This is a genomic window from Noviherbaspirillum sp. (genome assembly GCF_035254865.1).
In the GTDB taxonomy this organism is placed as follows: Bacteria; Pseudomonadota; Gammaproteobacteria; order Burkholderiales; family Burkholderiaceae_D; genus Noviherbaspirillum.
Window position 1 is genome coordinate 54,919 of sequence record NZ_DATFAF010000071.1, and the last position, 57,671, is coordinate 112,589.

A 57,671-nucleotide genomic window follows, 5' to 3' on the forward strand; every position below is an offset into this window, starting at 1 on the left:
TCGGAAGGATCAGCTTGCGCGATTTTTCCGGATCTTCGGTGACGGTAATGCCCGCAGCCTGCAGCAGGGGCAGCGTCTCTTCGAAAATGCGTCCCTTCGATAGCGCGAGGGTTAATTGCTGGTTCATTATTTCACTCGCTCGATATTGGCGCCGACGGCGGAGAGCTTGACTTCCATGCGGTCATAGCCGCGATCCAGATGGTAGATACGGTCGATCAGTGTCTGCCCTTGCGCTGCCAGCCCGGCAATCACCAGCGATGCCGAGGCACGCAAATCGGTGGCCATCACCGGTGCGCCGACCAGCTTGTCGACACCATGAACGATCGCGGTGTGACCCTCGATATCGATCGATGCACCGAGGCGATTCAGCTCCTGCACGTGCATGAAACGATTCTCGAAGATTGTTTCCGTCACGCGGCTGCTGCCGTCGGCGAGGCAATTGAGGGCCATGAATTGCGCCTGCATATCGGTCGGGAAGCCTGGGTATTCGGTAGTACGGAAGCTCACGGCCTTGGGACGCGCCGCCATCTGCACGCGAACCCAGTCGGGGCCGGAAGTCACGATCACGCCGGCTTCGCGCAGCTTGTCGAGCGCGGCGTCGAGGAAGTCGCTGCGCGTATTTTTCAGCGTGACGTCGCCACCTGCAGCGGCCACCGCACACAGGAAAGTGCCGGTTTCGATGCGATCAGCGATCACGGTATGCGATGCGCCATGCAGTTTTTCCACGCCGTCGATGACCAGACGGTCGGTGCCGATACCGTCGATCTTCGCGCCCATGGCAGTCAGCAAGTTGGCAAGATCCGTTACTTCCGGCTCACGCGCCGCATTTTCCAGCACCGTCTGGCCTTCGGCCAGCACCGCGGCCATCAGAAGATTTTCCGTGCCGGTCACCGTGATCATGTCGGTCACAATGCGTGCGCCCTTGAGCTTCTTCGCCTTGGCGTGGATATAGCCGGCTTCGATGGTGATTTCAGCCCCCATCGCCTGCAAGCCCTTGATGTGCTGATCGACGGGACGTGTTCCGATTGCACAACCGCCCGGCAGCGACACCTTTGCCTCGCCAAAACGGGCGAGCAAGGGACCGAGCACGAGAATCGATGCGCGCATGGTTTTCACCATGTCGTACGGGGCTTCCAGCTTGCCGATCGCGCTGCCGTTCAATGCGACGCGATCGCCATCCTGTTCGACACGCAAGCCCATCTGCATCAGCAGCTTGAGCATGGTATTGACGTCCTGCAGGTGCGGCACATTGGATAGCTGAACCGCATCAGAGGTCAGCAGGCCCGCGCACAGGATCGGCAAGGCCGCATTCTTCGCACCGGAAATATTGATCTCGCCCGACAGGCGGGTGCCGCCGGTGATAAGCAATTTGTCCATTATTGTTGTTGGAACTCTTCAGGTGTCAGGGTTTTCATGGAAAGCGCGTGGATTTCCTGGCGCATGCGGTCGCCCAGGGCGGCATAGACCAGTTGATGGCGCTGAATGGGGCGCTTGCCAGCAAATGCGCTCGAGACGATAACGGCGCTGAAGTGATGACCGTCGCCTTCGACTTCGAGATGGGTGCAATCGAGTGCGGCGGAAATATAGCTTTTCACAAGCTCTGGAGTGGGTAACATATCTGCTCTCTAGTGGCGCAACTTGTAGCCGGTCTTCAGCAGGCGGATTGCGAAGGCGGCCAGCAAGACAAAAAATACGATGACGATCGAGAAACTGATCGACGGATTCACGTCGGACTGGCCGAAAAAGCCGTAGCGGAAGCCGTCAATCATATAAAAAAACGGGTTGAAACGCGACACCGACTGCCAGAATGGCGGCAGCGAGTGGATCGAATAAAACACGCCGGAAAGAAAAGTGGCCGGCATGATCAGGAAGTTCTGGAATGCCGCAAGCTGGTCGAATTTTTCCGCCCAGATGCCGGCGATCAATCCCATGGTGCCGAGCATCGCCGCGCCAAGCAAGGCGAAAACGACGATCCACCATGGCGCGACAAAACTCAACTTGGCAAACCAGGCAGTAATGAGGAGCACGCCGGCGCCGACCGCCAGGCCGCGCACTACGGACGCCAGCACATAGGCACCGAAAATCTCCCAGTGCGACAGCGGCGGCAGCAGCACGAAAACCAGGTTGCCCGTGATCTTTGACTGGATCAGCGACGACGAGCTGTTCGCAAACGAATTCTGCAGCACACTCATCATCACCAGCCCCGGAATCAGGAAGGAGGTGTAGCGTACCTGCGGATACACCTGGACATGATCTTCCAGCACATGGCCGAAGATCAACAGGTAAAGCATGGCAGTCAATATGGGCGCGCTGATGGTCTGCGTGGCGACCTTCCAGAAGCGCAGGACTTCCTTGTACAACAGCGTCTGGAAGCCGGTCATTTCTCGCCCTCCATGATCTGGATGAACACATCCTCCAGGTCGGCCTGCTGCAATTGCATGTCTTCGATGACTGCCCCGGATTGACGCAAGGTGGCAAGGATCGGCTCCACGTCGGCGTACTCGTTGACACGCAAGGTGTACTTGTTGCCGGTCACCAGCTCATCGGGGTGCGAGATCAGGGGTTTGAGAGCATCCGGCAACGCGCCCTTCAGGCGAAGGGTCAGTTGTGAACCGGAGATGCGCTTGATCAGCGCCGACGTGGAGTCGAGCGCCACCACTTTCCCTGCCTTGAGCATTGCGATGCGATTGCACAAGGCTTGTGCTTCTTCCAGATAGTGCGTGGTCAGCACGATCGTGTGCCCTTCTCGATTCAGGCGCGAGATGAACTTCCACAAGGTCTGGCGCAATTCAACGTCGACACCGGCAGTCGGCTCGTCGAGCACGATGACCGGCGGCTTGTGCACCAGCGCCTGGGCAACCAGCACACGGCGCTTCATGCCACCGGACAGTGCGCGCGTATTCGTGTCTGCCTTGTTGGTAAGATCGAGGTTGGCCATCACCTCATCGATCCACTTGTCGTTGTTCTTCAGACCGAAATAGCCGGATTGCATGCGCAGGGTTTCGCGGACGGTGAAGAATGGGTCAAACACCAGCTCCTGTGGAACAACGCCCAAGCGTTTTCGCGCTTCGCGATAGTCGCGCACGACATCATAACCATGAATTGCCACGCTGCCCGAGTCGGCCCGGTTAAGGCCGGCAACAATCGAAATCAGCGTGGTCTTGCCAGCGCCATTCGGGCCGAGCAAACCAAAGAACTCGCCCTGCTCGATAGATAGCGTCACGCCGTCAAGTGCGCGCAGCGACTTGTAGCGTTTTTCGACATCGACGATTTGAAGAGCAGCCATGTTGGCTTGATCACTTTAGCGAGAATGAGCCAAGCAGTCACAAAAACAGCGCAATCCCTTGGCGGAACCCTTGATTATATTGGATTTCCGGACAGGAAGCCGGATTGGGTGGGAAGACCGTGAACGGTCAATGATGCGGCAAATCGGCCCGTGCGTCCTGATTCGACGCGCGATGCAGCAGTTCGGTCACGCCGTAGAGAGCGGCCAGGCTTTGAAGGCTGGCCGGAAGATTGCTGAATACCACTGTCCTGCCGCCGTCCTGGGCGGCGCGCTGCCATGCCAGCAAAGTGGCGACGGCGGCCGAGTCGACCACCGTCAGATCACCCAGGTCGAACTGCGTCTGCCCGTCCGCAATCGCCCGCAGACCGGCTTCCAGCACGGTCTGCGCATTATGAATCGTGAGTGTCAGGGCAGGATGGTACATAGCGAAATCAGGAGGACTTGACGCCTTTGGCAGCGCTGGCAGCGAGGCGCTTGTTCTTTTCGGACAAGGTCTTGATCAAGCCATCGATGCCGCCCTTGCTGATTTCGGATGCGAAATTGCCCTTGTAGGTTTCGACCAGCCACGCGCCGAGCACATTGACGTCATAAATTTTCCAGCCGCTCGGCAGCTTCTCGAGGCGGTAGTTCAGCTGGATCGGGTCGCCGCCGCGCGGCTGAAGCACCTGTGAACGGACTTCGACTTCCGTGTCCGTCGGATCGGCGCGCATCGGCTTGAATTCCAGTTTCTGATCGCGAATCTGCGAAATTGCGCCGGAATAGGTGTATACCAACAAGGCACGGAACTCGTCAGTCAACTGCTTCTGCTGCTCCGGCGTCGCCTGACGCCAGAATCGACCTGCCGCGAGTGCGGTCATGCGCTGGAAATCGACATGCGGAAGGATTTTCGCTTCGACCAGTTCCAGTACGCGTTTCTGGTTGCCGCTCTGGATTTCCTTGTCATTCTTGGCGGAATCCAGGACTTCCTGGCTGATGCGTTTGACCAGCGCGTCAGGCGCCTCTTGCGCATTGGCAGCAGGCATGAACGCCGCTGTAGCAACGGCGAGTCCAATCACTGCGAACAATTTCTTGAAAATTTTCATGGTTTCCTGTGCTTGTTACATACGGAACGATGATCCGGTCCGTATAGGTTCAACCGGACAAAACCGGGTTCGGATGATAACTCATGGCAGAAGCAATGACGCCGCTTATTGCTTGATTTCCTTTCCAGCCGCCATGGAGTCTTTCTTGATGGTGTCGTTTTGTTCCACTTCGACAACCGGTTTTACGCTCAGTTCCGTACTCGTTGCCGATTGAACATTCAATGTACTGCCATTTACTGGCGATGCAGCGTTCTCCTGCTCGGTGAAGGTAGGTCCGACGTCTTCCTCGTAATGCGATTCCGGCGATGCGCCGTCACGCACTTTGCTTTCCCTGCGCTGCATGTATGCATCGCGCACGAAGACGTAGCGGTCCAGCGCCGCATCCTCGATCAGGTTCGAAGCGTCCAGAACTGCCGCGCGCTGGTCGACGGCTCGCAATACAGATCCCATATTGCGCACGTGAACCGGATAAACGTAATACCAGGGATCGGCCTGATAATCGATGGGCAGGACTACCGTATCGCGCAATGTCGACGGACCAAGAAGCGGCAACACCACATACGGCCCCGATTTGACGCCCCATTTGCCCAAGGTTTGTCCAAAATCTTCCCTATGCTTCGGCAAACCTGCTTCCGATCCGATATCGAGGAAGCCGCCAAACCCCATGGTCGAATTGACCGCAACACGCATGACATCGGACAAGCCATCGGCCGCTTTCCCCTGCAGGAAATTATTGATCGCCGTCCATACGTCGCCCAGATTGCCGAAAAAATTGCTCACGCCTGTTTGCATGAAAGTCGGCAGATTCCTGTACGCCTCGGCCGCCGGTTTCAATGCAACCTGATCAACCTTGTCATTGAACGTAAACATGGCACGGTTGAAACCTTCAAAGGGATCCTTGCGGTTGGTCGTCGCGCATCCGGCAAGGACGAGCGACAAGGCCAGTACGATGGTCCGTAACGCAGGGTTCATTATTTATTGCCTTCCTTTCCCTCGGCTGCCTTGCTGTACAGGAACTGGCTGATCAGATTCTCCAGGACGACCGCGGATTGCGTCATCTTGATACGGTCGCCGGCAACCAGGTTATTAAGGTCGCCGCCCGGTTCCAGGCCGATATACTGTTCGCCCAGCAATCCTGAAGTCAGGATCTTGGCGGAGGTGTCCTTCGGGAATTTGTAAGTGGTTTCCAGGTTTAAGGTTACAACGGCCTGATAGCTCTTGTCGTCGAACTTGATATCCCCCACGCGGCCGACCACCACACCCGCGCTTTTTACCGGGGCGCGCGGCTTCAGGCCGCCGATGTTGTCGAACTTGGTAATGACCGGGTAAGTCTTTTCAAACGATAGCGAACTCATGTTCCCGGCTTTCATTGCCAGGAAAAACAAGGCCATCCCACCAAGCAGGACGAACAGGCCAACCCATAAGTCTAACGATTTTCGCTGCATAACCGAATACCTTAAATATAGGATGCAATGCCCATCGACGGGCTTAAAACGAGAAAAAAGCCGTTTCCCCGATCCTGCGGCAGGGAATCAATCCTGCACATCCATTAATCAAACATGATGGCCGTCAGCAAGAAGTCGAGCCACAGCACCATCAGGGAGGCAATTACCACGGTGCGGGTCGTCGCGCGCGAAACGCCCTCGGGCGTCGGCTGTGCCTCATACCCTTGGAACAACGCAATGAACGTTACCGCAAATCCGAAAACAACGCTCTTGATCACGCCGTTGGCGATGTCCTTCCAGACATCCACGCCGTCCTGCATCTGCGACCAGAATGCGCCTTCGTCCACGCCGATCAGACGCACACCGACGATGTAACCGCCGATTACACCGACTGCGCTGAAGATCGACGCCAATACCGGCATCGCGATCACACCGGCCCAGAAGCGCGGTGCGACCACTCGCTCCAGCGGGTTCACCGCCATCATTTCCATCGCGGACAATTGTTCGCCTGCCTTCATCAATCCGATCTCTGCAGTCAATGAAGTGCCGGCTCGACCGGCAAACAGCAAGGCGGTAACCACCGGCCCCAGTTCCCGCGTGAGCGACAAGGCCACCAGCAAGCCCAGCGCCTGTTCGGAGCCGTATTTGTTCAAGGTGTAATAGCCTTGCAATCCGAGCACGAATCCGACGAACAAGCCCGATACCGCAATGATCACCAGCGAATAATTGCCGATGAAATGAATCTGGTCGGTCACCAGTCGCGGCCGCTTCAGCAATGCGGCTGGCGCAAGCAGCATGGACAGAAACATGCGGGTTGCGAAGCCGACATTGCCGACAAATTCGCGCACCCAGCGTCCGAGGCCGCTAATTGTATCGACAATCATTGCTTCGTCTCCAGGTGCAAGTCTGCTGCAAGCGATCGGCCCGGGTAATGGAAGGGCACAGGACCGTCGGCTTCCGCATGCACGAACTGCTTCACATAAGGGTCGCTCGACTCCTGCATCTGCTGCGGCGAACCGTGCGCGACTATCCTGCCCTGCGACAGAAAATACACGTAGTCGGCAATCAGGAACGTCTCATGCACATCATGCGACACCACGATCGATGTCGAGCCAAGTGCATCGTTAAGCCGACGGATCAGATTGGCCGCCACCCCCATCGAAATCGGGTCGAGCCCGGCAAACGGTTCGTCGTACATGATGAGCTGCGGATCCAGCGCCACGGCACGCGCCAGCGCCACACGCCGCGCCATGCCGCCCGAGATCTCTGCCGGCTTCAATTGCGCCGCATTGCGCAAGCCGACGGCGTGCAGCTTCATCAGCACCAGGTCGCGAATCAACTCCTCGGGCAGGCTGGTATGTTCGCGCAATGGAAACGCGACGTTCTCGAATACTGTCAGATCGGTGAACAACGCACCATGCTGAAACAGCATGCCCATCTTGCGGCGCATCGCATACATCGCCTTGGTATTGCGCGCGTCGACCATTTTTCCGTCGAGAGTAATGGTGCCCCTCTGCGCCTGCAACTGGCCACCGATCAGCCGCAGGATCGTGGTCTTGCCGGAACCGGAACCGCCCATGACCGCGACAACCTTGCCGCGAGGGAAGTCCATCTCGAGCCCCGACAGGATCGGGCGCTCTCCATAGGCAAAATACAGATCACGGATTTCGACGAGATTGGGCACGACAGTCATCTTCAACGCAAAGATGAGATTGTAGTGCAGAAATGGTAATCGGACTTTTGGGTTAGCCCAACAGGCGGCTGAAATACGACAAAAAAACCGCCTGGTCTTTCGACGCGGCGGCTTTTTTGAAAATTGTTACAAATTAACGCGGCAGTACGGAGGAGCCCATCAGGAACTCGTCCACTGCGCGTGCGCACTGGCGTCCTTCGCGAATCGCCCATACGACCAGCGACTGGCCACGCCGCATGTCGCCGGCTGCAAACACCTTGTCCACCGATGTCTTGTAGCAGCCCTCACCATCCGTCGTCGCCTTTGCATTGCCGCGAGCATCCTTGTCGACACCGAATGCATCCAGTACCTGCTGAACCGGCGACACGAAGCCCATGGCCAGCAAGACCAGATCTGCTTTCAGTTCGAATTCGGAATTCGGCACTTCGACCATCTTGCCGTCTTTCCATTCGACGCGCGCCGCGATCAGTTTCTCGACCTTGCCGTTCTTGCCCTCGAGGCGCTTGGTCGCCACCGACCAGTCGCGCTCGCAACCTTCTTCGTGCGAAGACGATGTGCGCAGCTTGGTCGGCCAGTAAGGCCATACGAGCGGCTTGTTTTCCTGTTCCGGCGGTTGCGGCAGCAATTCGAATTGCGTCACCGAAGCAGCGCCGTGACGGTTCGACGTGCCAACGCAGTCGGAGCCGGTGTCGCCACCGCCGATCACGATGACGTGCTTGCCGGTCGCGAGAATCTGGTCCTTGACCTTGTCGCCGGCGTTGACCTTGTTCTGCAGCGGCAGGAATTCCATTGCAAAGTGCACACCCTTCAGCTCGCGTCCCGGGACCGGCAAGTCGCGCGGCAGCTCGGCGCCGCCGGAGATGACGACAGCATCGAAATCCTTCTTCAGCTGGTCGGGAGAAATCGTTTCCTTTGCCCAGTTGTAGACGTTCGGCGTGAAATCCTTGCCGATAAAGACGCCCGTGAGGAAAGTGACGCCTTCCGCCTTCATCTGCTCGACACGGCGATCGATGTGCGACTTTTCCAGCTTGAAGTCAGGGATGCCATAGCGCAGCAAGCCACCGATGCGGTCGTTCTTTTCGAATACCGTCACGTCGTGGCCGGCGCGCGCGAGCTGCTGCGCGGCGGCCAGACCGGCCGGACCGGCGCCGACCACGGCAACCTTCTTGCCGGTCCTGTTTGCCGCAATTTGCGGAACAACCCAGCCGTTTTCCCAGCCCTTGTCGATGATGAAATGCTCGATCGACTTGATGCCGACCGGATTGCTGTTGATGTTGAGCGTGCAGGCCGCCTCGCAGGGAGCCGGGCAGATGCGGCCGGTGAACTCGGGGAAGTTGTTGGTGGAGTGCAGGTTGTCCAGCGCCTCCTTGAAGTTGCCGTGATAAACCAGGTCGTTCCAGTCCGGAATGATATTGTTGACCGGGCAGCCGTTGTTGCAGAAAGGGATGCCACAGTCCATGCAACGCGCGCCCTGAATCTTGGCGTCTTCGTCGCTCAAGTGCATCACGAATTCCTTGTAATGCTTCTTGCGCAGTTGGGGTGCTTCACTCGCCTCTTGCAGGCGTTCGTATTCCAGAAAGCCGGTTACTTTTCCCATTTTTTACTCACATTGTTGGCTGCGGGGATCGCTTGCGAGACCCCCGCGGCAGCATCGTTATTGATAATCAGGCCGCGATCTTTTCTTTGGACTGCGCTGCGCTCAATTCACCCAGAGCCCGCTTGTACTCGGTCGGGAATACCTTGGTGAACTTGGTACGTGCGTTTGCCCAGTCGTCCAGCAGATTGCGCGCACGCGTGCTGCCGGTGTATTTGAAGTGACGCTCGATCAAGCCCTTCAGGATCGCTTCGTCGGTCTGCACTTCACCGCCACGAACGGCGCTATGCCAGATCGCACGATCGACCTTGGCTTCCTGGTCTGCGCTGCTCAATACCGGCTCAAGTGCGACCATCGCCATGTTGCACTTCTTGGCGAACTCGCCGTCCGGATCGTACACGTAGGCGATACCACCCGACATGCCCGCCGCGAAATTGCGGCCGGTCGCACCCAGAACGACGACGGTGCCGCCGGTCATGTACTCGCAACCGTGGTCGCCAGCGCCTTCAACGACGGTGATTGCGCCGGAGTTGCGCACGCCGAAGCGTTCGCCTGCCACGCCGTTGAAGAAGGCTTCGCCGGCGATGGCGCCGTACAGCACGGTATTGCCGATGATGATGTTGTCCACCGCCCAGCCACGGAACTCGGTGTTCGGACGCACGATGATGCGGCCGCCCGACAATCCCTTGCCGACATAGTCATTGCCCTCGCCCACCAGGTCCAGCGTGATGCCATGCGCCAGGAATGCGCCAGCCGACTGGCCCGCGGTGCCTTGCAGCTGAATGTGGATGGTGTCGTCCGGCAGACCTTCGTGGCCATACTTCTTCGCGACTTCACCCGACAGCATGGTGCCGACGGTGCGGTTGACGTTCTTGACCGGAGAAATGAACGACACCTTTTCGCCTTTTTCCAGCGCTGCCTTGGCTTGCGCGATCAGCTTGTGGTCAAGTGCCTTCTCCAGGCCGTGATCCTGTTCCTCAACCTGATAGCGCGGCTCGGAAGCCGGTACGTCGGGCTGGTGGAAGATCTTGCTGAAGTCCAGGCCCTTGGCCTTCCAATGCGTGATTGCCTTCGACTTGTCGAGCAGGTCGGAACGGCCGATCAATTCGTTGAAGGTGCGAATGCCCAGCTGCGCCATGATCTGACGCGCTTCCTCGGCGACGAAGAAGAAATAATTCACCACGTATTCCGGCTTGCCGGAGAACTTGGCGCGCAGTACCGGGTCCTGGGTCGCAACACCGACCGGGCAGGTGTTCAGATGGCACTTGCGCATCATGATGCAACCCTCGACGACCAGCGGTGCGGTCGCGAAACCGAACTCGTCGGCGCCAAGCAATGCGCCGATGACGACGTCGCGACCGGTCTTGATCTGGCCGTCGGTCTGCACGCGGATGCGGCTGCGCAGGCGGTTCAGCACCAGCGTTTGCTGCGTTTCGGCGAGGCCGAGTTCCCAAGGCGTACCGGCATGCTTGATCGAGGACAGCGGCGATGCGCCGGTGCCGCCGTCATGGCCGGCAATCACAACGTGGTCGGACTTCGCCTTGGCCACGCCGGCTGCAACGGTGCCGACGCCCACTTCGGACACCAGCTTGACCGAGATGGATGCCTTCGGATTCGCGTTCTTGAGGTCGTGAATCAATTGCGCCAGGTCTTCGATCGAGTAGATGTCGTGGTGCGGCGGCGGAGAAATCAGACCGACGCCCGGCACCGAGAAACGCAGCTTGGCGATGTACTCGGATACCTTGTGACCAGGCAGCTGACCGCCCTCGCCTGGCTTCGCGCCTTGCGCCATCTTGATCTGGATCTGATCAGCCGACGTCAGGTACTCGGCGGTGACGCCGAAACGTCCCGAAGCGACCTGCTTGATCTTGGAGCGCAGCGAGTCCCCATCCATCAATGGCAGGTCGACCTCGACACGATCCTTGCCGATCACGGATGCCAGCGTGGCGCCCTTCTTGACCGGAATGCCTTTCAGTTCCTGGCGATAGCGGTTTTCATCCTCGCCGCCCTCGCCGGTATTCGACTTGCCGCCGATGCGGTTCATCGCGATTGCCAGCGTGGAGTGCGCTTCGGTCGAAATCGAGCCGAGCGACATTGCGCCGGTGGCGAAGCGCTTGACGATTTCCTTGGCCGGCTCGACTTCATCAATCGGAATCGCCTTGGACGGATCGATCTTGAATTCGAACAGGCCGCGCAAGGTCATGTGGCGCTTGGACTGATCGTTGATGATCTGCGCGTATTCCTTGTAGGTGTTGAAGTTGTTGGAGCGGGTCGAGTGCTGCAGCTTGGCAATCGCATCCGGCGTCCACATGTGCTCTTCGCCGCGCGTCCGGAATGCGTATTCGCCGCCCGCGTCCAGCGCATTGGCCAGCACCGGATCGCTGCTGAACGCGACTTTGTGCAGGCGAAGTGCTTCTTCCGCCACTTCGAACACGCCGATACCTTCGACATTGGATGCCGTGCCCTTGAAGTACTTGTCCACCATTGCCTTGTTCAGGCCGATGGCTTCAAAGATCTGCGCGCCGCAGTAGGACATGTAGGTCGAAATGCCCATCTTGGACATCACCTTCATCAAGCCCTTGCCAATGGCCTTCTGGAAGTTGTAGATCGCCTTTTCCGGCGTCAGTCCGCCCTGCTGGTTCTGCGCCAGCTCGGACAAGGTGTCCATGACGAGGTAGGGGTGGACAGCTTCCGCGCCGTAACCGGCGAGCAGTGCGAAGTGATGCGTTTCGCGCGCGGAACCGGTTTCCACTACCAGGCCGGTGGAGGTACGCAGGCCCTTGCTGACGAGGTGCAAGTGAATCGCGGAAGTTGCCAGCAGTGCCGGAATGGCAACCTGCTCTGCGTCCACCTTGCGATCGGAAACGATCAGGATGTTGTGGCCGGACTTGACCGCGTCAACCGCCTTCGCGCACAGCGACGCGAGGCGCGCTTCGATGCCTTCCTTGCCCCATGCCACGGGGTAACAGATGTTTAGTTCGTAGGACTTGAACTTGCCGCCGGTATGCTTGCCGATGTTGCGCAACTTGGCAATATCCGCGTAATCGAGCACGGGCTGCGACACTTCAAGACGCATCGGCGGGTTGATGTTGTTGGTGTCGAGCAGATTCGGCTTCGGACCGACGAAGGACACCAGCGACATGACCATGGCTTCGCGGATCGGGTCGATCGGCGGATTGGTCACTTGCGCGAACAATTGCTTGAAGTAGTGGTAGAGCGTCTTGTTCTTGTTGGACATGACAGCCAGCGGCGAGTCATTTCCCATGGAGCCGATCGCTTCCTCGCCCGTGGTCGCCATCGGCGCGAGCAGGAACTTCATGTCCTCCTGCGTATAGCCGAAGAGCTGCTGGCGATCGAGCAGCGGGATCGCGGATTTCGGCCCTTCCGGTTCGGACTCCAGTTCGCCGAGCTTGATGCGCACCGACTCGATCCATTGCTTGTACGGCTTGGCGTTGGCGTAGGTATCCTTCAGTTCCTTATCATCGATAATGCGACCGGCGTCGAGGTCGATGAGGAACATCTTGCCCGGCTGCAGGCGCCACTTCTTGATAATCTTGGATTCCGGAATCGGCAGCACGCCGGATTCGGAAGCCATCACCACCAGGTCGTCGTCGGTCACGATATAGCGTGCCGGACGCAAGCCATTGCGATCCAGCGTGCCGCCGATGTGACGTCCGTCGGTAAATGCCATCGCTGCCGGGCCATCCCACGGCTCCATCATCGCGGCGTGGTATTCGTAGAAAGCACGGCGATTGTCGTCCATCAGCGTATGGTTTTCCCATGCTTCCGGAATCATCATCATCATTGCTTGCGCGATCGGATAACCGGCCATCACCAGGAGTTCCAGCGCGTTGTCGAAGCAGGCGGTGTCGGACTGGCCTTCATAGATCAGCGGGAAAAGCTTCTTCAGGTCGTCGCCGAGAACCGCCGACTTCATCACGCCTTCGCGCGCACGCATCCAGTTGAAGTTGCCCTTGACGGTGTTGATTTCGCCGTTGTGCGCGATCAGACGATAGGGGTGGGACAGCGGCCACTCGGGGAAGGTGTTGGTCGAAAAACGCTGGTGCACGAGTGCGAGCGCGGAGATGCAGCGCGGGTCCTGAAGATCCTTGTAGTACACGCCGACCTGATCCGCCAGCAGCAAGCCCTTGTAGACTACGGTGCGTGCCGACATGGACGGCACGAAGAATTCCTTGCCGTGCAGCAGGTTCAACGCCTGGATGGCATGGCCTGAGGACTTCCGGATCACATACAGTTTTCGCTCCAGCGCATCGGTCACCATGATGTCCGGGCCGCGGCCGATAAAGATCTGGCGGATGACTGGCTCTTTCTGACGCACGGTCGGCGACATCGGCATCTCGATATCGACAGGAACATCGCGCCAGCCGAGGACGACCTGACCTTCAGCGAAGACCGCGCGCTCGATTTCCTGCTCGCAGGCGATCCGGGAAGCATTTTCCTTCGGCAGGAAAATCATGCCGACGCCATATTCGCCCGGCGGCGGCAGGGTCACACCCTGTTTGGCCATTTCCTCACGGTAGTATTGGTCGGGAATCTGAAGCAGAATGCCCGCGCCGTCACCCATCAGCTTGTCGGCTCCAACCGCACCCCGGTGGTCCAGGTTCTTCAGAATCAGCAAACCTTGTTCGACGATGGAATGGCTTTTCTTGCCTTTGATATGGGCGATGAAACCGACGCCGCAAGCGTCGTGCTCATTGATGGGATCGTAAAGACCTTGCGCGTGCATAAGCTTTCTCCACAACTTTGGTGATATTGACGTTGAAGGATAGTGCAGCGCAACAGATTGTTCAACTTAAATAAACAGGGTCAGAGTAAAATTAAATGCAAGCGTGGTTCGCCAGCTTGTTAAATAGGGACAGAGTAAATCGGAACGGGAGGAATTAGTGCTCGATATAGTCCGCTTTTTTTAGTTGGCCGTGCCCGGGTTCGTGCCCGGCCGCGGTTTAGGCGGCCGTCCACGCTTGGCCGGCGCAACACGGCGCTCGCTCTGCTTGGCGAGCATGGAGATGAATTTTTCAGAACCGAGCGGCCAGCCCTTTCGAGTGGCTTCGCTGAGCGCATCCACTTCGCGCGCAGTAAGTCCTTGATTCATCAGGTCCTTGTAAGCGGCCTCCCGCTCAAACGGGGTGTTGCCCAAGGCCCAATAGAGGGGGTGGTCGGTGATCAGGGGATCGGGTTTTACGCCCGCATGATGGGCATAACTGGACCACGCATAATCCGCCGGCTCCTGAACCAGACCGGAACGAACAGGGTTGGACTCGATGTAGCGGCTGCAAACAAGAAAATATTGTTCGGATTCAATCACGGTAGCCTTGTACCGCCCCTGCCAGAGTGTTCCCGCCCGGTCGTACCTGGTATTGAAGTAAGGCACGTAATGACGGCCGACCCATTGCATCATGCGTCCGAGGCCAGGCTCGTCGCTTGGAGAAACAAGCAGGTGCAGATGCGTGGGCATCAGCACATAGGCATGAACAGCCACCTTGAATTGCCTGGCAGCCTCACGCAACCAACGCAGGAAGGCGGAATAATCATCCGCGTCCCGAAAAATCGGTTGGCGGTCAGTGCCGCTTTGAATGATGTGATGCGGCTGATGAGGAACGACGAGTCGCGGAAGTCTGGCCATGACGGAATTAGAACATTAAACCGACAGCCTTCGCGCCCTTCGCCGCGAAATTTTCTCCGCAGTGGTGCCACTGCTATTGCGCCTCACATATGCGCGTTGAGGGTGTTGCGCCAGGGCGATCGCTGCGGAATGAATTCGATGACGTCGCTTTGCGTCGTGCTCTCCGGAACACGCGTGCCTTTTTTTCCTTCCGAACGAGCATAAATCGTGGCGTGGATATTGGTTTCGGACGGGAGTTTTCGGGCTGAAAAGCGCACAACCCGGATCCCGGCACGGTCCAGATAGGCCTCGCGCGCCGCCGCCCGCCGGCTCATGCGAACGCCATGGTCCAGTTCAACCACGGCAACCAGGCGCATATCCATGTCAAACACGGCGTAACCCACTTTCAGTCCCTCGATCGCCGCGTGTGCCGTTTTGCGCACCCGGCCGATACCCGTCGGCTCGATTAGTGCGGACAGCGGCATGCGTGGAAAGACCAGGCAGTCGGGAAGCGCCCTGCGCAAGCGATAAAAAAAATCACGCTCCCTGCCGGTTAGCAGATTTTTTTTGCGATAACGCGCAGGCTTTTCTCTTCCGAAGAAAAACCAGAGAACCAGACCGCCGCAGATAATAGTAAAAAAAACGGTTGTCTCACTCATCGCAACCCCTCTTTTTCATTATTAATATAATAATAATATTTATGCTGAATATTAACACTTTTTACATACTAGACGGCAACATAGAGCGGCAGGCAGGTGAAAGTATTGAGGTTTCGCAAATTTCGCCATGGAAGGCCTCCATGGCCAATGGATAGGCCGCATTGAACCGAGGTCACACTACAGGGCTGATATCGCAGAGGCGTCATTGCACCCGCTCGCTCGCACCGAAGTGCATTGTGAATGCGCGGAGAGGAGCTCAGCGGAAAAGAAAGCTAAGAGGGGCGGCGTCCCCAGGATGCGCCGCCGAGTCGATGCTGTTCCATTGCGCGCATCACGAGAGTGCGCAATTCATCAAGCGGCCCAACCTCTGCCTGCTCGATCTTTGCGGCCATTTTGCTCATGTCCCAGTCGCCGTAAATAAAGCCGACCGGGTTGCGGTTCACCGTCAAGGGCAGAACCATGAAACTGCGCACCGTGGGCAGAGTCTCCTTCCACCAGCGCGGCAGTTTGTTGACGAATCCCGGGTCACGGGCATTTTCAACGAAGATCATCTTGTCGTTCGCCAACGCGGCATGAAACACGTCCGGCTCATACGCATCGTTGAATACCAGGCACGGCAGCACTTCCTGCGCACCTTCGCCAAAACCCATTTGGGCGAAATATTGCGACTTTTCCTTGTTCCGGGTGAACGCGATGGCGCGACTGAATCCCAAACCCTGATAGACGGTTTCCAACGCCATCGACATCAGTTGTCCAATATTCGCGCTTTCCATCACGCCACGCAGGTCGGTCACACCGCGTGCCAGAATCGATGCGGCGTCGGCCGGCTTGCCGGTCGCAGCGGGCCGAGATCCAGCAGCGTCAAGATCGTTGCGCTTCATCAGGCGCTTCACGACCACATCTTCTTCCGCGGCACCGAGCTTGGCGGCATCGACAGCGGCGACGACCTCGGACGCATCGAGGCCAAGCATTTCCGAATAGTCGCCGGCCAGCTGTGAGAGCTCCGCCTGCACCGACGAACGATTGTCATGCAAAGCGCCGGCGCACAGCGAAGACAAGGTCGACAAGGCCGCCAGCCAGTCGCTGTGCGCAAGAGGCTCACCTACGGGTTTGGGCGGCATGTCCCGCAGCGTCTCGATCAGGGTTGAAGGCAGGCCCCATTGCTTGGCCACCTCGCGTCCAATCTCGTCCAGGCCCAGGCCGAGTATGGCGATTGTCGCGTCCTTTTCATCAACGTCCGTTTCCAGGCTGCGTTCCTGCACCTGCAGCCAGCGATCAGGCAGATAAAAGGTGACCATCAAGCGGCCAAGCGAATGCAGCATGGAGCACACAACCGCCTCTTCGGCGTCGCGCGTGCTCGCCGAATACGCCACCTGGCGGGCGATATAACCGGCCAGCACGGCTTTTTCCAGTTCTGCGCGGGCATTGGCGGAATCGGAGGATGCGCCCGAGAGTCCGTCGATCAGTTTCAGGCCCAATGCGATATGACCGATCGCCTCCGTGCCCAGGACAATCACAGCCTTCGATACCGTATTGATGCCTTGCCCGAATACCGAATACATCGCGCTATTGGCCAGCCGCAGCACTTTCTGCGTCAGCGCCGGATCCTGCAGCACGGTCGTGGTCATGTTGAATTCGCGGTCGTCATCGCCGCGCATGGCCGAAATGATGGCACCCACCACCTTGGAAAACCCGGGCAAATCGCCGCGCTCTCGCACGCGTGACCACAATAACTTGATCGTCTTGTCAGCGGTGAGGGGGTCCCTGTTCACAAAAGCGTCCATTCAATCTGATTTTCTCGTTATTGCGGAGCATGCACCGGAGCAGGCAGCGATTGCGCCGTTTTCAGTAGCTCAATAACTTGCTCGGGAAGCAACGGGCGGCCGGTCAGATATCCCTGGATCAGTCCGCAGCCGTGCTTGGCAAGGAATTGCAACTGCTCTTCGCTCTCCACGCCTTCTGCCACGGTGGATAGTTTGAGATGGCTTGCAAGGCTCAGCACCACGTCGCAGATCGCGGCATCCTTGACCGAGGCAGGCAGGTCCTTGATGAAGGCGCGATCGATCTTCAGCGTGGCGATCGGAAAGCGTTTCAGGTAGGCGAGTGAGGAATAGCCGGTGCCGAAGTCGTCGATCGCAATCCGCACATTGCGCGCGGTCATTTCAGTCAGCAGGGCTTCCGCGTGCTCGGGATCCGACATCAGGATGCCTTCCGTGATTTCCAGCAGCAACTGTTGTCCATTCAGTCCGGACAGCGTGATCGCCTCGTCCATGATGTCGAGGAACTGGTCGTTTCTGAACTGTCTTGGGCTGACATTGACCGAGACGTACAAGGGCCTGCCGGCAACTTCCTGGAATTGTCTGATCTGCATGCAGGCGGCCTTGAGCACCCATGCGCCGAGCAGGTTGATCAGTCCGTTGTTTTCAGCCATCGGGATGAACTGCGTGGGCGGCACCATGCCGAGCCCAGGGCGCGACCAGCGCATCAGCGCTTCGAATCCCATGATCTGCCGGCTGCGCGCGTCGACGATGGGCTGGTAATTCAGGAGGAATTCGCCATCCCTGACCGCCTGGAACATGGCTGCTTCCATCGACACGTCGTGTTCGGGCTGAGTGAATTTCTCGTTGCTATAGACGACGCAACGCGCCTTGCCGGTTTCCTTGGCGCGATACATCGCGGTGTCCGCATGGGCGAGCAGCTTCACTTCGCTGTCGCCATGCTCGGGGAAAATGGCCGCACCGATCGACGTGCCGACATAGAGGGTATGTCCCTGGATATCGAACGGGAGCTGCATCGCTGAAATCATGCGGCGCGCAATCGCCTGAATCTCCCCTTCCGATACCGCACCGGCAAGGACCGCTACAAACTCGTCGCCACCGACGCGCGCCAGCGTATCGATGTCGCGCAGCGTATCGCTCAATCGCATCGCGGCGACGCGCAGCAAGGAATCGCCGACCGGGTGCCCGAGGGCATCATTGACCTTCTTGAAGCCGTCCAGGTCAAGTGCCACGACGGCAAATCCCAGTCCCGTGCGGCGCGACTGCGCGATCGCCATGCGAATCCGGTCGGATAACAGCGACCGGTTCGGCAAACCGGTCAAAGCATCATGCGTGGCCATATGGCGCAGGCGTTCCTCGGTAGCCTGCTGCCCGGAGATATCCCGGCCGACGGCCAGCAGTTCGGTCTCGCCGCGTGCGTTCGGGTAGCTGCTGATTTGCAATTCGATCCACAACGCACTGTTCGGCGTTTTGAAGCGGACATTGGCCTTGCTGGGTTCAGTCGTTTCCAGAGCTCGCGTTACCGCGCCTTCAAGCACGGAGTGATCGGCGCTCAGGATCAGGGCGGGCAGAGGTTGGCCGATCAGCGCGACGCCGGAACCGATCAATGCGCCGGAGCGCTTGCTGGCGTGCAGGATGACAGTCTCCGCGTTCAAACGGAAAACGGCATCTCCGGCGGCCTCCATGAGGCTGTCGAATTGACTGTTGAGCGCAGTATCAGGCCGGTCCCGATGAATGGAAAACATTGTTGAAAATCAATTTCGGGTCAAGGCCGGAAGTCCGGCCGAATTCTAGCGGCCACACCTGCAATGCGCGATGTCAGACGCCGACTTAGCCATCTTAACAAATTGTTGTCAAGAAATTGAGCAGGGGATGCAATCTTGTTCTGGAAAGTGCCAAAAATGAAACAGTGAACCGTTACATGGCAAAAAAGCCCCGCGTTTGAAGGCGGGGCTTTTTTGGCTCAGGAAAGGATCAGAACGGAATATCGTCGTCCATATCACTGAAGTTCGGCGCCGGGCGCTGCTGCGGAGCACCGCGCGCAGCGCCGGCATTGCCTCCGCCGGCACTCTGCCGAGGTGCCGGAGCGCTGCTGCCGTACTCATCATCCATCGGCGCGCCACCACCCATGCCCTGACGGCTGCCAAGCATCTGCATGGTGTCGGCGATGATTTCGGTGGTGTAGCGTTCGACGCCGTCCTTGTCCGTCCATTTACGCGTCTGCAGGCGGCCTTCCACATAGATCTGCGAACCCTTTTTCAGGTACTGGCCGGCGATTTCCGCCAGCTTGCGGTAGAAGGTAATGCGGTGCCATTCGGTCAATTCCTTCTTTTCGCCGGTATTCTTGTCTTTCCAGCTTTCGGTGGTCGCAACCGCGATATTCGTGACTGCATCGCCGTTCGGCATGTAGCGCGTTTCAGGATCGCGCCCGAGGTTGCCGACGATAATGACTTTGTTGACGGATGCCATAAATTTCTCCTAAAGCTGACTGAGGTGGTATCGTGATTCAAATGCGGAATGGATTCAAGCGGATGCTTCAGCGGTGCCGCGCCGCGGCAGGCTTTTCATCTTCGCGGCAATTATAAGCCAGACAATTGTCAGCGCCGCGCCCGCCACAAAGACGGAAGACGGCCCGAGGTGCTGCTGCAACCAGCCCCCAAGTACACCGCCGCAGAACAGCGCCAACGCTTGCAGTGTGTTGTACACGCCGAGCGCACTGCCCTTCGCAGCCGGCGGCGCCATGCGGGATACCAGCGAAGGCTGGGTCGCTTCCAGGATGTTGAACGCGACGAAGAAGGCCAGCAGCAGCAGAACCAGCACCGACCAGTGCATGGAAGCCGGCCGGGACATGAAAGCCCACAAGCCGACCTGCACCAGTGCCAGCAAGGCAATGGCGCCCAGGAATACCTGTTTCATCTTGCCGCGCTTTTCGCCGACGAAGACAAAGGGCAGCATCAGCGCAACCGACGCGACCATGATCGGGAGATACAGCTTCCAATGGCCCGCAACCGGCAGGTCCATGTACTGCACAATGGCGGACGGCACCACCACGAACATCGACATTTGAGCCACATGCAGCGCAAATACGCCATAGTTCAGGCGCGCCAGCTCGCGGTCGGCCAGCACCTCGGAGAACGGGACTTCCTTCGCATGAATCTTTTGCGGCGCCGGCGGCACGATATATAGAACAACAAGAATGGCAATACAGGAAAGAATGCCGGTCAGTGCGAAGATGCCGCCCATCCCGATCAGGCGGTACATCACCGGCGCGGCGACCATGGAGATGGCGAAGGTCAATCCGATCGAGCCGCCGACCATCGCCATCGCCTTGGTGCGATGCTCGTCCCTTGTCGCATCCGCAATGAACGCGGTGACCGCCGCGGAGATCGCGCCGGCTCCCTGCACGGCGCGGCCGACGATCACCCAGGTGAGCGTGTGTGCCGACGCGGCGATAAAGGAACCGAGTGCAAACAGGACCAGGCCGATAATGATGATGGGCTTGCGTCCAAATTTATCGGAAGCAATACCGAACGGGATCTGCCCGAAGGACTGCGTCAAACCATAAATTCCCATTGCCAAACCGACCAGAGCTGCGCTTTCGCCGCCGGGAAGTGTCTTTGCGTGCACGGCGAAGACAGGCAGGATCAGGAACATGCCGAGCATGCGCAGCGCGAAAATCGATGCCAGCGACAGGCTGGAACGGATTTCCATGGGGGTCATGCGACTGCTCGGTTCGACGGATGATGAGGTGGGCATGGTGCTCTGGAAGGGTTGAACCTGAAGATACGATGGACTTTAAAACCCGTTATAGTATCAGGTTGACCCGTTTCGGCGCCGGTATCGACAGGAAACATCCCGCTTGGGAATGCTTCCTGTCGATACCGGCGCTCAGCTCTCGTTGAAAGCAGTTCATGGAAGAAATAAGAATTCGCGGCGCACGTACACACAATCTGAAAAACATCAACCTGGAATTGCCTCGCAACCAATTGATTGTCATTACAGGTCTGTCCGGCTCCGGCAAGTCCTCGCTCGCCTTCGATACCTTGTACGCGGAAGGCCAGCGGCGCTATGTCGAGTCGCTTTCAGCCTATGCGCGCCAGTTCCTGCAGCTGATGGAAAAGCCGGATGTCGACCTGATCGAAGGCTTGTCGCCGGCGATCTCCATCGAACAGAAGGCCACCTCGCACAACCCGCGCTCGACAGTCGGCACCGTGACCGAAATCCACGACTACCTGCGCCTGCTGTATGCGCGCGTCGGCACGCCGTATTGCCCGGACCATCCGGAAAATCCGCTCGCGGCGCAATCCGTTTCGCAGATGGTCGATGCCGTACTGGCAATGCCGGAGGACACCAAGCTGATGATCCTCGCGCCCGTCGTCGCCAACCGCAAGGGTGAACATGTCGACTTGTTCGAAGACATGCAGGCACAGGGCTTTGTCCGCTTCCGCATCCAGAGCGGCACGCATGCAGCGCGCATCTATGAAGTCGACGACCTGCCGAAACTGAAGAAGACCGAGAAGCACACGATCGACGTCGTGATCGACCGCCTGAAGATCAAGGCCGATGTGAAGCAAAGGATTGCGGAGAGTTTCGAGACCGCATTACGCCTGGCGGAAGGCCGTGCCATTGCCCTCGAAATGGACAGCGGCAAGGAGCATCTTTTCTCCAACAAATTCGCCTGCCCTACCTGCGGCTACGCATTGCAGGAACTGGAGCCGCGCCTGTTCTCCTTCAACAATCCGATGGGCGCCTGCCCGGAGTGCGACGGCCTCGGCCACATCGAGTTCTTCGACCCGAAGCGCATTGTGGCCTTCCCCAACCTGTCGCTCGCGAGCGGTGCGATCAAGGGCTGGGACCGGCGCAACCAGTTCTATTTCCAGATGCTGTCGAATCTCGCGGAGCACTATGCGTTCGATCTGGACACGCCGTTCGAGAAACTGCCCGAGCAGGCGCAGCATGCAGTGCTGTACGGCTCAGGCCGCCAGACGATTCCCTTCACCTACATCAACGAGCGCGGCCGTGCGGTCGTGCGCGAGCATACTTTCGAAGGCGTCGTGAACAATCTGCAGCGGCGCTATCGCGAGACCGATTCGATTGCCGTCAAGGAAGAGCTGGCAAAGTTCATCAATCAGAAGGAATGCCCATCCTGCAAAGGCGCGCGCCTGCGCATCGAAGCGCGGCACGTGAAAGTCGGTACCGGCAAGCAGCAGCGCTCGATCTACGAGATCGCGGCAACGCCATTGCGCGACACGCTGGAGTTTTTCGACAAGCTGAAGCTGACCGGCGCAAAAAAGGAAATCGCCGACCGCATCATCAAGGAAATCATATCGCGCCTGAAATTCCTGAATAACGTCGGCCTCGATTACCTGTCGCTGGAGCGCAGCGCGGATACCCTGTCCGGCGGCGAAGCGCAGCGCATCCGTCTTGCGTCGCAGATCGGCTCCGGCCTGACCGGCGTGATGTATGTGCTCGACGAACCCTCCATCGGCCTTCATCAGCGCGACAATGACCGCCTGATCAACACCTTGAAGCATCTGCGCGATATCGGCAACAGTGTGCTGGTGGTCGAACACGACGAGGATGCGATCCGTTGCGCGGACTACATCGTCGACATGGGCATCGGCGCCGGCGTGCATGGCGGCGAGGTCATTGCCAAGGGGCCGCTCAAAGACATCCTGAAGAACAAGAAATCGCTGACAGCCAAGTATCTGAATGGCTCGCTCACCATTCACATGCCGAAGAAGCGCACGGCGCCCGATCCGGAGCGGCAACTGGTGATCAGCGGCGCATCCGGCAACAATCTGAAAAGCGTGACGCTGGAGCTGCCTGTCGGTCTGCTGACCTGCATCACCGGCGTTTCCGGCTCGGGCAAATCCACGCTCATCAATGACACCTTGTACCACGCTGCCGCACGGCATTTGTATGGTTCGCAGACCGAGCCGGCCGCTTATGAATCGATCAGCGGACTGGAACATTTCGACAAGGTGATCTCGGTCGACCAGGCGCCGATCGGCCGCACGCCGCGCTCCAATCCGGCGACTTATACGGGTGTGTTCACGCCGATCCGCGATTTGTTCTCGACGGTGCCGACGGCCAAGGAACGCGGATACAGTGCCGGCCGCTTCTCTTTCAACGTCAAGGGCGGGCGCTGCGAAGCCTGCCAGGGCGATGGCGTGATCAAGGTTGAAATGCATTTCCTTCCGGACGTGTATGTGCCGTGCGATGTATGCCATGGCAAGCGCTACAACCGCGAGACGCTGGAAGTGCAGTACAAAGGGAAGAACATCCACGAAGTACTGGAGATGACGGTCGAGGAAGGTTTCGAATTCTTCAAGCCGGTACCGGTCGTCGCGCGCAAGCTGCAGACACTGCTGGACGTGGGTCTCGGCTACATCCGTCTCGGCCAGAGCGCGACCACGTTATCCGGCGGCGAAGCGCAGCGCGTCAAGCTCTCGCTGGAATTGTCCAAGCGCGATACCGGCCGCACGCTCTATATTCTGGATGAGCCGACCACCGGCCTGCACTTCCATGACATCGATCTGCTGCTGAAAGTGATTCATCGCTTGCGCGATCAGGGCAACACCGTGGTCATCATCGAGCACAACCTCGATGTGATCAAAACTGCCGACTGGATCATCGACCTGGGACCGGAAGGCGGCGCCGGCGGCGGACAGATCATCGCGACCGGCACGCCGGAAGATGTGGCGAAGACACCGGTGAGCTTTACCGGCCAGTATCTGGCGCCGATGCTCAAGAAAAAATAAGGCAAGGGAGGCAACATGGCAAAGCATCTGCGCATTGTCGGATTGGTGCAAGGTGTGGGCTATCGCGCTTCCTTTGAACGGCAGGCGCGGGCCTTGAAGCTGTCGGGCTGGGTGCGCAACCGCGCCGACGGTTCGGTGGAGGCGGTGGTTCGCGGAAGCCCGGAGGCGATTGAAAAAATCGTCGCCTGGGCCAGACGCGGGCCGTCAGCCGCGCAGGTACGAGAGGTCGCGATTACCGATATGGAAGACCACGCCGTGTCTGAAGAGTACTTTGAAGTACTGCCCACACATTAGAGCGGCTTTCATATTAGTGCAGGGGGCGCATTCCCATCCACAACCCCGCAGGCACGAATGCCAGCGCGGCCAGGTTCCCCAGCAGGACAATCGACGCCACCTTGTCCGGCTCCTGCTTGTATTGTTCGGCCACCATGAAACAGAAAACCGCCGGCGGCAAGGCTGCAAAGAGATACATCTGACCGCGCTGCATCGGTGTCAGGCTGAGCACGCCGTCCAGCAACCATGCAACGATCAATCCGGCCAGCGGACACACGATGGCGCCTGCCAGGCCGATATGCCAGCTTTTGAAATTCACATCGAGCATGCGCACGCCGAGCGCAAACAGCATGATCGGAATGCACGCGTCGCCCAGCATTTTCAATGCCTGCATCAGCGGCACTGGCAAGCTGATGTGGAATACGGCGAAGACCATGCCGAGCATCATCGACAGCATCATTGGACTGACCAGAAAACGCCAGAACGGCGTGTGCTGATTGCGACCGCTCTCGATGATCTTGATACCGACGGAAAAGTAGATCAGATTGCAGGCCATGAACAGGGCCACCGCTGCCGAGAGCCCGGCAGTGCCGAATGCAAGCACGGCAAGCGGCAAACCCATGTTGCCGCAATTGTTGTACATCATCGGCGGCACGAAGCTGCGCGGGTCATAGCCCAGCAGTCGCGCAACCGGCCATGCCAGCAGCCCGGAACCGAGAGCAATCAGCACGCCGGCCAGGATCAATGTTGCGTTCTGCGCCAGGTCGAACTCCTTTGCCGCCAGCGCGGCGAATACGAGCAGAGGGCACAGCACATCCATGCTGACGCGGTTGACGGCAACCATGTCCGACTTGACGCTGTCGCCACGCAAGCGCGCGTATCCGTAACCCAGGCCGATGATGATGAAGACCGGCAGGATAATGCCGAGGATGCGTTCAAAAACTTGCATGAGAAAATTCTTTCGATCAAAGCTGCTGCCTGCAGCATTGTAGCGAGATATGCGCAATCGCGTTTTCTGCGCAGCAATCGAAAGACGCAGTGGCCGATTTGCCAATGCGAGTGCCAATTCAATGATGCTTACTTCGGTGTCATTTCAGCAAACGCTCTTCTGCCCGAACGACACTCTCGCTGGCTCCGCGCAAGACCACGATGTCGCCGACATGCAGAATCGTTTCCGGCGTAACCTCGACACGGCTCTTGCCGCGTCGCACGATCGACACCTCGGCGCCGAGCTCGCCCAGTTTCAGCGACGAGAGTGATTTTCCGACGGACTTCGCGCCTTCCGGCACGGTCACGGAATGCAATCGCACATGCATATGATCCGCGTCTTCCGGCGCATCGCTGGCGCCGTGAAAATAGCCGCGAAGCGAGGCATAGCGTTCGTCGCGCGCCGCCTGCACGCGATGCACGACGCGCCGCAGCGGCACACCCAGCATCACGAGCGCATGCGACGCCAGCATCAGACTGCCCTCGATCGCTTCCGGCACCACTTCCGCCGCACCGGCCTCACGCAATTTATCGAGATCGGAATCGTCATGGCTACGCACGATGACCGGTAGCGTGGGCGCCAGCTCATGGGCAAAATGCAGAACCTTGAGTGCGGACGGCGTGCTCGCATAAGTAACAACCAAGGCGGCAGCACGATGAATGCCGGCGGCCACAAGACTCTCGCGGCGCGCGGCATCGCCATACGACACATTGGCTCCGGCGGCCTGCGCCTCACGCACGCGGTCGGGATCGAGATCCAGCGCGTGATAGGGAATGTGTTCTTCCTCCAGCAGCCTCGCCAGGCTCTGGCCGCTGCGACCGAAACCGGCGATCAATACATGCTTTTGCGTACTCATGGTGCGGGTCGCAATTTGCGTCAACGCAAGCGACTGCATCATCCACTCGTTGGCGGACAGCTTCAACACGATGGCATCGGACTTGGCGATGATGAACGGCGCGGCGAGCATCGACAACACCATCGACGCCAGGATCAACTGGATCAGCAAGGGATCCATCAGCTTCAATCCTCCAGCCTGGTTCAGCAGGACGAAACCGAATTCGCCGGCCTGCGCCAGGCCGAGGCCGGTACGCAAGGCCACACCCGTCGATTGGCCGAACAGCTTGGTGAGCATCGCGATCAGGCCGAATTTGAGCAGCACCGGGCCGATCAGGAGCAGCAGCACCAGCCACCAGTTTTCCATCACCAGCCGCATGTTGAGCAACATGCCGACCGTAATGAAGAACAAGCCCAGCAGCACGTCGCGAAAAGGCTTGATGTCTTCTTCCACCTGGTGCTTGTATTCGGTTTCCGAGATCAGCATGCCGGCAACGAAGGCGCCTAGCGCGAGCGACAAGCCGGCCTGCTCCGTGATCCATGCCGCGCCCAGCGTGATGAGCAGGAGGTTAAGCATGAACAGTTCCTGCGAGCGGCGCTTGACGACGATGTGAAACCAGCTGCGCATCAGGCGCTGGCCGATCACCAGCAGCAAGACCAGCACGACGCCGGCCTTCATTGCAGCCAAGGCAAGCGTGACGAGAAGGTCTTCGGTATTCATGGCCAGCGCCGGTACCAGAATCAGCAGCGGCACCACGGCGATATCCTGGAACAGCAGAATGCCGACGATCTGCCGGCCATGCTGGCTGTCCAGCTCCAGCCTCTCGGTCAACATCTTCGAAACGATCGCCGTCGACGACATCGCGAGCGCGCCGCCGACCGCGAATGCCGCGCGCCAGCTGATGTTGGACAGTTGCGGCAGCAAGTGCGCAGTGAGCCATCCGAACAACATGGTAGCCAGCAGCGTCAGCAGCACCTGCGCCATGCCAAGGCCGAACACGGTCTTGCGCATCGACGACAGTTTCGGCAGCGAAAACTCCAGGCCGATCGAGAACATGAGAAACACCACGCCGAATTCCGCCAGCCTGTTGGTCGTCTCGGTCTCATGGACCAGGCCGAAACCGTAGGGACCGACGACGACGCCGACAAGCAGGTAACCGAGCATGGGTGGCAGATGCATCATGCGAAATGCCACGACGCCGAGCACGCCGGCGCTGAGTAGAATAAGCGTGAGTTCGAGAGCCGAAAACATGGATTATGAAAAATGCATCGAAACGCGGCGTTGTTCTTTCGCTTTGGCTCGTCCGACGCAGATTTTTGTTATGACTGGCAGATTTTTTGCTTTCACAATTCGTTTATACTTCCCGCATGAGTGTAACCGATGCAAAATCCCCGCCGGAAGCTTTTGATACAAAAAGCGCAAAACGCGCGCTGGATCTCGCCTGCGAAACGCTGCAGATCGAAGCGGACGCGATTCTCGCGCTGAAAAACCGACTTTCCGGCAACTCGCGCGACAGCTTCTTGCAAGCCGTCGCATTGTTATTGCAATGTCATGGCCGCGTCGTGGTTTCCGGCATTGGCAAGTCGGGCCATATTGCCCGCAAGATTGCCGCCACCCTTGCCTCGACCGGAACGCCGGCGCTATTCGTGCATGCCGCCGAGGCGCTGCACGGCGACCTCGGCATGATCACCCAGAACGACGTGCTGATCGCCATTTCCAATTCGGGCGAAGCGGCAGAGTTCATCGCGATCATCCCGATCATCAGACGCATGGGCGCCAAGCTCGTGGCGATCACCGGGAACGATGCATCGCGCCTGGCGCAACTTTCCGATATCCACCTGGATGCGCGCGTCGACAAGGAAGCTTGCCCCTTGAACCTCGCTCCCACGGCCAGCACCACCGTCACGCTGGCCCTGGGCGATGCACTCGCCGTGGCACTGCTCGACGCCCGCGGTTTCCGCGAAGAGGACTTTGCCCGTTCGCACCCGGGCGGCGCGCTCGGCAGGCGGCTGCTTACCCATGTGCGCGACGTGATGCGCAGCGGCGATGCCGTTCCCGCGGTGACCGCCGGCATTTCGCTGCCGACCGCCTTGCTCGAGATCACGAAAAAAGGCATGGCAATGACTGCCGTGGTGGACGATGCGCACAAGGTCATTGGTGTCTTCACCGATGGTGACTTGCGGCGTCTGATCGAGACCGTGCAGGATTTCAGCAAGCTGACCATGGCCGATGTCATGCACCACAATCCGCGCACGATTGGACCGGATCAACTGGCAGTTGAAGCCGTCGAGGTGATGGAGCAGTTCCGCATCAACCAGTTGCTGGTGGCGGATGCCGACGGGACACTGGTCGGCGCGCTCCATATTCATGATCTGACTCGCGCCAAGGTGATCTGATGCAGGACGATGCTCTCTTCAGGGCCGCGCGCATACGGCTCATGATTTTTGATGTGGATGGCATCCTGACCGACGGCAGCCTGCACTACGGCCCGAACGGCGAGATGATCAAGACCTTTAACGTGCTCGACGGACATGGCATCAAGCTGTTGCAGCAATCCGGCGTGTCAACAGCGATCATCAGTGCGCGCAAGTCGGATATCGTGGTCCGGCGCGCCGCCGATGTCGGCATTCATCATGTTTATCAGGGTGTGCATGACAAGCGCATGGCCTTCGAGCAATTGTTGTCGGATACTGGCATCGCCCCCGAAGCATGCGGATTCATCGGCGACGACGTGATTGACCTGCCTATCCTGTTGCGTTGCGGCTTTTCCGCCAGCGTGCCGAACGCGCACAGCGAGGTGCGCTCGCGCGTCCATTACCTCACGCAGGCTGCCGGTGGTCGTGGTGCGGCCCGCGAACTGTGCGACTTCATCCTGCGCGCGCAAGGCAACTACGAGGCGGCGCTCGCGCCGTATCTGGCATGATCAGCGGCCGCACGGGGCTCCGCTTCCGCATATTGGCATTCGCCTTGCCGGCCATTGCGCTGGCGCTCGGAAGTTTCTGGTTGCTGGAGGTGATGCGCAGGTCGGCCGGCGACTTCATTCCGGACAAGGAACGCAGCGAGCCGGATTTTTATGTCGAGAAATTCAGTTACGTAAAGCTGGGAAAGACGGGCAAAGTGCAGTATCACTTTTCCGGCGCGAAATTGACGCACAACCCCAAAGACGATTCTTACGACATCACGCTGCCGGTCATCAACAATCTCGGCGAAGCGACGATGCCGATGACGATGCGTTCCGAACGCGCGCATGTCAACAGCGATAACAGCAGGATTCAGTTGTTCAACAACGTGCAGATCGACCGACCCGCATCCGCGACGACTCAGCATCTGCATGCGAGCTCGGAATACCTGCTGGTCCTGCCCGACGATGAAGTGATGAAAACCGATGAACCGGTGGAGATCAAGCTCGGCACGTCCACGCTTAATGGCGTCGGCATGTTCGCCGACAACGCGACGCGCGAGTTCCGCCTGACCAGCAATGTTCATGGCACGTATCAAGCCCCGCAGCGTTAAATCGAGATATAACTTGAGGCACCACTTTCGAGACCATACATGAAACGTTTCTTCTCCTTGCTGCTGTTGATGTTCAGCACAACTGTCGCAGGCGGCGCCCATGCCGAGAAAGCGGACTTCGAGAAACCGACCAACGTCGAAGCCAATCAGATGGCCTATGACGATGTGAAGCAAATCAATACCTTCACCGGCAATGTGATCCTGACGCGCGGCACGCTGGTCATGCATGCGCAAAAGTTGACCGTGTCCCAGGACCCGGCGGGTTACCAGTACGCAACGCTGCTTGCCGCGCCGGGCGGTCTCGCCACGTTCCGTCAGAAGCGCGACGCCGGACCGAATCAGTGGGTTGAAGGGCAAGCTGAACGCATCGAATACGACGGCAAGACGGAGATCGTGAAACTCTTCTCCAAAGCCAGGATACGCAGGCTGGAAGGAACGAAGCCCACCGACGAGGTCGAGGGCGAATTCATTTCCTACGATAGCCGCGCCGAGTTCTTCACGGTCAACAACACGCCGTCCGGCGAGAACAAGGTGGGCGGCGGCCGCATCAAAGCCGTTATCCAGCCGCGTACCGAGTCAAAGGGCAAATGAAGATGGCAAGTACTCTGGTCGTCCGCGGCTTGCAGAAAAGTTATGGCACACGCCAGGTGGTGAGCGACGTATCCTTGGAGGTTGAAAGCGGCGAGGTCGTCGGGCTGCTCGGCCCGAACGGTGCGGGCAAGACAACTTCGTTTTACATGATCGTTGGTCTGGTGCCGTCGGATGCCGGTGAGATCGACCTGAATGGTGTCGGCATTTCGCGCTTGCCGATCCATCGGCGTGCAGTGCTCGGCCTGTCCTATCTGCCGCAGGAAGCGTCGGTGTTTCGCAAGCTGAGCGTGGAAGACAACATTCGCGCCGTACTCGAACTCCAGCGCGTCGACGACAAGCCGCTGTCGCGCGACGAGATCGAAAAGCGCCTGAATACGCTTCTCGCGGACTTGCAGATCGAGCGGCTGCGCGAGAACCAGGCCTTGTCACTCTCGGGCGGCGAACGGCGGCGTGTGGAAATCGCGCGGGCACTGGCAACGAATCCGCGCTTCGTGTTGCTGGATGAACCCTTCGCGGGGGTCGACCCGATTGCGGTGATTGAAATCCAGCGCATCGTGCGATTCCTGAAGGAACGCGGCATCGGCGTACTGATCACAGACCACAACGTGCGCGAGACGCTCGGCATCTGTGATCGTGCTTACATCATTAACCAGGGCTCGGTACTTGCGAGCGGTCGCCCGGACGACATCATCGCCAACGAATCAGTGCGGCGGGTGTATCTGGGTGAACACTTCAGGATGTAAGGGCAGCTTGCAAACACATGAAACAAACTCTCCAACTTCGAATCTCGCAACATCTTGCGCTGACGCCTCAGCTGCAGCAATCGATCCGTTTGCTGCAATTGTCGACGCTTGAACTGCATCAGGAGCTGGAACAAATCCTTTCCGACAACCCGCTTCTGGAGCGCATCGACGACCCGCTCGACAATTCTGTCCGCCTGCTGGCGGATGGCGCAATCAGCGCGACCCCGAGTCTCAACGGGAGCACGTCGGAAATGCCGGCGGCCGAAAGCAGTCCTTCTGCTCCGGAAGAATCGGAAGGCGGCTTTGAGGGTGGCGACGCCGGCGATGCGCCCGCCTCCGGCGAAGCCGAATGGAGTTTCGACGATGTCGCGCGCACATCCAAGGCGCCGGAAGACGACGATTCGCGCCCGCAACTTGAAGCGCATGAGACCACCTTGCGCGAACACCTGCTGGAACAAATGCGCGTCACGGTGCACGAATTGCGCGACCGCGCCTTGGTCGAATTGATCATCGATGCCTTGAACGACAACGGCTATCTGGAAGAGCCGATCGAGGAAATCCATGCACGCTTGCCGGAGGAGCTCGGGGTCGACATCGAGGAATTGCAGGTCGCGTTGAAATTGCTGCAGAGTTTCGATCCGGCGGGTGTCGGCGCGCGCAATGCCTCGGAATGCCTGTCGATTCAAATCCGGCGCTTCCCGAAAGTGCCGATGGTGACGCGTCGCCGGGCACTGCAGATCGTCGAGCATCATCTCGCCCTGTTCGCGCAGCGCGATTTCAACAAGCTGAAGAAAATCCTCGATTGCGACGATGAAGACCTGCGTGAAGCGCAGTACGTGATCAAGCGCTGCAATCCGCATCCCGGCGCCCTGTTCGCGTCCGACACATCGGATTTCGTCGTACCGGATGTCATTGTCAAGAAGACAAAGAACGGCTGGCAGGTGATGCTGAACCACGACGTCATGCCGCGCCTGCGGGTCAATGCGATGTACGCCAACATCCTCAAGCAAAGCAAGGGTGAGGGGTCACTCACTTCTCAGCTGCAGGAGGCCAAATGGCTGATCAAAAATATGCGGCAGCGCTTCGACACGATATTGCGCGTTGCACAAGCCATCGTCGACCGTCAACGCAATTTTTTCTCGCACGGCGCGGTCGCCATGCGCCCTCTTGTCTTGCGTGAAATTGCTGATACACTTGGTTTACACGAGAGCACTATTTCTCGTGTAACAACTCAAAAATACATGCTGACTCCTCATGGCATGTTTGAGTTGAAGTACTTTTTCGGTAGCCACGTCGCCACCGAAGCGGGAGGAGAAGCGTCTTCGACGGCGATACGTGCACTGATCAAACAATTGATAGGAGCAGAAGACCCCAAGAATCCATTCTCAGATAGCAAAATCGCGGATATGTTGGGGGAACAAGGCATGGTGGTCGCACGACGCACAGTCGCGAAATACCGCGAAGCCCTGAAAATCCCTCCAGTCAATCTGCGCAAATCCCTGTAGTCATCGTGTTGTAGTGTTGTCTCGTTGCTGTGTTCTGGCGTAGCCTGCTACACGGAATTGCAGGCATGTTGGGAACCTCCGGCGACGCTATCCATAGGAGCGCGTATGAATCTCACAATCAGTGGACATCATCTCGAACTGACCCCCTCCATCCGTGAGTATGTGCAGACCAAGCTGGAACGGATCAAGCGCCATTTCGATCATGTCATTGATGTAGCGGTCATCCTGGCCGTGGAAAAGCTCCCTGAAAAGGAAAAAAGGCAAAGAGCCGAAATCAACCTCCGACTGCGAGGAAATGTCATCCATGTTGAGAGTATCGCCGAGGACCTGTATGCGGCAATCGACATGTTGATCGACAAACTGGACCGCCAGGTCCTCCGATACAAGACCAAACTCCAGGATCATCAGCACGCAGCGATCAAGCACATGCCGGACGTGCAGCCTGCTGGCTAGGGAGTCCACTTTTGCCGACGATGTCGGCTGCCAAAATCAGGGCGCATTCGAATGCGCCCTTTTTTATTGTCCGCAGCGCCGGAATCGACTGTCAATCGCGCGACTGAAGTGTTTCAGCATTGCCGCTAGAATACGTCGAACATCAACCATTCCATCCGTCATGACTGAATTCGTTCATACCGCCATCAAGAACAAGATCGGCTTCATTACCCTCGATCGCCCCAAGGCACTCAATTCACTGTCCCTCGAGATGGTACGCACCATCACCGAAGCACTACATGCATGGTGCAAGGACGACGGTGTTCGCGCTGTGCTGATTCGCAGCAGCAGCGACAAGGCATTCTGCGCCGGCGGCGATATCCGCTTCTTCTACGAAGCTGGCCGCAACACGCCGCAGCATGGCAGCGCGCTGCTCGAGGACTTCTTCACGGAGGAATACGCACTCAACCATCTCATCCACCATTATCCGAAACCGTATATCGCCGTCATGGATGGCATCGTCATGGGTGGCGGCATGGGCGTTGCACAAGGTGGCGAAACGAACCGCCTGCGCGTCGTCACCGAACGTACCAAAATGGCGATGCCGGAAGTGAACATCGGGCTGTTCCCGGACGTCGGCGGCAGCTACTTCCTGTCCCGCGCTCCCGGCCAGCTCGGCACTTATCTCGCGGTAACAGGAGAGATCATCGGCGCAGCAGATGCGCTCTATGCCGGCCTGGCCGATGTGTACATCCCTGCGGCACAACTATCCTCACTGATGGAGCTGCTGGAATCGACGGAGTACTCTGACGCACGTCAGGCAATTCGCGATTTCGCAAGGCAATTCGAGACGCATGCAGATCCCGCACGTAGCGCGCTCGCCCAGGAACGCGCGACGATCGATCGGCACTTTGTGCACGACCAAGTCGCTGCGATCGCTTCATCACTGCAACGTGACGACAATGCCTTTTCGCAGAAGACGCTGAACACCATGACGAAGCGGTCGCCACTGATGATGTGCGTGACGCTGGCGCAATTGCGGCGCGGCGCGGGCATGAGCGTCGCAGAATGCCTGCGCATGGAACGCACGATGGTTCGGCGCAGTTTCGAGAACGGTGAAGTGCTGGAGGGAATCCGGTCCGTTGTCATCGACAAGGACAATGCGCCGAAATGGATGCCGGCGACATTGGATGGCGTCACAACAGACATGATCGAGCGCTTCTTTGCCCCTGCCTGGCCCGCGCATGCACATCCGCTGCGTGATCTCGATTAGATCTCGTCGATTCGAAACAGCCGCCGGTGTTCGCGCATGGCGTAACGGTCGGTCATGCCGGCGATATAGTCGGCCACCTTGCGTGCCTGCGCTTGCAGCTTGTCGTCGCCGTGCTCACCCGAGAGCATCTGATAGTCCGGCGGCAGCAGGCGCGGCTCCTGCATGAAGGCCTCGAACAGTTCACGGATGACGCGGCGCGCCTTGCTGGTCATGCGATTGACCATGTAGTGGTGGTACAGATTCTCGCGCAGGAATCGTTTCAACTGCGCCGCCTGTTGACGCATCTCGTCGGAGAAGGTGATCAATGCGGGGGAATCACGCACCGCGTCGACACTCGTCAGTCCGGCATCCTGAATGCGCGCTTGCGATGTCTGGATCAGATCGACGACCAGTGCGTTGATCATCCGGCGAATGGTTTCGTGTATGGCGCGCCGGCCGCTGATGCCCGGATAAACCGCTTCCACTTCGCCGCGATACCGTGCGTAGAAATCGATTTCATCCAGCTGCGCGGTCGTCAGCAACCCCGATCGCAATCCGTCGTCGACATCGTGATTGTTATATGCGATCTCGTCGGCAAGGTTCGCCAATTGCGCTTCCAGCGTCGGCTGCTTCTTCTGGATGAAGCGCAATCCGATGTCCCCAAGTTGTTGTGCATTCGGATGCGAACAATGCTTGAGTATGCCTTCACGCGTTTCGAACATCAGGTTCAGGCCATTGAATGCGCCGTAATGCTCCTCCAGGTCATCGACCACGCGCAGGCTTTGCAGGTTGTGTTCAAAGCCACCATAATCCTTCATGCATGCATTCAGCGCCTCCTGTCCGGCATGGCCGAACGGCGTGTGTCCGAGGTCATGTGCGAGTGAAATCGCTTCGACCAGATCTTCATTCAGATGCAGGTTACGCGCAATGGAGCGTGCGATTTGCGCGACTTCGATACTGTGCGTCAGGCGAGTGCGAAATAGGTCTCCCTCGTGATTGACGAAGACTTGCGTCTTGTATTCAAGCCTGCGGAACGCGGTGGAGTGAATGATGCGATCGCGATCGCGCTGGAATTCGCTGCGCGACGTCGGTGGCGTTTCCGGAAAGCGCCGCCCCCGCGACGCCTCTGGCCGTGCGGCATAAGGTGCGAGGTAGGCGTCGAAATTCATTTATTTGACTCTGTCTTCCAGGGTCGCCAGCAAGGCATCCTGCGGAACCGGCATGATGACCGAGGTGCCCAGCGGCTTGAGCAGAATAAACTTGATCTGGCCGCCCTCGTTTTTCTTGTCGACCTGCATCAGCTCCAGCCAGCGATCCTTGCCGAGATTCGGCGCCACCACGGGCAAGCCGGCTGCCTTCACCAGCGCGACGACGCGCTTCTTGGCCATGGCGTCGATAAAACCGAGACGATGCGACAAATCCGCGGCCATTACCATGCCGCAACCCACCGCCTCGCCGTGCAACCACTCGCCGTAGCCTAGCCCTGCTTCGATGGCGTGGCCAAATGTGTGGCCGAAATTCAGAATGGCGCGCAGCCCCCCTTCACGCTCGTCCTGCCGCACCACGTCTGCCTTGATCTCGCAGGACCGCTTGATAGCATACGCCAAGGCATCCGCGTCGCGGGCAACGAGCTTCGCCATGTTCGATTCGATCCAATCGAAAAACGCCGGATCGATGATCGCGCCATGCTTGATCACTTCTGCGAGGCCGGCGGCAAGTTCGCGTGCCGGCAAGGTATTCAGGGTCGTGGTATCGGCAATGACGGCTTGCGGCTGGTAAAACGCGCCGATCATGTTCTTGCCGAGCGGATGATTGATGCCGGTCTTGCCGCCAACCGATGAGTCGACCTGCGCCAGCAAGGTCGTCGGCACCTGGATGAAGGGCACGCCGCGCATGTAGGTCGCCGCGGCAAAACCCGTCATATCGCCGATCACCCCGCCGCCAAGCGCGATCAACGTCGTCTTGCGATCACATTTTTCGCCGAGCAGAACGTCGAACACCCGCATCAGGTTGGACCAGTTCTTTTCCTCTTCGCCATCAGGCAACACAATCGTCGTGACCTGTTTGCCGGCGGCGGTCAGTCCGCGAACCAGTGTCTCGAGATACAGCGGACCGACAGTAGTATTAGTAACAATAGCTGCCCGTTGGCCCGCGATGTTGCGGGCCACGAGGTCGGAATCGGATAGAAGCGACTGCCCGATGGTAATCGGATAGCTACGATCCCCTAGATCGACATGCAATGTGATCGGGGAAGCTTGTTGCGTCATCATCAAAAGTGTCAGGAAGTTGGGTTCGTCTTATCCCCGTCCTGCCCCTTGGAACACGATTCCAGCTGGGTCAAGATGGTTTGTACCAGTGATTGTACGTTAGGACGGCCGGTATCGATAATCAGATCGGCAACTTCAAGGTAATAGGGCTCGCGCTCGCGAGAGAGTTGTTCGAGCTTTTGGCGCGGATCGGCAGTCTGCAGCAAGGGGCGGTTCTTGTCGTGGCTGGTCCTCTGAAGAATGCTGCTGACACTCGCCCTCAGGTAAATCACCGTGCCATGCGCCTTGAGGCATGCACGATTTTCCGGTCGCAAAATTGCTCCGCCGCCGGTCGCCAGCACAATGTTGTCAAGTTCCGTCAACTCGCGAATCACTTCCGATTCGCGCTGACGAAACCCCGCCTCTCCCTCGATTTCAAAGATCAATGGAATAGAGGCGCCGGTACGCGCCTCTATTTCATGGTCAGAATCGATGAAGCGTTTGTCCAGCTTTTTGGCGAGGGCGCGGCCGACTGTCGTCTTGCCGGCGCCCATCAGGCCTACGAGGAAAATATTCGACACTAGTTGGCTACGTTGCAGGCATTAACTCCATACGGATTTGGATCGCCTGGGGGGCTGGTCGATGCGTTCTGTAAATCGCCAGCAAGAATGGGCAAAATATATTCTTGTGTGCTATACGTCGCCTCGGTTCCCGCCACGCTGCCGCGGACGGTCAAAATAATTGAAGTCCAGTTCGCCCTGTCCTTTGGATATCGAATCGAAATTATTGCAGTTCCCGTTGCATCCGTCTGTCCGCTCGATGAGACGTTAAGCGGAGTACCTGGGTCAAGAACTCCATTAAGATTAAAGTCTTCGCCAGCATCTAAAATGCCGTTCATGGTGCCGCTGTCTTCATTTTCGCATTGGTATATCCGTTGGGCATTCCACCCGGCTTTTACCGTAACCGAATCTGCAGGCAGACCGGCAGCTACAGCTGCGGCTTTCAGTGCATCTACCTCTTCTTGAGTATAGGTCTTATACGAGCCCTTGTAATAGTGAACGACTCGGACAGATGCAGTCACGTTGACGCCCGAAACCGGATTGCCCGTAGCGTCGGTCACGAACACGGAATAGTCCTGTTTGTATTGAGTCGTGTTTGGAACATCCAGCGTATTTCCGGTGCCCGCAGTAATAAACAGAGATTTTCGGGACACGGTTAAAGTAGTGCTTGCGGTTTTGCTCGTTCCCTGGATTTTTGCCTGGATTTGCACACCATTCGTCTGCGTAGTGGCCGCTCCCGCAATAAAATCGACCGTCGCGCTTCCGTCACTTCCCGTGGTAGCAACTGGTGTCGAAAGACTGCCTCCGCTCGGATCACTTGTAATCGTAAATTCGATTACTGCATCTTTTACCAAGTTGTTGTTCACAGTGCCATCACGAATGACAACGGTCAAACGGCTTCGCTCATTTTGACTTGTTGCATTCGTTCCTATGACTGCGGGCTCAGCTTGCATGGCGATGGTTGCCGTCGACGTTAGCGGTGCGGCAAACTCCAGGTTTGTCTGCGCGGTGGGACCGTTCACTACAGTGGCAATAATTGTTGCGACACCAGCAGTATCGGATTTGATATATGCCGCCGCGTCGCCCGCCACAACCTGCACGCCGCTTGCCGTCAATGCCTGAGTACAAACATTGTCGGTGTACAGCCCGCCGCGCGAAGCCGTGATATTCACAGTCCCCGTTTGCGGTACGCCAGCATTTTCATAACGTGCCGCAATTTTCGTACAGGATCCAGTGCTGGTTTGTGCGTTGCCACTACTGTTGACGGTGGTTCCGACCGTTGCAACCCGTAAGCTAACCGAATTTACCGTATAGGAGACCGACTTGGTTGCCCCTTGAGATGCAAAAGAAAGCGTGTCAGTGCCCGATTGCGCTCCCGAGATGCGTACCGAGACTTGACCTACCGAGTTCGTGAGAGGCGACGAGGAACTTCCTCCTCCAGAACTCAAAATGGAAATTGGATTGCCCTTCGCGGAAGAAATCGTCACCGGGACATTAGGCACAGCGACGCCGGCCGAATCTTTCACCGAAATCACGAAATCGCCCGTCCCGCCAGACGTGATCGTCGTGGGGCCGGTTGCGGTCACGGCCGTACCGCTGACGGTTACAGTCCCTGTCGTTGAGACATTTCCTGCTTTTGCCGTAATCGTGATCGTTCGATTGGCCCGATCGCCCGATGTGCTAAGTTTGGCAGTTGCTTTTCCGCTTGTGTCAGTTGCTGCGGATACATCACTTAAGGCACCTGAACTTGCTGAAAAAGTAACGGGAACCGACGGAATAGTGTTGTTATTGGCATTCTTTACGAGTGCAGTGATGGTTACCTCTGTACCCGTCGCCCCGGCAGATGGCAACTCGGGAGTACTGAAAAGCAACGACACCGATGTTGCTGTTGTGGAGGTAGAACCGCTACCGCCAGCAACAGTGCCCGGTGATCCGCCTCCCCCGCCGCAAGCCACCAACGCGATCGCCGCAAGCCCAGTGACTCCCATATGGACTGCGTTTCGGAAAATATTTGTTATCGAGCCAAATTTCATTTTTTATTCCCTGGTTTATTTCTCGGTTTTCTTTGACATCTATCGCGTCGCAAGTCGATCGTTCACAATTTTTGGTGTAATGAATATCAACAATTCAGTCTTGTCATTTGTGCGTGTGGTCGTCTTGAAAAGATGCCCAACCACGGGAACATCTCCGAGCAATGGCACTTTGGCCTCGGCATCACGCTCGGTTTGCTGGAAGATACCACCAAGCACCACCGTACCGCCGTTTTCCACCAACACCTGCGTCTTGACATGTTTGGTATCAATTGCAAAGCCCGCCCGGGTCTCGACGCCGACACTGTCCTTATTTACATCAACATCGAGAATGATATTTCCGTCAGGCGTGATTTGAGGCGTCACTTCAAGCTTCAGGTTCGCCTTTCGGAACGTGATCGACGTCGCGCCGCTGGAGGTGGCAACCTGGTACGGCAACTCGGTACCTTGTTCGATCAGTGCTTTCAATTGATCGGCTGTCACGACGCGCGGACTTGAAATGATCTTGCCCTTGCCATCCGCTTCCATTGCCGAAAGCTCCAGATTCAGGAACCGGTTGGCGGCGGCGGAAAAAAGACTTACGGCCAGGCTTGGCGCAGTCAATCCATTAAAGCCGGTCGCTGGCAGGTTCACGAACTGCGTGTTATTGAATGCACTTCCCGAGTCCTGAGCCTGACCAGTCTGCTCTCCGACGCCGATGTAATTTCCGGTAACGGCAGCGCGCGTGTTGCCGTTGATCTGATAACCGGAATCGCCGCCACGAAGATTGCGCATATCGTTAAAGCCAAGCTTTGCGCCGAGACTCTTGCTGAATTTGTCATCGGCCTCAACAATGCGCGCTTCGATCAGCACCTGTTTCGATGCGATATCAGTCTTCTGTACCAGCTTGCGTATTTCCTCGATCTTTGAGGTGATATCAGTCACAAAAAGCTGATTGGTCCGCGGGTCAATCACCGCGCTTCCTCTTTTCGACAAAATGCTCTTCTTGGTATCGCCGCCGCTGTCCAGTCCGAAGACCTGCTTGAACGATTCGGCCTTTTGATAATTGAGCTGGAAGATTTCCGTTCGCAATGGTTCCAGTTCTGCGATTTGCGCTTTCTGCTCCAGTTCAAGCTTTTCCTTGGTGAGCAATTCATCCTTTGGCGCAATCCACAGTACGGAGCCATTCTTCCGCATATCCAAGCCTTTCGCCTGCATGACGATATCGAGCGCCTGATCCCATGGGACGTCTTTGAGACGAAGCGTGAGGTTGCCGCTGACTGTGTCGCTGGTAATGATATTCAAGCCCGTAAAATCCGCGATGACTTGCAAGACGGCGCGCACCTCGACATTCTGAAAGTTCAGCGAGAGACGCTCTCCCCGATAGCCCTGCGTTCCCTGCACCAGCTTGTTCGGTTCTTCCTTGATGGGTTTCACCTCCACCACGAGCTGCGTATCGCTTTGATAAGCGCTATGCTCCCATAGACCTTTCGGCTCAATCACCATATGCACGTTTTCACCTTGCGGCGTCGTGGTGATCGTTTGTACCGGCGTCGCAAAATCGGTCACATCAAGGCGGCGACGCAGCACTTCGGGCATGGAGGTCTTCAGGAAATCAACGACAATCGTCTGCCCTTGCTGTCGTACGTCGACTGCCACCTGATTGCTGGGCAAATCCACGACGATGCGCCCCTCCCCACCCGGCCCACGGCGAAAATCGATGTCTCGCAATGCATGCTTGCCCGTGTCAGCCACCTTTGGTGTAATCGGAATGCCCGCGGCATTCACTGGTGTTGCGACACCTCCCGATCCATCAATGGTCACGATCACCATGTTGCCTTCCACCGCAGTGGCGTAATTCAACGGGCGCAACAAGTTGAAAACCAGCCTGGAACGATCACCCGCTTGAACAACATTCACATTGCGAACGTCACCCAACCCAATATCTTGCGCGGCCTTCCCCGTAGAGTTTGCGGTGCCGGCAAAATCAAGCGCGATGCGTGCCGGACTGGTAATGGAAAATCCGATTGGCGGCTTTGCGATGGGATGTTTTAACGTCACCTTGACAATGACATTCGCGCCTTGTTGATTGGAGCTGATCGACTCGATAGCATTTTCCTGCGCCAGTGCAGCGCCGCATACAGCAAGCAGACCGGCAAAAACGCATCGCCTCAATGCGCCATGCACAGTTTTCCCCAAGCGTTCAAAGTGATTTTTCACGGCATTCATTTTTTATTCTCCTGCAACTCTAACTTGGCTTTACGCTCGGTCCATTCACCTGCCGCGTCGCGGACGATTTCCTTCAGCTCGACTTCTGTTTCGGTTATCTTCGTGATCATTCCGAAGTTCTGGCCAATGTAATTGCCGACCTTCACCTGAAATACTGATTTGTCCACTTGCAGGAGTGCAAAGCTCAAGCCTGGTTTTTCCAGCGTGCCGACCATCTTGATGCTATCAAGTGGAAAGTTTTCAAGAGGCTCCTTGCGACGGTCGAGGTCAGGCTTGATGCCGCTGCCCGAATCGGCCTGCGTCTTTGCAAGCGCGACGGTCAGCTTGGCGGGATTGAATGGATCGACGTCATTCTTGGCGCTGTAATCGTATGGTGTGAATCGCTTGGGTTCCGGGAGTTTTTGTACTGTTACCGGAGTCTGCCGCTTCACCTCCTCCATCCATTGCTTGACTTCTTGCACATCCCCATCACCGCACCCCGCAAGAAGATATGCAGTCAGGCTGGCAACAATTGGAAGCCTCAAACGAAAGGTCCTCATTTTTTCGCCCCCTTCGTCTTGTCAGCCGCAATCTTGCGCTGCGCATTTACCTCTTCCTTGTCCAGATAACGGAAAGTCTTGGCAACGGCATCCAGAGTGAGGACACCGTCTTTGCCCGCAACGAGGTTCATTTTGTTGAGGGTCACAATACGTGGCAGGTTCGCAATGTCGCTCGTAAAAGATCCGACATCGTGATAATTTCCAGAGACCTTGATATCAATCGGCAACTCTGCGTAATAGTCCTTCACAACAACCTGCCCCGGCTTGAACAACTCGAACTGCAGCCCTCGTCCCAAGCCCGATTGATTGATATCGGACAATAGGGCATCCATTTCCGCCTTGCTGGGCAATTGTTTCTCCAGCGTCGACACGTATTCGCCGACCTGCTCTTTTTGTTTGCGCAAGCTGTTGAGATTGATCGCTTGCTGAAGTTTGAATTTGTAGTCGTCCCTCAGCTTCACTTCTTCTTGCCTGCCGGCCTCAAGCTGTTCGAGTTCGCCGTCCAGGTACAAGAACCATCCAACCAAGCCAACGGCGATCAAAGTCCCAAGACCGCAAGCGATACGCGGAATGAGAGGCCACTGTCCCGGGTGCCGTCCATTCAGGCCGCGGAATTGTGCCGCAACCTTGTCACCGATTTTTTTCAAATCTGCCATAGTGCGTCTTTCATGTCAGGGGCGCTTCGGCGCCACGTCAGCTGCCTTGCCCGAAGCCGCCTGCTCCTTGTCGCGCGGGCGCTTGATTCCTACATTGACAGTGAAGTCGAACACTCTCTTCGAATCCTTGCCCTGACCGACGCTCGCCGAGCGAATCTCAATGAGATCAGGCCGTTCAAGCCACGGTGAGTTATTGCTCAGATTGCGCAACAACTCCGACACGCGTTCGTTGGACTGCGCGTATCCGCTCAGCACAACACGCTGATTCTCCTGCTTGAACGAGCGAAGATAGACCCCTTCCGGCACCTGCTTGACCAGCTCGTCCATCAAGTAGACTGGCTGATTGCGGTCGCTTTGAAGATCCTCCACCGCTTGCTGGCGCGCCTTCAACCCATCGATTGCCTGTCTCAGCGTCGCGATTTCCTTGATCTGCTCATCGAGCTTGGCGTTCTCCGCCTTGATAAAGCTGTTGCGCTGATTCTGGTTCGATATCTGGGCGCCGATGACGCCGCCGACGACAAGCACGATAGCCAGCCCCATCAATGCCGACATCACCAGCAATCGGTAGAAGGCAATCTTGCGCTGCTTGCGCGTTTCCTCGCGATGAGGAAGAAGGTTAATACGGATCATCGGTCGAACCTCCGCATCGCCAGTCCGCATGCGACAAGGTAGGATGGCGCCTCGCTGCGCAGCTGTTTTTCACGCACCGAAGTCCCCAGCTGCATGCCCTTGAACGGACTCACGACAGAGGTGGAAATCTTGGTGCGCTCCGCGACCAGTTCCACCATGCCGGGAATGACAGCACATCCGCCCGCAAGAAAGATCTGGTCGATGTGGGTATATGGCGTGGATGTAAAGAAGAACTGGATGGCGCGCGTGACTTCGAGGGCTGAATTTTCCAGGAAGGGGTCGAGTAATTCACGCTCATAGCCTTCGGGCAGGTCCGCGGCTTTTTTCTTCGCCTCGGCATCCTCGAAGGACAGCCCGTAGGCGCGTACGATATCCTGGGTGAGCTGGTTGCCGCCGAAGGGTTGTTCGCGCTCGTAAATCGTCTGGCCGTCCAGGAGTACCGATACGTGCGTGACCTGGGCACCGATCTGGAACAAGGCAACAATCTGTCCCTGCCCTCCCTTGGGCAATTGCGCCGTGATGCGATCAATGGCAGCGCGCGCCGAATACGATTCGATATCCATGACGGTCGGTTTCAGGCCGGCTGCTTCGGCGACTGCGACACGATCCTCCACTTTTTCCTTGCGCGTGGCGGCGATCAACACTTCGACGTCTTCCGGGGCATTCTGGGCTGGGCCAATGACATCGAAATCCAGACTGACTTCGTCGAGTGCAAAGGGGATATATTGATTCGCTTCGCTTTCGACCTGCATTTCCAGCTCATCTTCGGACAAGCCGGCTGGCAGAATGATTTTCTTGGTAATCACGGATGCCGGAGGCATTCCAAGCGCCACATGCTTGGCGCGCGTGCCGCTTTTCTTCCAGACGCGGCGCACCGCTTCCGTCACTTGCTCGATGTTTTCGATATTGCCGTCCACCACCGCACCGCGTGGCAATGGCTCGCTTGCAAAGCGCTCCAGTCGAAATTCGTTTTTGCCCGCTTCAGACAGCTCGACGAGTTTGACACCCGACGTGCTGATGTCCAGGCCGATCAGTGGCGGATTTTTCTTGCCAAGTAACAATCCGAGATCTATGGCCAAGGGTAGTTCTCCCCAAAATGTGGTTATTGCGTGAACGCACCACTTATTTGAATGTCGAATGAACGGATAAAATCATCGACTCACAAAAAATCCGTTTAAAAACCAATATTTAGGTGACATATATCCAACGTTACATTAAATCCTAGCAATAAGCTTGAACCGATGTAAAGCGATTTCCTATCAGTAATTTGTAACTCCGTTGCCAAATGTCCACGTTGCATCGGGATAATAATTGATTTTTTCTTAATATCGGATAGTGTTGCGCCCCGTTATAATTCTGCGTCACCGTCCTCCACTCGTTTTCTCCGAATGACTCGTTCTAATTCCCCAGGCAATACCCCGGACGAAGCGCCCAAGCGCCGCCCCTCTCTCTTGTTGCGCGTCGCGCTAGGCATTGTCGGAGGAGTCGTTGGCTTGGTCCTCATCGGCGTGCTGCTTCTCGGTTTTGCGTTGTCGATGGCCTACCCCAATCTGCCATCGCTGGAGGCAATCACCGACTACCGCCCAAAGATTCCGCTGCGGATCTATTCGGCGGACAATGTACTGATCGGTGAATTCGGCGAGGAGCGGCGCAATCTCGTCCATATCAAGGATGTGCCCGACATCATGAAGAAAGCGGTGCTCGCCATCGAGGATGACCGCTTTTACGACCACGGGGGCGTCGATTACCTCGGCATCCTGCGCGCGGCGGTCCACAACCTGACCAGCAGGTCGAAACAGGGCGCCTCCACCATTACCCAGCAGGTCGCACGCAACTTTTTCCTGTCGAGCGAGCAAACACTCAAGCGCAAGATCTACGAGGCGCTGCTGGCTTGGAAGATCGAGCAGAACCTGACGAAGGACCAGATTCTCGAGCTGTACATGAATCAGATCTACCTGGGCCAGCGCGCTTATGGTTTCTCCTCCGCCGCCCAGATTTATTTCGGCAAGAAGCTGTCTGATATCACCATCGCGGAAGCAGCGATGCTGGCCGGCCTGCCGAAAGCACCCTCGGCCTACAACCCGGTCGCGAACCCGAAACGGGCCCGTGCACGCCAGCAGTACATCCTGGAACGCATGTTCCAGCTTGGCTACATCACGGAAGCCGACTACCAGACCGCCAAGGACCAGGTCCTGAAGATCAAGACGGACAGCAGTGAGTTCGGCATCCATGCGGAATACGTCGCGGAAATGACCCGCCAGCTGGTCTACGAGCAGTTCAAGGAGGAGACCTACACCCGCGGCCTGAACGTCTATACGACCATTACCAAGGCGGACCAGGATGCTGCCTACCTGGCATTGCGGCACGGTGTGCTGGACTATGAAAAGCGGCACGGCTATCGGGGACCCGAAGGTTATATGGAAATCCCCAATTCCAAAGAAGAGGCCGACAACGCGATCGAAGTCGAACTTGCCGAGCATCCCGACAGCGACGACATTGTCGCAGCCGTGGTGCTTGACGCGACACCGAAGAACGTGACGGCGGTCCTGTCGTCCGGTGAGGAGATCACGATTACCGGCGCCGGCCTGAAGATGGCGACCAGCGCATTGACCGACAAGGCGCCGCCGAACCGGCGCATCAAGCGCGGCGCCATCATCCGTGTCACGCAAGAGAACAAGGAATGGAGCATCACGCAGATGCCGGAAGTCGAATCGGCCTTCGTCGCCGCCAACACCGACGACGGGGCAATCCGCGCTCTGGTCGGCGGTTTCGATTTCAACCGCAACAAATTCAACCACGTGACGCAGGCATGGCGCCAGCCCGGTTCCTCGTTCAAGCCTTTCATCTATTCGGCATCGCTGGAAAAAGGCCTGTCCCCTTCGACCATCATCAATGACGCCCCCATCAGCTTCGATGCCGGACAAACCGGCGGCCAGGCATGGGAGCCGAAGAACTACGATGGCAAGTACGAAGGCCCGATGACGATGCGCAAAGGCCTCACCAAGTCGAAAAACATGATATCGATCCGCATTCTGCACAAGATCGGTGCCAAGTATGGTCAGGAATACACGACCCGATTCGGATTCGATGCGGAGAAAAACCCGCCGTATCTGACGCTGGCGCTCGGCGCCGGCGCGGTCACACCTCTGCAATTGGCCGGCGCCTACTCGGTGTTTGCCAACGGCGGTTACAAGATCAGCCCTTACGTGATTTCCAAGGTGACGGATTCGACCGGCCGGGTGCTGTCCCAAGTCACGCCGGACAAGGCGGGTGAAGAATCGAACCGCGTGATCGACGAGCGCAATGCCTTCATCATGGACAGCATGCTGAAGGACGTCGTCAAGTTCGGCACCGCGACCCGCGCACTGGTCCTGAAACGCCCCGACATTGCCGGCAAGACGGGTACCACCAATGACTCTGTCGACGCGTGGTTCGCCGGCTACACCCCGAAGATGGTCGGGGTTGCGTGGATAGGCTTCGACCAGCCCAAGAACCTCGGCAACAGGGAGACCGGCGGCGGTCTCGCGCTTCCGATCTGGATCAATTACATGCAGAAGGCACTGAAGGATGTGCCTGTCGAGGAGCGTGCCGTACCCGAAGGAGTTATCCAGGTGAACGGCGATTATTTCTACGCCGAGAATCCGCCGGGTACGGGCGTGCACAGCCTGGGCCTGGGTGACCGACAACCCACCGAAGAAGAAAAGTCAAAGGATGAAGTGAAGAACGAGCTGTTCTGACATCGGAATTTCACACATCGCAAGCCGAAGCCAGCATTGTTGGCTTCGGCTTTTTCTTAAGCTTCGCCGCCCAGCACCAAGTCCACGCCGCCTTGTTCACTGACCATCCTGGACAAGGCTGAATACAGTTCGGACTGATCGCGCGTATTCACCCAGCGACCACCTTCATAGCGGTAGTGGAATCCGCCGGAGCGCGCCGCCACCCACATTTCCTGCATCGACGCCTGACTGTTGACGATGATTTTCGAGCCATTGTCGACGAATTCAATTTCCAGGACATTGCCGCTGCGGCTGCACTCCACGTCGAGATCGCTTTCGTCGGCCGCACGCTCCAACGTGGACTCGATCAAGGTCAGCGTCCGCTCGGCCAGCGCCAGGAATTCCGATTCAGTCATGCTACACTCCAATCAATTGCACTAAACCGTGATTCTAATCGTGAAGTCCGTTCCACATCTTGTCGTTGTTGCAGCCCTGGCATTTGCTGTCGTCGGGTGCGGGCAGAAGGGTCCGCTTTACCTGCCGGCAAAACCTGCTCCGATTTCGACGCCCGCTGCGCCAGTCGCTCCTGCGCCCGCAGACAGCAGCGCTCCCGTATCCAAATAGTTCTCTGCCTTTCCATGTCGCATTTCAATTACAAGAACGGCGTACTCCACGCCGAAAACATCGCCCTGACCGACATTGCCTGCCAGTTCGGCAGTCCGACCTACGTTTACTCGAAAGCGGCACTGGTCGAGAATTTCTCCGCCTACGCCAATGCCTGCAAGGAAAACCGGCGCGATGAGTCGACGGCACTCGTTTGCTACTCGGTGAAATCCAATTCCAACCTCGCCGTGCTCAACCTGCTCAGCCGTCTCGGGTCAGGATTCGACATCGTGTCAGGCGGCGAACTGCTGCGCGTGATCGCGGCCGGCGGGAATCCGCGCAAGGTGATCTTTTCCGGTGTCGGCAAGACGCATGAGGAAATGCGCCTCGCGCTCTCGCACGACATCCTCTGCTTCAACGTCGAATCGACAGCGGAGCTGGACCGGTTGAACGAAGTTGCCGGCGAGATGGGCAAGCAGGCGCCGATTTCCCTGCGCGTGAACCCGAATGTCGATGCAAAAACCCATCCGTACATCTCGACCGGCCTGAAGGAAAACAAGTTCGGCATCGCCTATGAGGAGGCGTTGACCGCTTATCGCACGGCGGCGACGCTTCCCAATATTCGCGTGGTCGGCATCGATTGCCATATCGGCTCGCAATTGCTGGATGACGCGCCGCTGCTGGAAGCACTCGACCGGCTGATCGAGTTGATCGACCGGCTGGCGCAAGAAGGCATCCATCTGCATCACCTAGACATCGGCGGTGGCATCGGCATTACCTACGACCAGGACAAGCCGGTGGCGATCGGCGACTATCTGGCGCGATTGTTTGCGAAGATCGACAAGTGGCGTTTGCTGAATCACAAAGGAGCACCAATCCAGGTGATGTTCGAGCCGGGACGTTCGATTGTCGGCAATGCCGGTGTGCTGCTGACCGAAGTGGAATATCTGAAGCACGGCGCGGCCAAGAATTTCGCGATCGTCAACGCAGCCATGAACGATCTGATGCGCCCCGCCATGTATGAAGCTTGGCACGGTGTGCAAGCGGTGGTGCAGCGCGCATCGCCATCGAAGATCTACGACGTGGTCGGCCCCGTGTGCGAATCCGGCGACTGGCTGGCGCGTGAGCGCTCGCTCGCGATCCACCAGGGCGATCTGCTTGCCATCATGTCGGCAGGCGCCTATGGAATGACGATGTCATCCAACTACAACACGCGCAGCCGCGCGGCGGAAGTGATGGTCGATGACGACAAGCTGCATCTGATTCGCAAGCGTGAAAACGCGAGTGATCTGTTTGCGCTGGAGTCACTGCTTCCCTGATTCGCGCGACACTCAACCAGGCGCCGGCTCCGACCGGCGCTTTTGCATTCTAGGCTGTACAACATTCCAATAGACGCGCATCAGGAGCAGCAAGCCGACGATGCTCCCGTACAGGATGGGCTGGGCAAAATCGTGTTTGCCGGCCTTCATCCACCAGAAATGCAGAATGCCCAGGGATGCGATCAGATACACGGCGCGATGCAGCCATTGCCAGCGCTTGCCCCCAAGACGCCGCACCATCGCGTTGGTGCTTGTGACGGCCAGTGGAATGAGCAGCAGGAAAGCCGCGAAGCCAACCGTGATGAACGGCCTCTTCGCCACATCCCGCAGCATCTCGTCGACATCGAAGAAGTGATCGAACCACAGGAAAGTGGTGAAGTGCAGCACTGCATAAAAAAACGCAAACAGACCCAGCATGCGCCGCAGCTTGATCAGCCAATGCCATTTGCTCAGACGCCGCAAGGGCGTGACCGCCAGCGTCAGGCACAGAAAATAAAACGTCCAATCGCCGGTGTTGCGCGTGATGAATTCAATCGGGTTGGCGCCGAGCCGATCGGTGAATGCGAACAGCACCAGTCGCGCAAACGGCAACAGCGCGGCCAGGAATATCGCCGCCTTCACCGAGGTGACCTGGCGTGGAGTCGGGTTGAGCATGGATTTCTTCATGACGCTCGAACACAATCCCGTTGATCCGTTCAGAAGAACTTCTTCAGATCCATGCCTGTGTACAGCGAGGCAACATTGCTGTAGCCATTGAACATCAACGTCTTGCGCTTGGGTTTGAAGAAGCTGTCTTCGCCGATGCGGCGTTCGGTTGCCTGCGACCAGCGCGGATGATCGACCTCGGGATTGACGTTCGAGTAGAAGCCGTATTCCTGCGGCGCGGCGATATTCCACGCGGTTTTCGGCTGATCCTTGATGAAGCGGATCTTCACGATCGACTTCGCAGACTTGAATCCGTATTTCCAAGGCACGACAATCCGCACTGGCGCGCCATTCTGGTTCGGCAGCACCTCGCCATACATGCCGAGCGTCAGCAGCGTCAGCGGATGATTCGCCTCGTCCAGACGCAAGCCCTCGACATACGGCCACTCCAGCACCGGGCTGCGCAAGCCCGGCATTTGCTTCTTGTCGGCGAGCGAAATGAATTCGACGTATTTCGCATTGCCGGTGGGCTCGACCTTCTTGATCAATTCGGCAAACGAATAACCGATCCACGGGATCACCATCGACCAGCCTTCAACGCAACGCAGGCGATACACCCGTTCTTCCAGCGGCGCCAGCTTCAACAGGCTGTCTATGTCGAGCGTCATCGGCTTCTTGACTTCGCCCTCGATCGCAACCGTCCATGGGCGTGGCTTGAGCGTGCCGGCATAATGCGAAGGATCGGTCTTGTCGGTGCCGAACTCATAGAAATTATTGTAGGAGGTGGCGTCCTTGTACGCAGTCGTCTTGTCCATGACCACAAAGGCGGGATTCGTCTTTGCCGCCAGTTTCTGCGCGCCTGCACCCTGTGCGAAGGCCTCGCGGGAGAGCAGGTCAAGGAGCGCGCCGCCGGCAACAGAGCCGAACGCGATCTGTTTGATGAAGGTGCGCCGTGCCTCGAAGACTGCGCGCGGCGTGATTTCAGAACTGAACGGAATGTCGATCCCGTTGGGATTACGCTTGATCAACATGGCTGCTCCATGATTTCGTCGATTGGGTGGCTGTTGGTCTGCCGAGCCCCTGACAACCTTACATCAATTTGATGACTGATGAAGTTGAAGGTACACCGCCTGAGCAATTTCCAGCAATTTGCGCTTATCAATGCTGCCCGACAAAGCGTAGCCATATTCGCTGTCGATCCAGTAAAACGCCCTGTTGCCGCCCTGCTCCATCACCTTGAACCCGGTTTCAGACTGCGCTTGCGACGCGTGGCGAACCGTCAGGGTCAGGCGTTCCCCCTTGTCCGACTCGTACATCAATTGCGCCAACGGCCCGTCCTGCCCCGGCAACAAGCGCCCTCCGAGCAAACCGAAGCCCTGCTCCTGAAGCTTGGGCGCCCGGATCGGCGCGCTCAGACGCTTTGACAGCCAGGCAACAAGATGTGCCTCCTGCTGCGCCGTAACCTCGACCGGATGACGCTGCTCCGCCGTGTACAACACATGTGCGGCCAGCGCATTTTGGGCGAAGGTGCGCGGCTGGGCCGGCCCCTGCATCCATCCATGGGCAAGCCAGCCTGCCGCGAGGCCGCAGCTCAGCCACGCGACACCGGCGGCAATTCCGCGCGGCCAGCGACGCGACCGCAAGGCGCCGGTGAGCCGCAGCGGGACCGGCTCATTCAATACGTTATCGTAGATGTCATGCAGCGACTGATTCTGCATCCGCCATGCCTGCACCTCGGCGACGACGTCCGGATGTGCCGCCAGGAATGCTTCAACCTCGGCGCGTCGCGACGTCTCCAGTTGGCCATCGACATAAGCATGCAAATCGATTTCGGTGATGGGTGAGGCAGACATGTCACTTGACCCGGGTTAAATGTGCCGACGCGGTGGGTGCAGACTGGCCGGACAACAATTCGCGCAAGTGGCTGCGCGCACGCGCGAGGCGTGACATGACGGTGCCCAGCGGGACGTTCAGCACATCGGCAACCTCCTGATAACGCATCTGCTCCAGCCCGACCAGCACGATGACAGCCCGATGCTCCGGGCTCAATCTCGCCAGCGCGCGCTGCAAGTCGAGCTGCTGCCCAAGATCGCCCGGTGTGGCCGGCTCCGGCGCATCCTCAAGCGATACGGCCGCAATTTGCCGGCGCGGCGCCTCGTTCAGATACAAGCGGTACAACATCGTAAACAACCAAGCAGTGAGATTGGAATTGATCCGAAACAGCCAGCGTCGCTGCAGGGCACGTTCCAGCGTGTCCTGCACCAGATCGTCTGCCCATGACACATCGTGCGTCAATGCGCGCGCATACCGTCGCAGCCTTGGAATCTGCAATGCGAGCTCATCGGCGAAGTCGGCCATGGGCGGATACGTGCTTACGGCTTGGCGGCATGCCAGACGTTATTGGCGCCGTCACCGGTCTTGTCGCCCGGTTTCTGGTCTTTCGTCCACTGGTAGAGCGGCTTGCCCTTGTACGCCCACTGCTTGCCGCCGTCATCGCGGGTGACGATGCTGTAGTCGCCACTGGGCTGATCTCCCTCCTTGGCCATCAGCGGCGGCCAATTAGTGGCGCAAGGGCCGTTGCAGGCACTCTTGCCGCTGCCTGCGGCGTCCTTTTCAAAGGTGTACAGGGTCATGCCGGAAGAGTTGGTCAGCATGCCGTCGCTGACCTTGACCGGCGCTTCTGCGAACGCCAGGCTTGCGCTGCCGGCCAGCAGGACGGCGAGCAACGATGATGCGAATGAGAAACGAATTTTCATGAAGTCCTCGCTAAGCTGGTTAATCAAGCGTGCTCGTGGTGCGCACATGAAGTAAACAACCGCGACGGACGTTTTATTCCCTCCGCCAGCGCTCTTTTCTTGATTTATTTAAAGCGCCCCGTAGGAATGCAAGCCTGACAGGAACATATTGACGCCGAGGAAGGCGAACGTCGTCACCACCAGACCGATCAGCGCCCACCACGCAGCCACCTGCCCGCGCAAGCCTTTCATCAGACGCATGTGCAGCCATGCAGCATAGTTCAGCCAGACAATCAGCGCCCAGGTTTCCTTCGGATCCCAGGACCAGTAGCCGCCCCATGCTTCCGCCGCCCATAATGCACCGAGAATCGTTGCAATGGTGAAAAATGCAAAACCGACGGCGATCGCCTTGTAGATCACGTCATCCAGCACTTCCAGCGTCGGAAGGCGGTCTGCCAGAATACCCCGCGATTTCAGCAGATAGGCCATCGAAACCATTGCCGCCAGCGAGAAGGTGCCGTACCCGATGAAATTGGCAGGCACGTGAATCTTCATCCACCAGCTTTGCAAGGCTGGCACCAGCGGCTGTATGCCCGACGCCTCACGGCTGATCGTGTACCAGAGAAGGAAACCGACTGCCGCGGAAATCACCAGCAGCACGAAAGGCCCGAGCTGGCGCGTCGCATAGCGCTCTTCGTAATACAGGTAGAACAGCGCGGTGATCATGCAGAACAGGACGAATACTTCATACAGGTTGGATATCGGAATATGTCCGATATCGGCGCCAACCAGATAGGATTCGTACCAGCGCACCAGCATGCCGGTGAAACCCATCACGACTGCCGCCCAGCAAAGCTTGCTACCGACCGACGCGCCAAAGTCCGATCGGGTCATCAGGCCGCCCCAGTAAAACAAGGTGGACAGGAAGAACAAGGTGCTCATCCACAGGATCGCGGACTGGCTCGACAACGCATACTTCAGGATGAACCTGCTATCGGCCGCATCGAGGCTGCCACCATAGAGTGCGATGGACGACAGCGCCAGCACGGCAAGCAATGCCATCAGCCAGCGCACCTGCTTCCATTGCCAGCCGAGCCAGGCGAATGTCGGTGCGGACAATACCAGGATCGATTTTTCATAGACATCCATGTACGCGCCAAAGCGATTGAACGCGAACAGTGCTCCGGCAACCAGCGCGGCAGCATACAGCCAGTCGAGCAGACTCAAGCGCCGGAAGAATCCCTGCGGCGGACAATAGATGTGTGATTGCGTCATTTCCATGTTTGTCTCCATCCCGTGCTCATTGCGCGGGCGGTCAGATTAAACGGGTTGCAGCTGCGGATGTCAGGCTTTCGGCGCATCATTCCCTTGGCCTTCAACCATCCCGGCTCGGCAACTGTGTTTTCAGCGCCTCGAATTCTTTCTCGAAGTCGAGCGTCTTGCGCTGCGAGCTCATGGCCATCAAGGCATGCGTGCCGCCCTCGCTATCGGTCTTCAGCCAGACCCACAAACGGCGTTCGCGAATGTAAAACATGGCGAACACGCCGAGCGTCAGCAACAGGCAACCAAAATACACGACATTCTTTCCCGGCGAGCGGGTCACTTGCAGGACAGAAGCTTTGACTTCCTCGAATCCCTGCAGTTGCAGGTAGACAGGCGCCCCATAGAAAGACGCGTCGGAAATCGCATTGATTGCCAGTTGCAGGAAGTGCCCGTGCTTTTCGTCTATCGCCGCCGCCGGCAAGCCGTCTTTCTCGCGCGCTGCTTGCCAAAGTTCCCACATGCTGCCGTTGAGAATTTTCATGAAGACATCGGCAGCCTTTTCCTGCTCGGCAGGAGGCAGCTTTTCCAGGAATTTCGAGACGGCGACATATCCCGCCTCTTGCCCGTTGCCGGCAAAAATTTCCAATCCGCGCAAGGCGGAAAGCTGCAATTGCTGCCGCAGCGTGTCCACATTTCCCTTCGCCTCAGGCATCGCATGCAGCGCGTAACGCCTGGCCGCCTGCGCCCGCAATTCCGGATCGAACACCGCGGCGCGCACACGCATCCACTCCTCGACCGTATTTTTGTCGTCAGCAGGGATGCGCACATAGCGGAAGGACTCGCTCGGCGAATCGCGCATGCCGGTCAGGAACACCATGCTTCCGTCCAGCAGGACCGGTTGCATGTAATTGTGATATTCGCGCGCCTGCCCCGTCTTGTCGCGCAGCTTGTACTGCACGCTGGGCCCGACGTTTTGCAGGTCCTTGCTGTTCGCATTCTTCGCCGCGGAACCCAGCTGCTTGTCCAGGCCGGCGGCGAAGCGCTCATTGAATCCCTTGTCGCCGCCCACCGCGCGCACGTCCTGGCCGCTTTGCGCCATGTTCTCCACGTTAAATGGGCGAAAACCGGTCCACTCCACGGTGTACTCGCCAGCATCAGCCAATGGCGTCGAGCCGCCCACCTCGCCCTTGAGCGCAAACGTCTCGCGTCGCGAACCGGTCATCGGATAGGCAGCCAGTTGCAGCTTGCTGCCGCCGTCGTCGAAGCTCGCCTGATAAATTGCGACACCCTTGTAGACCAAGGGTTGATTCACCTTGATGGTGGCATTGAAGGTCTTGCCTGTTGCGTCGTCGCGCACCACCACCTCGCTGGCGAACAGCTTCGGCATCCCGGTCGAATAGTGCTCGATGATGAACTTCTTCAACTGGATCGAAAACGGCAGCTCCTGCACCAGAACGCCGTTCTGCCGCGGGAGAATGGCAGTGTTGCTGGTCGCGCCTTCCGGGATGAAGGTATTGCCGCGAAAAGTGGGATTGCCGACGCCGAGCCGGTGCTGTGCGGGAATGGCCGAGATCGCACCGCTTCCCGCAAACGGCGTCTTGCCGTTGAACCACTCCTGGAAGCGAATCGGCAAATCGGAATCGAGCAGACCGCCGACGCAAATGATCACGATCGCACTGTGCGCAAAAATGTAGCCCCATTTATTCGCCGCGCCGCGCTTGGCGGCGATCAGCCGCCCCGCATCCTTCTCGACCAGCTTGACCTTGTATCCATTCGCCGCAATGCGCTGCGCGAGCTGATGCGCCAGCGCCGTCAGTGGCAACGCGCTCGTCCATTCCGCCTTGTGATGAAAATTGCGCAAGGACTGCTCGCGCACATTCTCGCGCCAACTGCGCATGTCTTTCAGCATTTTCGGCGCGTTGCGGATAATGCAAAGCGAGGTCGACAGCACCAGGAAGCTCATGATCAGCAAGAACCACCAGGCCGAATACACCGCGTACAAGCCAAGCTTGTTGAACACCTCGAACCAGAACGGGCCGAACTGATTCACATAATTCGGCATCGGCTCGTTCTGCTTCAATACGGTGCCGATGACCGATGCAATGGCAATCAGCGTCAGCAGGCTGATCGCAAACCGCATCGACGAAATCAACTCGACGGCCTCTGCCAGCCAGCGGCGCCTGGTATTCAATTGCAGCCCGGCGGTAGTTACGTTCATGTTTGTGATCTTCAAAAGCAAAAGGGGGTGGCATCTGCCACCCCCTCCATCTGATTCCTTACAACCCGTGGTACTACATTTACGGCATTACTTCAGGCCGGCAACATAGTCTGCAACAGCCTGGATTTCATCATCCAGCATACGCTTGGCGATGGTTGTCATCTGCGGGCTGTTGTTACGGCCGCCGGCGCGGAAATTGGTCAGCTGAGCGACAGTGTACTCCTGATGCTGGCCAGCCAGACGTGGAAACTGCGCCGGGATCCCGTTGCCGGTAGCACCGTGGCAACCTGCGCATGCCGGAACATTTTTCTCGGCAATACCGCCACGATAGATCTTTTTGCCCAACTCGACGGAATTCTTGTTCTTGGCTGCGCCCGCACTCGTGGTCTGCTTGTCGAGATAGGCAGCGATGTTCTTTGCGTCCACGTCCGACACGGTGTTGGCGATGGCGCTCATCACCGGATTGGTACGCTGCGGGGTCTTGAAGTCCGCCAGTTGCTTGACGATATACTGCTCATGCTGACCGGCCAGTTTCGGATTCTGCACAATGGTGGAATTGCCGGCGGGGCCATGGCAGCCAACGCAAGCCATGCTGGTGAACAACGCCTCACCCTTCGCAGGATCAGCTTTCGGAGCTTTATTTTCTTCCGCTGCATACGCAACCGAAGAAACCGCCACCATCGCGACAAACAAGGACTTTACAATCGGTAAAAACGCACGGTTCATTAAAACACCCTGGACTTGATATTAAAATTCTGGCCTGGCGGCGATCTCTTTTGTGCGGCGCATCTTCTGCGGCGCAGCAATACATAACCGCTTATTGTACAATAGCTTTCCAGCATTTTCGCTGGTTTTTGCTGCAATTTCTCCCTCTATGTCCCTACTTTGGCAAGCCCGCTTCTTCACCACGGTGAACCACCTTCGCGACTTGCCAAATACGCAAGTTCCCGAAATCGCTTTCGCCGGCCGTTCGAACGCCGGCAAATCGAGCGCCATCAATCTCCTCTGCAACCAGAAAAAACTGGCGTTTGCCTCCAAAACGCCCGGGCGTACGCAACATATCAATTACTTTTCCATCGGCGGCGCGCATGTCGGCCAGCATCGGAAGGACGCGACCAAAGTCGAGGAAATCCGTGCCTTGCTGGTTGACCTTCCCGGCTATGGCTATGCCGAGGTGCCTGGCGAAGCCAAGCTGCATTGGAACGAACTACTCGGAAACTATATCCAAAGGCGCGAACAACTCGTCGCACTGGTCCTGATCATGGATTCGCGCCGGCCCTTTACGGACCTCGATGTGCAGATGCTGGAGTGGTTCGCGCCGACCGGAAAGCCAGTGCATTGCCTGTTGACCAAGGCCGACAAACTGAACCGGAATGAATCCACGAATGCGTTGCGCCTCGCGCGAACCGTGTTGAACAGCTACGTCGACGAGCAGGGAAAGCCGTTTCCGTTTACCGTGCAATTGTTTTCAGCCTTGAAACGCACCGGCATTGATGAGGCAAATCAACGAATTCTTGATTTGCTTGGCTTGTCAGAGGCGGCGACTGAGGGCGATGATGACGATGCCCAAAGCTGATCACAGAAAATTTTCGGGCAAAAAAAACCCTGGAGAAAGGGGAAGATCTCCAGGGCAGTAACGCCTTATCGCTAATGCCACGATAGGCCCCGCTCAGGGAGGAGAAGCGGGAGGTGAGTGATCACCTATTGCTAAGATAGGGCTCAGCCTGAAAAGTTTCAGAAATTTGTAACAAGCCCTTATTCCGTGCTTTCCATTTATTCATACACTGCCATGTCCCATTCTCTGCCTGCCCTGCAATTTCCTGCAATCCGCATGCGCCGCATGCGCAAGGACGCCTTTTCCCGCGCCATGATGCGCGAGCATGTCCTCACCGCGTCGGATTTGATTTACCCGGTCTTTATCCTCGACGGGAAGAATCAGCGCGAAAAGGTTGCCTCGATGCCCGGTGTCGAACGCTTGTCGGTGGACTTGCTGCTCGGCGTGGCCGAAGAGTGCGTTGCACTCGGCATTCCCGTCATGGCCTTATTCCCGGTAATCAGCCCCTCGCTGAAAACCCCCGACGGCATCGAAGCCATCAACCCGGAAGGCCTGGTGCCGCGGGCCGTGCGCGAACTGAAGCAACGTTTCCCGGAGTTGGGCATCCTGACCGACGTGGCGCTCGACCCGTACACCAGCCATGGCCAGGATGGCGTACTGAGTGCGGACGGTTACGTGCTCAATGATGAAAC

The 57,671-nt window shown here is 57.8% G+C and carries 52 protein-coding genes and 1 pseudogene (2 of these 53 only partly in view); 15 read left to right on the top strand and 38 right to left on the bottom strand.

Annotated elements, in window-relative coordinates:
* The 19 genes from hisG to VJ651_RS16895 form a co-directional block, all read right to left on the bottom strand.
* A protein-coding gene (gene hisG / locus VJ651_RS16805) for an ATP phosphoribosyltransferase (RefSeq protein WP_324108550.1) crosses the window boundary here: on the bottom strand, positions 1–127 show its 5' portion. Its footprint begins 524 nt before the window's first position; only the first 127 of its 651 coding nucleotides appear in the window; its start codon is at positions 125–127; its stop codon lies off the left edge, out of view.
* Positions 127–1,377: a UDP-N-acetylglucosamine 1-carboxyvinyltransferase gene (murA, locus tag VJ651_RS16810; RefSeq protein WP_324108551.1), complete on the bottom strand. Its 1,251-nt coding sequence runs from the start codon at positions 1,375–1,377 to the stop codon at positions 127–129. The genes hisG and murA overlap by 1 nt, the downstream gene beginning before the upstream one ends.
* Positions 1,377–1,616: a BolA family protein gene (locus tag VJ651_RS16815; RefSeq protein ID WP_136417806.1), complete on the bottom strand. Its 240-nt coding sequence runs from the start codon at positions 1,614–1,616 to the stop codon at positions 1,377–1,379. The genes murA and VJ651_RS16815 overlap by 1 nt, the downstream gene beginning before the upstream one ends.
* A gap of 9 nt (positions 1,617–1,625) precedes the next feature.
* Positions 1,626–2,381, bottom strand: a complete 756-nt coding sequence (locus VJ651_RS16820) for an ABC transporter permease (protein ID WP_324108552.1) — start codon at positions 2,379–2,381, stop codon at positions 1,626–1,628.
* Entirely contained in the window at positions 2,378–3,286 is a 909-nt protein-coding gene (locus tag VJ651_RS16825; protein WP_324108553.1) for an ABC transporter ATP-binding protein, read from the bottom strand. Before VJ651_RS16825 ends, VJ651_RS16820 begins: the two co-directional genes overlap by 4 nt.
* Before the next feature lie 127 nt (positions 3,287–3,413).
* Positions 3,414–3,710, bottom strand: a complete 297-nt coding sequence (locus VJ651_RS16830; protein WP_324108554.1) for an STAS domain-containing protein — start codon at positions 3,708–3,710, stop codon at positions 3,414–3,416.
* Between the two features lie 7 nt (positions 3,711–3,717).
* Positions 3,718–4,368 (bottom strand): ABC transporter substrate-binding protein, encoded by a 651-nt coding sequence (locus tag VJ651_RS16835; protein ID WP_324108555.1) that lies wholly within the window; start codon positions 4,366–4,368, stop codon positions 3,718–3,720.
* Between the two features lie 105 nt (positions 4,369–4,473).
* Positions 4,474–5,340, bottom strand: a complete 867-nt coding sequence (locus VJ651_RS16840) for a VacJ family lipoprotein (protein ID WP_324108556.1) — start codon at positions 5,338–5,340, stop codon at positions 4,474–4,476.
* A complete protein-coding gene (gene mlaD / locus VJ651_RS16845; protein ID WP_324108557.1) occupies positions 5,340–5,813 on the bottom strand; it encodes an outer membrane lipid asymmetry maintenance protein MlaD in 474 nt (157 codons plus the stop codon). The genes VJ651_RS16840 and mlaD overlap by 1 nt, the downstream gene beginning before the upstream one ends.
* 104 nt (positions 5,814–5,917) lie before the next feature.
* On the bottom strand, positions 5,918–6,697 hold the full coding sequence (gene mlaE, locus VJ651_RS16850) for a lipid asymmetry maintenance ABC transporter permease subunit MlaE (RefSeq protein WP_324108558.1): 780 nt from the start codon (positions 6,695–6,697) through the stop codon (positions 5,918–5,920).
* Positions 6,694–7,497 carry an ABC transporter ATP-binding protein gene (locus VJ651_RS16855; protein ID WP_324108559.1) on the bottom strand — a complete coding sequence of 268 codons (804 nt, stop codon included), beginning with the start codon at positions 7,495–7,497 and terminating at the stop codon, positions 6,694–6,696. Before VJ651_RS16855 ends, mlaE begins: the two co-directional genes overlap by 4 nt.
* Before the next feature lie 142 nt (positions 7,498–7,639).
* Positions 7,640–9,103 (bottom strand): glutamate synthase subunit beta, encoded by a 1,464-nt coding sequence (locus tag VJ651_RS16860; protein ID WP_324108560.1) that lies wholly within the window; start codon positions 9,101–9,103, stop codon positions 7,640–7,642.
* Positions 9,104–9,170: 67 nt separating this feature from the next.
* Entirely contained in the window at positions 9,171–13,847 is a 4,677-nt protein-coding gene (locus VJ651_RS16865) for a glutamate synthase-related protein (protein ID WP_324108561.1), read from the bottom strand.
* 180 nt (positions 13,848–14,027) lie between these two features.
* Positions 14,028–14,744, bottom strand: a complete 717-nt coding sequence (locus VJ651_RS16870; RefSeq protein WP_324108562.1) for a transposase — start codon at positions 14,742–14,744, stop codon at positions 14,028–14,030.
* A gap of 83 nt (positions 14,745–14,827) precedes the next feature.
* On the bottom strand, positions 14,828–15,382 hold the full coding sequence (locus VJ651_RS16875; RefSeq protein WP_324108563.1) for a DUF2726 domain-containing protein: 555 nt from the start codon (positions 15,380–15,382) through the stop codon (positions 14,828–14,830).
* Between the two features lie 272 nt (positions 15,383–15,654).
* Entirely contained in the window at positions 15,655–17,154 is a 1,500-nt protein-coding gene (locus tag VJ651_RS16880; protein ID WP_324108564.1) for an HDOD domain-containing protein, read from the bottom strand.
* A gap of 29 nt (positions 17,155–17,183) precedes the next feature.
* Positions 17,184–18,905 (bottom strand): putative bifunctional diguanylate cyclase/phosphodiesterase, encoded by a 1,722-nt coding sequence (locus VJ651_RS16885; protein WP_324108565.1) that lies wholly within the window; start codon positions 18,903–18,905, stop codon positions 17,184–17,186.
* Positions 18,906–19,134: 229 nt separating this feature from the next.
* Entirely contained in the window at positions 19,135–19,629 is a 495-nt protein-coding gene (ssb, locus tag VJ651_RS16890; RefSeq protein ID WP_324108566.1) for a single-stranded DNA-binding protein, read from the bottom strand.
* A 54-nt stretch (positions 19,630–19,683) separates the two neighbouring features.
* Positions 19,684–20,880 (bottom strand): MFS transporter, encoded by a 1,197-nt coding sequence (locus tag VJ651_RS16895; RefSeq protein WP_324108567.1) that lies wholly within the window; start codon positions 20,878–20,880, stop codon positions 19,684–19,686.
* A 191-nt stretch (positions 20,881–21,071) separates the two neighbouring features.
* On the opposite strand from VJ651_RS16895, the gene uvrA reads away from it, so the two are divergent.
* Positions 21,072–23,924: an excinuclease ABC subunit UvrA gene (gene uvrA, locus VJ651_RS16900; RefSeq protein ID WP_324108568.1), complete on the top strand. Its 2,853-nt coding sequence runs from the start codon at positions 21,072–21,074 to the stop codon at positions 23,922–23,924.
* Positions 23,925–23,939: 15 nt separating this feature from the next.
* Positions 23,940–24,218 carry an acylphosphatase gene (locus VJ651_RS16905; protein ID WP_324108569.1) on the top strand — a complete coding sequence of 93 codons (279 nt, stop codon included), beginning with the start codon at positions 23,940–23,942 and terminating at the stop codon, positions 24,216–24,218.
* A 13-nt stretch (positions 24,219–24,231) separates the two neighbouring features.
* On the opposite strand, the gene VJ651_RS16910 is transcribed toward VJ651_RS16905, so the two are convergent.
* Together VJ651_RS16910 and VJ651_RS16915 are read right to left on the bottom strand one after the other, a co-directional pair.
* Entirely contained in the window at positions 24,232–25,146 is a 915-nt protein-coding gene (locus tag VJ651_RS16910; RefSeq protein WP_324108570.1) for an AEC family transporter, read from the bottom strand.
* A gap of 139 nt (positions 25,147–25,285) precedes the next feature.
* Complete coding sequence (locus VJ651_RS16915; RefSeq protein ID WP_324108571.1) at positions 25,286–27,271, bottom strand: monovalent cation:proton antiporter-2 (CPA2) family protein; 1,986 nt, start codon at positions 27,269–27,271, stop codon at positions 25,286–25,288.
* 116 nt (positions 27,272–27,387) lie between these two features.
* Between VJ651_RS16915 and VJ651_RS16920 the strand changes: the two genes are divergently transcribed.
* The 8 genes from VJ651_RS16920 to VJ651_RS16955 all read left to right on the top strand — a co-directional run bounded on the left by VJ651_RS16920 (position 27,388) and on the right by VJ651_RS16955 (position 34,077).
* Positions 27,388–28,416, top strand: coding sequence for a KpsF/GutQ family sugar-phosphate isomerase (locus VJ651_RS16920; protein ID WP_324108572.1), 1,029 nt, complete (start codon positions 27,388–27,390; stop codon positions 28,414–28,416).
* 41 nt (positions 28,417–28,457) lie between these two features.
* Positions 28,458–28,943, top strand: a complete 486-nt coding sequence (locus tag VJ651_RS16925) for an HAD family hydrolase (protein ID WP_324108573.1) — start codon at positions 28,458–28,460, stop codon at positions 28,941–28,943.
* Positions 28,940–29,533: an LPS export ABC transporter periplasmic protein LptC gene (lptC, locus tag VJ651_RS16930; protein ID WP_324108574.1), complete on the top strand. Its 594-nt coding sequence runs from the start codon at positions 28,940–28,942 to the stop codon at positions 29,531–29,533. Before VJ651_RS16925 ends, lptC begins: the two co-directional genes overlap by 4 nt.
* Before the next feature lie 39 nt (positions 29,534–29,572).
* Positions 29,573–30,124 (top strand): lipopolysaccharide transport periplasmic protein LptA, encoded by a 552-nt coding sequence (gene lptA, locus VJ651_RS16935; protein WP_324108575.1) that lies wholly within the window; start codon positions 29,573–29,575, stop codon positions 30,122–30,124.
* Between the two features lie 2 nt (positions 30,125–30,126).
* Positions 30,127–30,867 carry an LPS export ABC transporter ATP-binding protein gene (lptB, locus tag VJ651_RS16940; protein ID WP_136417830.1) on the top strand — a complete coding sequence of 247 codons (741 nt, stop codon included), beginning with the start codon at positions 30,127–30,129 and terminating at the stop codon, positions 30,865–30,867.
* A 17-nt stretch (positions 30,868–30,884) separates the two neighbouring features.
* Positions 30,885–32,372, top strand: a complete 1,488-nt coding sequence (locus tag VJ651_RS16945; RefSeq protein WP_324108576.1) for an RNA polymerase factor sigma-54 — start codon at positions 30,885–30,887, stop codon at positions 32,370–32,372.
* Positions 32,373–32,477: 105 nt separating this feature from the next.
* The gene (gene hpf, locus VJ651_RS16950) at positions 32,478–32,825 is read left to right on the top strand and encodes a ribosome hibernation-promoting factor, HPF/YfiA family (RefSeq protein WP_324108577.1); all 348 of its coding nucleotides are present in this window, start codon (positions 32,478–32,480) and stop codon (positions 32,823–32,825) included.
* Between the two features lie 160 nt (positions 32,826–32,985).
* Positions 32,986–34,077, top strand: a complete 1,092-nt coding sequence (locus VJ651_RS16955; RefSeq protein WP_324108578.1) for an enoyl-CoA hydratase/isomerase family protein — start codon at positions 32,986–32,988, stop codon at positions 34,075–34,077.
* Here VJ651_RS16955 and VJ651_RS16960 read toward each other — a convergent pair.
* From VJ651_RS16960 to VJ651_RS17000, 8 genes and pseudogenes are all read right to left on the bottom strand, one after another.
* Positions 34,074–35,225, bottom strand: a complete 1,152-nt coding sequence (locus tag VJ651_RS16960) for a deoxyguanosinetriphosphate triphosphohydrolase (RefSeq protein ID WP_324108579.1) — start codon at positions 35,223–35,225, stop codon at positions 34,074–34,076. The two genes, VJ651_RS16955 and VJ651_RS16960, sit on opposite strands and share 4 nt — an antisense overlap.
* Positions 35,226–36,856 (bottom strand): annotated as a pseudogene (gene aroKB / locus VJ651_RS16965) (bifunctional shikimate kinase/3-dehydroquinate synthase AroKB).
* Positions 36,857–36,882: 26 nt separating this feature from the next.
* Complete coding sequence (locus tag VJ651_RS16975) at positions 36,883–38,895, bottom strand: Ig-like domain-containing protein (protein ID WP_324108582.1); 2,013 nt, start codon at positions 38,893–38,895, stop codon at positions 36,883–36,885.
* A 39-nt stretch (positions 38,896–38,934) separates the two neighbouring features.
* The gene (pilQ, locus tag VJ651_RS16980; protein WP_324108583.1) at positions 38,935–41,100 is read right to left on the bottom strand and encodes a type IV pilus secretin PilQ; all 2,166 of its coding nucleotides are present in this window, start codon (positions 41,098–41,100) and stop codon (positions 38,935–38,937) included.
* Complete coding sequence (locus VJ651_RS16985; RefSeq protein ID WP_324108584.1) at positions 41,097–41,639, bottom strand: pilus assembly protein PilP; 543 nt, start codon at positions 41,637–41,639, stop codon at positions 41,097–41,099. The genes pilQ and VJ651_RS16985 overlap by 4 nt, the downstream gene beginning before the upstream one ends.
* A complete protein-coding gene (locus tag VJ651_RS16990) occupies positions 41,636–42,295 on the bottom strand; it encodes a type 4a pilus biogenesis protein PilO (RefSeq protein WP_324108585.1) in 660 nt (219 codons plus the stop codon). Before VJ651_RS16990 ends, VJ651_RS16985 begins: the two co-directional genes overlap by 4 nt.
* A gap of 15 nt (positions 42,296–42,310) precedes the next feature.
* Positions 42,311–42,925, bottom strand: a complete 615-nt coding sequence (locus tag VJ651_RS16995; RefSeq protein WP_324108586.1) for a PilN domain-containing protein — start codon at positions 42,923–42,925, stop codon at positions 42,311–42,313.
* The gene (locus VJ651_RS17000) at positions 42,922–44,004 is read right to left on the bottom strand and encodes a pilus assembly protein PilM (protein WP_324108587.1); all 1,083 of its coding nucleotides are present in this window, start codon (positions 44,002–44,004) and stop codon (positions 42,922–42,924) included. Before VJ651_RS17000 ends, VJ651_RS16995 begins: the two co-directional genes overlap by 4 nt.
* Before the next feature lie 309 nt (positions 44,005–44,313).
* On the opposite strand from VJ651_RS17000, the gene VJ651_RS17005 reads away from it, so the two are divergent.
* Positions 44,314–46,662, top strand: coding sequence for a penicillin-binding protein 1A (locus VJ651_RS17005; protein ID WP_324108588.1), 2,349 nt, complete (start codon positions 44,314–44,316; stop codon positions 46,660–46,662).
* Positions 46,663–46,718: 56 nt separating this feature from the next.
* Here VJ651_RS17005 and cyaY read toward each other — a convergent pair whose 3' ends face one another.
* Positions 46,719–47,057: an iron donor protein CyaY gene (cyaY, locus tag VJ651_RS17010; protein WP_324108589.1), complete on the bottom strand. Its 339-nt coding sequence runs from the start codon at positions 47,055–47,057 to the stop codon at positions 46,719–46,721.
* Positions 47,058–47,097: 40 nt separating this feature from the next.
* Here cyaY and lptM point away from each other — a divergent pair, with 40 nt between their 5' ends.
* Positions 47,098–47,265 (top strand): LPS translocon maturation chaperone LptM, encoded by a 168-nt coding sequence (gene lptM / locus VJ651_RS17015; protein WP_324108590.1) that lies wholly within the window; start codon positions 47,098–47,100, stop codon positions 47,263–47,265.
* A gap of 14 nt (positions 47,266–47,279) precedes the next feature.
* Positions 47,280–48,563, top strand: a complete 1,284-nt coding sequence (gene lysA / locus VJ651_RS17020; protein ID WP_324108591.1) for a diaminopimelate decarboxylase — start codon at positions 47,280–47,282, stop codon at positions 48,561–48,563.
* A 12-nt stretch (positions 48,564–48,575) separates the two neighbouring features.
* Here lysA and msrQ read toward each other — a convergent pair whose 3' ends face one another.
* From msrQ to VJ651_RS17060, 8 genes are all read right to left on the bottom strand, one after another.
* Complete coding sequence (gene msrQ / locus VJ651_RS17025) at positions 48,576–49,229, bottom strand: protein-methionine-sulfoxide reductase heme-binding subunit MsrQ (RefSeq protein WP_324108592.1); 654 nt, start codon at positions 49,227–49,229, stop codon at positions 48,576–48,578.
* Between the two features lie 29 nt (positions 49,230–49,258).
* Positions 49,259–50,239 carry a protein-methionine-sulfoxide reductase catalytic subunit MsrP gene (gene msrP, locus VJ651_RS17030; RefSeq protein ID WP_324108593.1) on the bottom strand — a complete coding sequence of 327 codons (981 nt, stop codon included), beginning with the start codon at positions 50,237–50,239 and terminating at the stop codon, positions 49,259–49,261.
* A gap of 63 nt (positions 50,240–50,302) precedes the next feature.
* Positions 50,303–51,061: an anti-sigma factor gene (locus VJ651_RS17035; RefSeq protein ID WP_324108594.1), complete on the bottom strand. Its 759-nt coding sequence runs from the start codon at positions 51,059–51,061 to the stop codon at positions 50,303–50,305.
* A gap of 1 nt (position 51,062) precedes the next feature.
* On the bottom strand, positions 51,063–51,566 hold the full coding sequence (locus VJ651_RS17040; RefSeq protein WP_324108595.1) for a sigma-70 family RNA polymerase sigma factor: 504 nt from the start codon (positions 51,564–51,566) through the stop codon (positions 51,063–51,065).
* A gap of 14 nt (positions 51,567–51,580) precedes the next feature.
* Positions 51,581–51,964 carry a hypothetical protein gene (locus VJ651_RS17045; protein ID WP_324108596.1) on the bottom strand — a complete coding sequence of 128 codons (384 nt, stop codon included), beginning with the start codon at positions 51,962–51,964 and terminating at the stop codon, positions 51,581–51,583.
* 108 nt (positions 51,965–52,072) lie between these two features.
* Positions 52,073–53,224: a c-type cytochrome biogenesis protein CcsB gene (ccsB, locus tag VJ651_RS17050; RefSeq protein WP_324108597.1), complete on the bottom strand. Its 1,152-nt coding sequence runs from the start codon at positions 53,222–53,224 to the stop codon at positions 52,073–52,075.
* 94 nt (positions 53,225–53,318) lie between these two features.
* Positions 53,319–55,424 (bottom strand): cytochrome c biogenesis protein ResB, encoded by a 2,106-nt coding sequence (locus tag VJ651_RS17055; protein ID WP_324108598.1) that lies wholly within the window; start codon positions 55,422–55,424, stop codon positions 53,319–53,321.
* 87 nt (positions 55,425–55,511) lie between these two features.
* Positions 55,512–56,150 (bottom strand): c-type cytochrome, encoded by a 639-nt coding sequence (locus VJ651_RS17060; protein ID WP_324108599.1) that lies wholly within the window; start codon positions 56,148–56,150, stop codon positions 55,512–55,514.
* 148 nt (positions 56,151–56,298) lie between these two features.
* On the opposite strand from VJ651_RS17060, the gene yihA reads away from it, so the two are divergent.
* Together yihA and hemB are read left to right on the top strand one after the other, a co-directional pair.
* Positions 56,299–57,000 (top strand): ribosome biogenesis GTP-binding protein YihA/YsxC, encoded by a 702-nt coding sequence (yihA, locus tag VJ651_RS17065; protein WP_324108621.1) that lies wholly within the window; start codon positions 56,299–56,301, stop codon positions 56,998–57,000.
* 213 nt (positions 57,001–57,213) lie between these two features.
* Positions 57,214–57,671, top strand: partial view of a porphobilinogen synthase gene (gene hemB / locus VJ651_RS17070; protein ID WP_324108600.1) — the beginning only. The gene runs 556 nt beyond the window's last position; only the first 458 of its 1,014 coding nucleotides appear in the window; it begins with the start codon at positions 57,214–57,216; its stop codon lies beyond the right edge, outside the window.

Coding starts and splice junctions, on each gene's coding strand:
- VJ651_RS16865 (WP_324108561.1), bottom strand. CDS start 13,847: ATGCACGCGCAAGGTCTTTACGATCCCATCAATGAGCACGACGCTTGC.
- VJ651_RS17035 (WP_324108594.1), bottom strand. CDS start 51,061: ATGTCTGCCTCACCCATCACCGAAATCGATTTGCATGCTTATGTCGAT.
- yihA (WP_324108621.1), top strand. CDS start 56,299: ATGTCCCTACTTTGGCAAGCCCGCTTCTTCACCACGGTGAACCACCTT.
- VJ651_RS16920 (WP_324108572.1), top strand. CDS start 27,388: ATGAGTGTAACCGATGCAAAATCCCCGCCGGAAGCTTTTGATACAAAA.
- VJ651_RS16840 (WP_324108556.1), bottom strand. CDS start 5,340: ATGAACCCTGCGTTACGGACCATCGTACTGGCCTTGTCGCTCGTCCTT.
- VJ651_RS16960 (WP_324108579.1), bottom strand. CDS start 35,225: ATGAATTTCGACGCCTACCTCGCACCTTATGCCGCACGGCCAGAGGCG.
- ssb (WP_324108566.1), bottom strand. CDS start 19,629: ATGGCATCCGTCAACAAAGTCATTATCGTCGGCAACCTCGGGCGCGAT.
- msrQ (WP_324108592.1), bottom strand. CDS start 49,229: ATGAAGAAATCCATGCTCAACCCGACTCCACGCCAGGTCACCTCGGTG.
- uvrA (WP_324108568.1), top strand. CDS start 21,072: ATGGAAGAAATAAGAATTCGCGGCGCACGTACACACAATCTGAAAAAC.
- murA (WP_324108551.1), bottom strand. CDS start 1,377: ATGGACAAATTGCTTATCACCGGCGGCACCCGCCTGTCGGGCGAGATC.
- VJ651_RS17055 (WP_324108598.1), bottom strand. CDS start 55,424: ATGAACGTAACTACCGCCGGGCTGCAATTGAATACCAGGCGCCGCTGG.
- VJ651_RS16820 (WP_324108552.1), bottom strand. CDS start 2,381: ATGACCGGCTTCCAGACGCTGTTGTACAAGGAAGTCCTGCGCTTCTGG.
- VJ651_RS17045 (WP_324108596.1), bottom strand. CDS start 51,964: ATGAAAATTCGTTTCTCATTCGCATCATCGTTGCTCGCCGTCCTGCTG.
- VJ651_RS17060 (WP_324108599.1), bottom strand. CDS start 56,150: ATGAACCGTGCGTTTTTACCGATTGTAAAGTCCTTGTTTGTCGCGATG.
- lysA (WP_324108591.1), top strand. CDS start 47,280: ATGTCGCATTTCAATTACAAGAACGGCGTACTCCACGCCGAAAACATC.
- msrP (WP_324108593.1), bottom strand. CDS start 50,239: ATGTTGATCAAGCGTAATCCCAACGGGATCGACATTCCGTTCAGTTCT.
- VJ651_RS16875 (WP_324108563.1), bottom strand. CDS start 15,382: ATGAGTGAGACAACCGTTTTTTTTACTATTATCTGCGGCGGTCTGGTT.
- VJ651_RS16990 (WP_324108585.1), bottom strand. CDS start 42,295: ATGGCAGATTTGAAAAAAATCGGTGACAAGGTTGCGGCACAATTCCGC.
- mlaE (WP_324108558.1), bottom strand. CDS start 6,697: ATGATTGTCGATACAATTAGCGGCCTCGGACGCTGGGTGCGCGAATTT.
- VJ651_RS16915 (WP_324108571.1), bottom strand. CDS start 27,271: ATGTTTTCGGCTCTCGAACTCACGCTTATTCTACTCAGCGCCGGCGTG.
- hpf (WP_324108577.1), top strand. CDS start 32,478: ATGAATCTCACAATCAGTGGACATCATCTCGAACTGACCCCCTCCATC.
- VJ651_RS16910 (WP_324108570.1), bottom strand. CDS start 25,146: ATGCAAGTTTTTGAACGCATCCTCGGCATTATCCTGCCGGTCTTCATC.
- VJ651_RS16925 (WP_324108573.1), top strand. CDS start 28,458: ATGATTTTTGATGTGGATGGCATCCTGACCGACGGCAGCCTGCACTAC.
- VJ651_RS16885 (WP_324108565.1), bottom strand. CDS start 18,905: ATGTTTTCCATTCATCGGGACCGGCCTGATACTGCGCTCAACAGTCAA.
- VJ651_RS16870 (WP_324108562.1), bottom strand. CDS start 14,744: ATGGCCAGACTTCCGCGACTCGTCGTTCCTCATCAGCCGCATCACATC.
- VJ651_RS16815 (WP_136417806.1), bottom strand. CDS start 1,616: ATGTTACCCACTCCAGAGCTTGTGAAAAGCTATATTTCCGCCGCACTC.
- VJ651_RS16825 (WP_324108553.1), bottom strand. CDS start 3,286: ATGGCTGCTCTTCAAATCGTCGATGTCGAAAAACGCTACAAGTCGCTG.
- lptC (WP_324108574.1), top strand. CDS start 28,940: ATGATCAGCGGCCGCACGGGGCTCCGCTTCCGCATATTGGCATTCGCC.
- VJ651_RS16985 (WP_324108584.1), bottom strand. CDS start 41,639: ATGAGGACCTTTCGTTTGAGGCTTCCAATTGTTGCCAGCCTGACTGCA.
- VJ651_RS16830 (WP_324108554.1), bottom strand. CDS start 3,710: ATGTACCATCCTGCCCTGACACTCACGATTCATAATGCGCAGACCGTG.
- VJ651_RS16860 (WP_324108560.1), bottom strand. CDS start 9,103: ATGGGAAAAGTAACCGGCTTTCTGGAATACGAACGCCTGCAAGAGGCG.
- VJ651_RS16995 (WP_324108586.1), bottom strand. CDS start 42,925: ATGATCCGTATTAACCTTCTTCCTCATCGCGAGGAAACGCGCAAGCAG.
- pilQ (WP_324108583.1), bottom strand. CDS start 41,100: ATGAATGCCGTGAAAAATCACTTTGAACGCTTGGGGAAAACTGTGCAT.
- VJ651_RS16895 (WP_324108567.1), bottom strand. CDS start 20,880: ATGACCCCCATGGAAATCCGTTCCAGCCTGTCGCTGGCATCGATTTTC.
- VJ651_RS17005 (WP_324108588.1), top strand. CDS start 44,314: ATGACTCGTTCTAATTCCCCAGGCAATACCCCGGACGAAGCGCCCAAG.
- ccsB (WP_324108597.1), bottom strand. CDS start 53,224: ATGGAAATGACGCAATCACACATCTATTGTCCGCCGCAGGGATTCTTC.
- VJ651_RS16975 (WP_324108582.1), bottom strand. CDS start 38,895: ATGAAATTTGGCTCGATAACAAATATTTTCCGAAACGCAGTCCATATG.
- mlaD (WP_324108557.1), bottom strand. CDS start 5,813: ATGCAGCGAAAATCGTTAGACTTATGGGTTGGCCTGTTCGTCCTGCTT.
- lptA (WP_324108575.1), top strand. CDS start 29,573: ATGAAACGTTTCTTCTCCTTGCTGCTGTTGATGTTCAGCACAACTGTC.
- VJ651_RS16905 (WP_324108569.1), top strand. CDS start 23,940: ATGGCAAAGCATCTGCGCATTGTCGGATTGGTGCAAGGTGTGGGCTAT.
- VJ651_RS16955 (WP_324108578.1), top strand. CDS start 32,986: ATGACTGAATTCGTTCATACCGCCATCAAGAACAAGATCGGCTTCATT.
- lptB (WP_136417830.1), top strand. CDS start 30,127: ATGGCAAGTACTCTGGTCGTCCGCGGCTTGCAGAAAAGTTATGGCACA.
- VJ651_RS16835 (WP_324108555.1), bottom strand. CDS start 4,368: ATGAAAATTTTCAAGAAATTGTTCGCAGTGATTGGACTCGCCGTTGCT.
- cyaY (WP_324108589.1), bottom strand. CDS start 47,057: ATGACTGAATCGGAATTCCTGGCGCTGGCCGAGCGGACGCTGACCTTG.
- VJ651_RS17040 (WP_324108595.1), bottom strand. CDS start 51,566: ATGGCCGACTTCGCCGATGAGCTCGCATTGCAGATTCCAAGGCTGCGA.
- VJ651_RS16945 (WP_324108576.1), top strand. CDS start 30,885: ATGAAACAAACTCTCCAACTTCGAATCTCGCAACATCTTGCGCTGACG.